Origin of the sequence: Shewanella abyssi (genome assembly GCF_023284025.1) — a bacterium.
In the GTDB taxonomy this organism is placed as follows: domain Bacteria; phylum Pseudomonadota; class Gammaproteobacteria; order Enterobacterales; family Shewanellaceae; genus Shewanella; species Shewanella abyssi.
In genome coordinates this window covers 1-57671 of record NZ_JAKIKR010000023.1, presented here as the reverse complement: position 1 = coordinate 57671, position 57671 = coordinate 1, and the positions used below count along the sequence as shown (strand labels likewise).

41 protein-coding genes and 1 riboswitch (1 of these 42 running past the window's edge) are annotated in these 57671 nt (G+C 45.8%); of the genes, 18 read left to right on the top strand and 23 right to left on the bottom strand.

The window, feature by feature from the left end; genetic code table 11:
- The 8 genes from L2755_RS11650 to L2755_RS11615 form a co-directional block, all read right to left on the bottom strand.
- A protein-coding gene (locus tag L2755_RS11650) for a flagellar assembly protein A (protein ID WP_248980868.1) crosses the window boundary here: on the bottom strand, positions 1–1303 show its 5' portion. The gene continues 368 nt to the left of window position 1, outside the view; 1303 of the gene's 1671 nt are visible here — the first part of the coding sequence; its start codon is at positions 1301–1303; the stop codon falls past the left edge of the window.
- Positions 1304–1487: 184 nt separating this feature from the next.
- Positions 1488–2516: a methyltransferase gene (locus tag L2755_RS11645; RefSeq protein WP_248980867.1), complete on the bottom strand. Its 1029-nt coding sequence runs from the start codon at positions 2514–2516 to the stop codon at positions 1488–1490.
- A 126-nt stretch (positions 2517–2642) separates the two neighbouring features.
- Positions 2643–3947 carry an alkaline phosphatase gene (locus tag L2755_RS11640; protein WP_248980866.1) on the bottom strand — a complete coding sequence of 435 codons (1305 nt, stop codon included), beginning with the start codon at positions 3945–3947 and terminating at the stop codon, positions 2643–2645.
- Positions 3948–3965: 18 nt separating this feature from the next.
- On the bottom strand, positions 3966–4913 hold the full coding sequence (gshB, locus tag L2755_RS11635; RefSeq protein WP_248980865.1) for a glutathione synthase: 948 nt from the start codon (positions 4911–4913) through the stop codon (positions 3966–3968).
- Positions 4914–5051: 138 nt separating this feature from the next.
- On the bottom strand, positions 5052–5783 hold the full coding sequence (gene rsmE / locus L2755_RS11630; protein WP_248980864.1) for a 16S rRNA (uracil(1498)-N(3))-methyltransferase: 732 nt from the start codon (positions 5781–5783) through the stop codon (positions 5052–5054).
- 14 nt (positions 5784–5797) lie between these two features.
- Entirely contained in the window at positions 5798–6502 is a 705-nt protein-coding gene (locus L2755_RS11625; protein ID WP_248980877.1) for an endonuclease, read from the bottom strand.
- A 147-nt stretch (positions 6503–6649) separates the two neighbouring features.
- On the bottom strand, positions 6650–7180 hold the full coding sequence (locus tag L2755_RS11620) for a SprT family zinc-dependent metalloprotease (protein WP_248980863.1): 531 nt from the start codon (positions 7178–7180) through the stop codon (positions 6650–6652).
- Positions 7181–7300: 120 nt separating this feature from the next.
- The gene (locus L2755_RS11615; RefSeq protein WP_248980862.1) at positions 7301–8461 is read right to left on the bottom strand and encodes a pyroglutamyl-peptidase I; all 1161 of its coding nucleotides are present in this window, start codon (positions 8459–8461) and stop codon (positions 7301–7303) included.
- Between the two features lie 371 nt (positions 8462–8832).
- On the opposite strand from L2755_RS11615, the gene blaOXA reads away from it, so the two are divergent.
- The gene (gene blaOXA, locus L2755_RS11610; RefSeq protein ID WP_248980861.1) at positions 8833–9669 is read left to right on the top strand and encodes a class D beta-lactamase; all 837 of its coding nucleotides are present in this window, start codon (positions 8833–8835) and stop codon (positions 9667–9669) included.
- Positions 9670–9685: 16 nt separating this feature from the next.
- Here the strand turns inward: blaOXA and L2755_RS11605 are convergent, their stop codons facing one another.
- Positions 9686–10597 (bottom strand): LysR family transcriptional regulator, encoded by a 912-nt coding sequence (locus tag L2755_RS11605; RefSeq protein ID WP_248980860.1) that lies wholly within the window; start codon positions 10595–10597, stop codon positions 9686–9688.
- 122 nt (positions 10598–10719) lie between these two features.
- On the opposite strand from L2755_RS11605, the gene L2755_RS11600 reads away from it, so the two are divergent.
- Both L2755_RS11600 and L2755_RS11595 read left to right on the top strand, forming a co-directional pair.
- A complete protein-coding gene (locus L2755_RS11600) occupies positions 10720–15273 on the top strand; it encodes an ATP-binding protein (protein WP_248980859.1) in 4554 nt (1517 codons plus the stop codon).
- Between the two features lie 237 nt (positions 15274–15510).
- Entirely contained in the window at positions 15511–16497 is a 987-nt protein-coding gene (locus L2755_RS11595) for a diguanylate cyclase domain-containing protein (RefSeq protein WP_428847795.1), read from the top strand.
- Between the two features lie 8 nt (positions 16498–16505).
- Here the strand turns inward: L2755_RS11595 and L2755_RS11590 are convergent, their stop codons facing one another.
- On the bottom strand, positions 16506–17426 hold the full coding sequence (locus tag L2755_RS11590) for a LysR family transcriptional regulator (RefSeq protein ID WP_248980857.1): 921 nt from the start codon (positions 17424–17426) through the stop codon (positions 16506–16508).
- A gap of 115 nt (positions 17427–17541) precedes the next feature.
- On the opposite strand from L2755_RS11590, the gene L2755_RS11585 reads away from it, so the two are divergent.
- Complete coding sequence (locus L2755_RS11585; protein WP_248980856.1) at positions 17542–17682, top strand: hypothetical protein; 141 nt, start codon at positions 17542–17544, stop codon at positions 17680–17682.
- Between the two features lie 54 nt (positions 17683–17736).
- On the opposite strand, the gene L2755_RS11580 is transcribed toward L2755_RS11585, so the two are convergent.
- From L2755_RS11580 to L2755_RS11545, 8 genes are all read right to left on the bottom strand, one after another.
- On the bottom strand, positions 17737–18009 hold the full coding sequence (locus tag L2755_RS11580) for a TIGR02450 family Trp-rich protein (RefSeq protein WP_248980855.1): 273 nt from the start codon (positions 18007–18009) through the stop codon (positions 17737–17739).
- A 35-nt stretch (positions 18010–18044) separates the two neighbouring features.
- Positions 18045–18305, bottom strand: a complete 261-nt coding sequence (locus tag L2755_RS11575; RefSeq protein ID WP_248980854.1) for a DUF5062 family protein — start codon at positions 18303–18305, stop codon at positions 18045–18047.
- Between the two features lie 222 nt (positions 18306–18527).
- Positions 18528–18953, bottom strand: a complete 426-nt coding sequence (locus L2755_RS11570; protein WP_248980853.1) for a nitrate reductase cytochrome c-type subunit — start codon at positions 18951–18953, stop codon at positions 18528–18530.
- A 25-nt stretch (positions 18954–18978) separates the two neighbouring features.
- Positions 18979–21462 carry a nitrate reductase catalytic subunit NapA gene (napA, locus tag L2755_RS11565; RefSeq protein WP_248980852.1) on the bottom strand — a complete coding sequence of 828 codons (2484 nt, stop codon included), beginning with the start codon at positions 21460–21462 and terminating at the stop codon, positions 18979–18981.
- Positions 21452–21727 carry a chaperone NapD gene (locus L2755_RS11560; protein ID WP_248980851.1) on the bottom strand — a complete coding sequence of 92 codons (276 nt, stop codon included), beginning with the start codon at positions 21725–21727 and terminating at the stop codon, positions 21452–21454. The genes napA and L2755_RS11560 overlap by 11 nt, the downstream gene beginning before the upstream one ends.
- 352 nt (positions 21728–22079) lie before the next feature.
- Positions 22080–23210, bottom strand: coding sequence for a lipocalin-like domain-containing protein (locus L2755_RS11555; RefSeq protein ID WP_248980850.1), 1131 nt, complete (start codon positions 23208–23210; stop codon positions 22080–22082).
- Entirely contained in the window at positions 23207–25726 is a 2520-nt protein-coding gene (locus L2755_RS11550; RefSeq protein ID WP_248980849.1) for an ABC transporter permease, read from the bottom strand. Before L2755_RS11550 ends, L2755_RS11555 begins: the two co-directional genes overlap by 4 nt.
- Entirely contained in the window at positions 25719–26387 is a 669-nt protein-coding gene (locus tag L2755_RS11545; protein ID WP_248980848.1) for an ABC transporter ATP-binding protein, read from the bottom strand. The genes L2755_RS11550 and L2755_RS11545 overlap by 8 nt, the downstream gene beginning before the upstream one ends.
- A 324-nt stretch (positions 26388–26711) precedes the next feature.
- Here L2755_RS11545 and L2755_RS11540 point away from each other — a divergent pair, with 324 nt between their 5' ends.
- From L2755_RS11540 to L2755_RS11530, 3 genes are all read left to right on the top strand, one after another.
- Positions 26712–32006, top strand: coding sequence for a PAS domain S-box protein (locus L2755_RS11540; RefSeq protein WP_248980847.1), 5295 nt, complete (start codon positions 26712–26714; stop codon positions 32004–32006).
- A 111-nt stretch (positions 32007–32117) separates the two neighbouring features.
- Positions 32118–33062 (top strand): carbon-nitrogen hydrolase family protein, encoded by a 945-nt coding sequence (locus L2755_RS11535; RefSeq protein ID WP_248980846.1) that lies wholly within the window; start codon positions 32118–32120, stop codon positions 33060–33062.
- Between the two features lie 90 nt (positions 33063–33152).
- Entirely contained in the window at positions 33153–34169 is a 1017-nt protein-coding gene (locus L2755_RS11530; RefSeq protein WP_248980845.1) for a response regulator, read from the top strand.
- A gap of 61 nt (positions 34170–34230) precedes the next feature.
- Here the strand turns inward: L2755_RS11530 and ygfZ are convergent, their stop codons facing one another.
- Entirely contained in the window at positions 34231–35202 is a 972-nt protein-coding gene (gene ygfZ, locus L2755_RS11525; RefSeq protein ID WP_248980844.1) for a tRNA-modifying protein YgfZ, read from the bottom strand.
- Between the two features lie 217 nt (positions 35203–35419).
- Positions 35420–36649 carry a phosphoglycerate dehydrogenase gene (serA, locus tag L2755_RS11520; RefSeq protein WP_248980843.1) on the bottom strand — a complete coding sequence of 410 codons (1230 nt, stop codon included), beginning with the start codon at positions 36647–36649 and terminating at the stop codon, positions 35420–35422.
- Between the two features lie 201 nt (positions 36650–36850).
- Here serA and L2755_RS11515 point away from each other — a divergent pair, with 201 nt between their 5' ends.
- The 9 genes from L2755_RS11515 to katB all read left to right on the top strand — a co-directional run bounded on the left by L2755_RS11515 (position 36851) and on the right by katB (position 50987).
- A complete protein-coding gene (locus L2755_RS11515) occupies positions 36851–37462 on the top strand; it encodes a DUF2238 domain-containing protein (RefSeq protein ID WP_248980842.1) in 612 nt (203 codons plus the stop codon).
- Positions 37463–37697: 235 nt separating this feature from the next.
- Positions 37698–38369 carry a helix-turn-helix transcriptional regulator gene (locus L2755_RS11510; RefSeq protein ID WP_248980876.1) on the top strand — a complete coding sequence of 224 codons (672 nt, stop codon included), beginning with the start codon at positions 37698–37700 and terminating at the stop codon, positions 38367–38369.
- Between the two features lie 670 nt (positions 38370–39039).
- Positions 39040–40092 (top strand): porin, encoded by a 1053-nt coding sequence (locus L2755_RS11505; RefSeq protein WP_248980841.1) that lies wholly within the window; start codon positions 39040–39042, stop codon positions 40090–40092.
- Positions 40093–40124: 32 nt separating this feature from the next.
- Positions 40125–43382 (top strand): ExeM/NucH family extracellular endonuclease, encoded by a 3258-nt coding sequence (locus L2755_RS11500; RefSeq protein ID WP_248980840.1) that lies wholly within the window; start codon positions 40125–40127, stop codon positions 43380–43382.
- Positions 43383–43456: 74 nt separating this feature from the next.
- A complete protein-coding gene (locus L2755_RS11495) occupies positions 43457–46096 on the top strand; it encodes an endonuclease (protein ID WP_248980839.1) in 2640 nt (879 codons plus the stop codon).
- A 168-nt stretch (positions 46097–46264) separates the two neighbouring features.
- The gene (ushA, locus tag L2755_RS11490; protein ID WP_248980838.1) at positions 46265–48007 is read left to right on the top strand and encodes a bifunctional UDP-sugar hydrolase/5'-nucleotidase UshA; all 1743 of its coding nucleotides are present in this window, start codon (positions 46265–46267) and stop codon (positions 48005–48007) included.
- A 217-nt stretch (positions 48008–48224) separates the two neighbouring features.
- Positions 48225–48662 carry a PaaI family thioesterase gene (locus L2755_RS11485; protein WP_248980837.1) on the top strand — a complete coding sequence of 146 codons (438 nt, stop codon included), beginning with the start codon at positions 48225–48227 and terminating at the stop codon, positions 48660–48662.
- Positions 48663–48784: 122 nt separating this feature from the next.
- Positions 48785–49030: a hypothetical protein gene (locus L2755_RS11480; protein ID WP_248980836.1), complete on the top strand. Its 246-nt coding sequence runs from the start codon at positions 48785–48787 to the stop codon at positions 49028–49030.
- Between the two features lie 493 nt (positions 49031–49523).
- Positions 49524–50987 carry a catalase KatB gene (gene katB / locus L2755_RS11475; RefSeq protein ID WP_248980835.1) on the top strand — a complete coding sequence of 488 codons (1464 nt, stop codon included), beginning with the start codon at positions 49524–49526 and terminating at the stop codon, positions 50985–50987.
- A gap of 180 nt (positions 50988–51167) precedes the next feature.
- Here the strand turns inward: katB and L2755_RS11470 are convergent, their stop codons facing one another.
- The gene (locus L2755_RS11470; RefSeq protein ID WP_248980834.1) at positions 51168–51722 is read right to left on the bottom strand and encodes a TMEM165/GDT1 family protein; all 555 of its coding nucleotides are present in this window, start codon (positions 51720–51722) and stop codon (positions 51168–51170) included.
- An 84-nt stretch (positions 51723–51806) separates the two neighbouring features.
- Positions 51807–51919, bottom strand: a riboswitch (yybP-ykoY riboswitch).
- Between the two features lie 466 nt (positions 51920–52385).
- On the opposite strand from L2755_RS11470, the gene L2755_RS11465 reads away from it, so the two are divergent.
- Positions 52386–53585 (top strand): aromatic amino acid transport family protein, encoded by a 1200-nt coding sequence (locus L2755_RS11465; protein WP_248980833.1) that lies wholly within the window; start codon positions 52386–52388, stop codon positions 53583–53585.
- Positions 53586–53795: 210 nt separating this feature from the next.
- The gene (locus tag L2755_RS11460; protein ID WP_248980832.1) at positions 53796–55952 is read left to right on the top strand and encodes a S46 family peptidase; all 2157 of its coding nucleotides are present in this window, start codon (positions 53796–53798) and stop codon (positions 55950–55952) included.
- Between the two features lie 327 nt (positions 55953–56279).
- Here L2755_RS11460 and L2755_RS22210 read toward each other — a convergent pair whose 3' ends face one another.
- A complete protein-coding gene (locus tag L2755_RS22210) occupies positions 56280–56405 on the bottom strand; it encodes a hypothetical protein (protein WP_283102814.1) in 126 nt (41 codons plus the stop codon).
- A 296-nt stretch (positions 56406–56701) separates the two neighbouring features.
- Positions 56702–57427: a sterol desaturase family protein gene (locus L2755_RS11455; protein WP_248980831.1), complete on the bottom strand. Its 726-nt coding sequence runs from the start codon at positions 57425–57427 to the stop codon at positions 56702–56704.
- Positions 57428–57671 lie beyond the last annotated feature (244 nt).

Genomic DNA, 57671 nt, shown 5'->3' with positions numbered 1-57671 from the left:
TAATATCTTGCTTGAATTCACGGATATGCATGGCGCAAAATATTTCAGTCTTAGTACCAGCAGTGGCACCAATGGCTACCACTTTTAAGCCCTTATCAACCTCAACTTTTCCACCGACTAAATCACCACGACGACCGCTAGCGTCACAGACAATCAGCTGTTGTTTAGTTTTAGCATGGCTATGAAGTAATTGCTTAGTCACCAAAATGTTACCGCTAGCTTCAAGGTTTGAATATTGGACAAACTGGGCGCTGATCTGACCTTGTGCTTTGAGGGTCGTGGAAAGGGTATTATCTTTTAGTTGCCGACCTATAACGCCTTTGCTGACGGTAATATCACCTTGAGCATCTAGCGTTGCTGAGTCGACAAACCCCATCACCGTGATATCGCCAGAGCTTTTGACCTGCATGCCCTCGCCAACATCGCCAGTGATCAATACACTGCCTTTAAAGTCGACGTGACCGTAACCAACATTGACATTTTTTATCTGCAGCAGATCGTCGACCTGCATGCCTTGTTTAGTTTCAACTGGCTGGCCTGCAACGTCTGCGATTAATAAATGGGGATTGTTGTCACTAAACTTTGTACCGTCGCCAGCAACGAGCTTAAGATCTTTGCCTGGCTTGGCAAGTAGTTTGTCACCAGCAACATTGTAACCATTAACGCCGGTGGTTGCCGGGTGCTTTAATATGAGTGTATTGCCTGGTTTTACCATTATCACGGCACCCAGGTTGCGCATGTCGACACTACCGTCGCTATTCTCTTGCGGCTGTAATAGTCGCTCGCGAGCCAGCATGACTTTCCGCTCCAGTTTGGCGGCTTTGCCGTGAATCGCTGCTCGTCCTTGGGCTATTATATTACAGCACTGCTCACCAGGTTGCAGCGAGGCAAACTGTGCTAGTGAAAGGTCAATTTTGGCTTTGCTGAGACCAAGTTTAACTTGCTGTATTTTTAAGTTTTGTAAAATATCTTTGAGGGTAATATCTTGACCGCCATAGGCGGCAGTTAAGGTCATCGATACCTGCATCTTGTCGTCAGATATCTCAAAACTGATGCTAGCATCTTGGCGTTGTGCAATGGTAAACAGCAGTGCAGATTGGCCATCATCTTGGCCACAAAGTCGATTAACTTGAACAATGGCTTTATTGATGGACTCTTTGAGGGGTTTTAGCTTGCAAAACCCAGGCAGTGCCAGCAGCTCAAGCAAGTCCTGTTCAACGATAGGGCCATGGGTGTTAGGGATTAGCGTTAACTCGGCTTTATCGCCGTCCGTACTTAACTCGATAAGTTCTGGGTGCAGCATGAAAATCCCTATCGTTTATTTATTATTATTAAAGAGATCAGTCCTGAGTATAACCACACAACAGAAAGTCATAAAACTAAAAAACAGACAAAGCGCGGCTCGGGTCACAGTTTAAATGTAACATGATCTTTGCTGCGGTATATTCAACTTGTGAAACATTCATTGCCTATTTTCGCGCTTTGTCTTAGCGTTTGATGTTGGAGTAAACTTTGTATCTATTATTCTCTGCGCAGACGTTAACGCTGCCAAAGTTTTCAGCGATGCAGTCTGAGTAGGGCAGGTGTCGATTGGCCACAATATGGAACAAGCCGCCTCTGGTCAAATTAGCTAAACTGGCTTTTACAAAATGAGTGGTAATGCTGTTGGTGCTGGTTAAGCCATCATGAAAAGGTGGGTTGGAGATAATACCGTCGTAGTTTTTGCTTACTTGCGCCAGCCCGTCTGATGCAAACACGTTGGCCTCAAGCCCGTTAGCTTGCATGGTTAGCTCGCAAGATAGTAACGCCATGGCGTTGATATCGACGCATTCAAGTTTGAGCTGAGGCTGAGCCGTTAATAATGCCGCCGCTATCACGCCAGCACCGCAACCAAAATCAAGCACATTACCGCGCATCCTTGGCAGGTTATCTAATAATAACTTGCTGCCTTCATCAAGCCTCTTCTCACTAAATACGCCAACCATATTGCAGATAGTGATTTCACCTTGAGGCGTCTGCAATGGATATTTGCTGTACCAATCTTGCATCTTTATTTCTGGAGCTTGGCGGTTTAGCTCGCTGGTAAATACAATGCAGTGGCGAGCATTATCTGTTTTGAAGGCTTTATCAAAGTAATCAGGCAGTAACTTAGGTAGCGACTTAACTCCACCTTTGTTCTCCCCAACCACAATGAGTTGGCCTAGGGGTTTAAGATGCTTGGCTGCAAGGTTAAACAGGTAAGGGGCTAATGCTTTGGCTTTAGGGAAATAAACAATAACACTATCAAAGCAATCTTGGTTTGGCAGTTGGTGGCCAAAAAACAGCTGGAGATTACTTGCTGCATGGGGTTGCATTATAAGGTGGTGATGAAAATCTAAGGCTAAAGCGCAGACGCTAGCGGCGCTGTCTAATAATGCTTTAGGTAAGGTATCGCCTTCATAATTAAGTACTAATACAGATTGGCCATTAACTAAGTCACTATTTCTGAGAAGGGCTTGCGAAGCGTTGGTTAGCATGAGTTTTCAAAGTCTGATTTTAAGTGGATGTGATTATACTTGAACCACCTGAATATGCACTTTTAACTCACCAATAAAAAGCCACCGTTCAAATCTTGAAAGGTGGCTTAATGAGATCAACAGCCTCTAGTGTACTTTTGGCAGTAAGCTCATCATTTTTTCTGCGATGTGAGTATTGTCTTGATTGCCTTTAAACAGATCCGCAGCCGGTCCCATGGCAAATACTTGTACGTCACCACCCGTATGACCGCTGGTGGTCCAACCGGTAAAACTGCGTGTATCAATCAGTTTTTTTAGTGCGACTTCCAATGCATTTTTTCCCTGCATACGGGCATTACTCAGTTGCTGTAATTCGACATTATCCACTTCAAATCCAAGCTGTTGGCTTACAGCTGCTTGCCAATTATCAACTGCAATAGCTTGGGTGGCAATGTTAGCCGGGCTGGCACCGATCCCTTTTAGTAACTGAGTGTCCCATAGGTATTCGCCGTTTGCCCCGATAGATAGGCCGCCAGTGTTATGATCTGCAGTGACCACTAACAGGGTATCTGGGTGCTGACGAATATACTGCTCAACCACTTCGATGGCATTGGCAAAACCGTGCATTTCAGCCATTGCGGTGGCGATATCATTGTTGTGCCCAGCCCAGTCGATCAAGCTGCCCTCAACCAGTAACACAAAGCCTTTTTCATTTTGAGAGAGTAGTTCGAGTGACTTTTGCGTTAGCTTACTTAAGGTATTGGCGTCGCTATCATCGATCACCCACGGCAGTTGAACGTCAGCAAAGAGTCCGAGCACTTTAGGCTTGGTAATACTGTCGAGCTGCGTGAGCTCAGTAATGTGTTGGTAACCTTTAGCACTAAATTGGTTTAACAGTGCTTCAGAGAAGTACTTTTGCCCACCGCCTAGGATAACGTCCGCATCAGATTTAAGCATATCTGCAGCAATAGCTTGGTAATTTCGGCGGCTTTCGTTGTGGGTTAAAAAGGCCGCTGGAGTGGCATGGTTAACTTGAGATGTAACCGCTACGCCGGTAGACATACCGCGCGCTTTTGCCATCTGCATGATGGTGGTCAAAGGGCGCTTATTGATGTCGACAGAGATAGCACCATTATAGCTTTTAACGCCTGTGGCGAGTGCTGTCGCTGATGCAGCAGAATCGGTGACATAACCGCTTTCTCTTGCTGGGTAAGTTGATGCCATACCTACGAGTAAGCGATCAAACACGGTTTGCTCAATCTCTTCGGTATCAGGGTTGTCCTGAAAATAACGATAAGCACTGGTGTAAGCCGGCCCCATGCCGTCACCAACCATGATGATCATATTCTTCGGCCGTGACGGCGCCTGTTGAATATCGATATTCGCGGAGGCATAAAGTGGTAATACAGCAAGGGCACTAAGGACCCAAGTAAAGGTGTTTCTAAAAGTCATACCGAGTCCTTGGACAGGTTATTTATTGATTCTAGCTTCAATAGAATCCATCAACATACCGGTGATATCCACATCAAAAGCGGCTTCTATCTCTTTAATACAGGTTGGGCTTGTGACATTTATCTCGGTAAGCTTGTCGCCGATAACGTCAAGTCCAACAAAAATCAGCCCACGCTTTTTGAGTTCAGGACCAATAGTGCGGGCAATATGCCAATCGGATTCTGATAGTGGCTGGGCGACACCGCGACCGCCAGCGGCCAAGTTGCCTCGGGTTTCGCCTTTTTGCGGAATACGGGCTAATGAATAAGGCACAGGTTCACCGTCGACCACTAAAATGCGTTTGTCACCTGCGGTAATATCGGGAATGAAAGCTTGTACCATTGCATACTGCTGGCCTTCATTAGTCAGGGTTTCGATAATCACCCCAAGGTTTGGATCATCCTTTTTAACTCTGAAAATAGAGCTGCCACCCATGCCGTCGAGTGGTTTTAGAATGATGTCGCCTTGCTCTTTGTGGAAAGCGCGAATGCGCTGCTCATCACGGGTAACCACGGTTTCTGGAGTGAACTCAGAGAACCAGGCGGTAAACAGTTTCTCGTTGGCATCACGTAAGCTTTGTGGCTTATTGACGATAAGCACGCCTTGCTCTTCAGCGCGTTCAAGCATATAAGTGGCGTAAATGAACTCAGTATCGAACGGCGGATCTTTACGCATTAGAATAACGTCTAGGTCGGCTAGTGGTGTATCAATCGCTTCTGCTAGCTGATAAAAGTCCTGGGGATCTTCTTTTACCGTGAGTGCACGCATGGTGGCCATTGCTTGGCCATTCACCATGGCTAAATCGTTCATCTCCATGTAAAACAGCTGATAACCACGGGACTGCGCCGCCATTAACATGGCGAAGCTAGAATCTTTTTTGATGTTTATGTCGCTGATGGGGTCCATCACGATACCGAGTTTTATCATCGAGCGTGTTCCTTATTCTTTCGTTTCTGCAACTAACATGGGGGCATGATCAGCATTTTTCTAGTCAAACACCCTTAAACGTATAGCGTTTTATTCGAGATATGACGATTAAATAATCGCTGATAGCTGTTAATAGCATTATCCAATATCGCCAAATTTAAGCTGCAAGGCACTGATTGTAGTAAGTGCTGCAGTTTCGGTGCGTAATACTCTTGGGCCGAGCAGTACATCGGTAAACTTGTGTGTTTCCGTCATAGTAATTTCAGTGGCCGATAAGCCGCCTTCAGGACCAATCACTAGTCTTACTCTATTGTTGGGCAGACTTAAACCGTTAACACCGTAAGATGCTCGCGGGTGAAGATTAAGTTTAAGCGACGTTGTCTCCTCTGCACACCAATCGATAAGCTGCATTGCAGGGCGGATCACGGGTACCACACTGCGGCCTGATTGCTCACAGGCGCTAACAACGATTTTTTGCCATTGCTGGATTTTTTTCTCTAAACGTTCGCCGCTGAGCTTGACTCCACAGCGCTCTGAAAACAGCGGGGTAATGGTATTCACACCCAGTTCGACAGATTTTTGAATGGTAAAGTCCATTCTGTCACCGCGTGAAATCACCTGACCTAAATGCAGGTGAAGTGGTGATTCACTGTCATTACTTTCACAGGATAAGACCTTCACCGCGACATTTTTCTTACTGGCGCTGACGATCTCTGCTAAATAATTATTACCATCGCCGTTAAATAAACAGACATGATCACCCGCTGCCATTCTTAGTACGCGGCCGACGTGTCCGGCTGCTTCCTCGTGAAGTGATACTGTTTCTTCAATAGCCAGTGAAGAGGCCTGGTAAATTCTTGGTACTCTCATGGTACGGTTTTGCCTTATTCTGCGATGTTTGTTGCTGAGACTAGCTGCTGACATTGAGCTTGCACAAGGGTGTTGTGATTACCTTGTACCTTGGCAATTTCTTGATCTCGCTTGCACTCAATAGTATCAACTGGATAGCTTTTATCCCATGCTTTAAATAACTTTAATTGGCTAGTGGATATTTGCAAAGCATAAGCGCTTTGCATGTAAAGGTAGGTGCGAGCAATTCTGCCACGAGTGTAACTGGGTGGCTCGGCTTTGCGGCCCTTAAAATCAACGCTCATTTCACACAGGCCGTACTGCTCAGGTTTGGCGTTCCACTGACTAAATCGATAGTTACTGCGATCGCCATTAACTTCACCAATGGCGGGCACTAAGTTGTGCAGATCGGATTCCATCTTTTTAAACAGTTGGTCGTTCTTGCCACAGTTTTTGCGGCCGCCTTGCTGCCAGCACTGACGTTGATGGCCAAACTCCCACGCGGGAACGATATGTTCCCACTCTATTCTCGCCGCTCTTTTTTGCTGCTTACGCACTTGATAGCCACAACGACTTAAATCCGTGCGCCATTTTTTACCTTCAATCGTAATGTCACAACCACAATAGAAACTGGTGATAGGCAGTGACTCTATATAGAGTTCTTTCGCCAGTCTTTTAGCTTGGCTGAAACTGGTTGGGTGTTTAGCTAAGGCATAGCTAAATTGTGGCATGAGCCACATAATACTAAACGCCAATGTGAGCGTTTTGAGTAACGTTGCTCTCAAACGAAATCCCTGAAATTAATTTGCTTAACGAAACGTATGCTCGTTTGAGAAGATTGTAAGGGAGGCTGGGGCTTGGGGCAATGCAGTTCGAACTTGGCGGGCTTACTTTTCCGTTGATGAACGTAGATTGTGACCACATTTTCGGCAACGATACTGAGTCTCGCCCCGTAGTACTTTGTTGTGACGGCGAATGCTGAGATTAACGCTGCCACAACCACAAAGATATTCGTAGGTTTTACCCTCAACAGATTGGGTATTAAAGCTGTGAGTGGTGCGAGGTTGGCGATGATAAAGCTGCCGCATTAAACGTTGCCAATGAACGCCGTGGGGTTTCACTCTGCCGTAGAGTTGAAAGCTCAACAGATGGCAGATCTCATGTGGCACAACATCATCAATAAAAGCTTGTTGGTTGTCTTTTAGCAGCAGTGGGTTAAAACGCAGCTTATTGAGTTGTAAATGCGCCGTACCAGCGCTCTTACCACGCAGTTTAAAGTTGATCTCGGGGCGAGGGAATTTTTGTCCTAAGTGAGTTTCTGCCAGCTGATAACAGTGTTCTACTTGGCTAGCGATACTCTGTTGCAGCGGATCGGCAAAAGTCACCGGCGGATGGTCGATAGCTTTTGCAGCTAACATCAGCTTAGACTTGAAAGGGTTAAGCGTTTTGAACATTGAATCGGTAACTCACGGTTGATGAACTCGCGAATTGCGAGCTCATCAATGTTACCTGAGTCAGAAGTGCCACACCAGAAATGGTTATAGCGTCGTCGTCGCAAGCTCTACCATAGCGCGTACTTGCTCAACAATATCATGCTCGACTTTAACGTCGTAAGCCGCGATACGTGGGGTATGAATATGGCCTACAGGGATGCGGCTATTGAACTGCTTTTGCAGCAATATAGCGCGGTAAGATATCTCATTGGAGAGATAGCCACCGCCTGAGCCTGCAACCGATGTTGCACTTTGCAGCTCGGCTAATGACTTGGCTTGAAACTCGCCTTTAGCTAGGGTTGCAACGGTATGATTGTCGTTAACTTTCCATGGGCCTTCAACGGTTTGCATTGCTGCTATCGGCAGGGAAAACTCAACAAATTCTGGGCCATTGAGCGTGCCACCATTAAACAATGGCGCAATAGGAGCTTGCTTGTTGGCGCCGGTTAATACATTAAGGTTATCGGGGGCGGCCGCGCTGCGATTGCGGCCAGGAAAGCGCTCTATATCAAATTCATCTCGGCCCATGCTGACGGTAAAAATCATATCGACACTGTTGTCACGATAAATGGGGGTGAGTATCGATTCAATTAATCCATCATCGAAGTCGGCGAATCGCACGGGGATCATCACTGTTTCTATCTGGACCTGTTCGCCATTGACGCTAAAGCGGTAACCATCAAGCGCTAAGGCAACTAATCCTGACGGATTGCTCTGGTCGATATGACGGTCGAGGAAGAAGGGATCGAAACCGGTGAGTAATATTTTAATTTCGGCATCATCTTTGAACTGGATATCACTCAAGCCACGGGAGGATTTTTCGACCGCTTTAATAAGAATATCTCGCTGCCATGGGGCTATGTTGAAATTTGGATTTTGCGTCTTTAATAAGTCACGCATAGCAAGACGATTCCAATAGAGGGAGCGATCGTCTAAATGACCTGATTGCACATCTCTTACCGCTTGCTGCCATAGGCGTAAGCCTTGATGTGCCACCATTTGGGTGATTTTCAGCTCATCAGAGTGCTGGGCATATTTTTCAGATAGGTTAGTGACGAATGCTTGATAACGTTTAACCACTTCTGGCATGGCTGCAGTGGCGACTGGCAGTCGAGCCTCTTCAACATCAAGTTTGGCATTAGCGGAAGCTGAAGTAAGACCGACTAATAGCGCTGTTGCCATTAATGCCATGCTAGGTGTTCTCATTGCAATATCCTTTCTTATTATAAGTAACCTTTAAAATCAACATTCTCAGGCATTCCACTTCTGCTTTGCATTGGCTCGCAAGGGAATAACCATTATCTCGTCAATGCGTATCGAATTGAAAAGCTTGAGCGCTTCTGAATTGACTAAATACTAAGTGCAATTGGTATAAGTATGCCTTAGCGTGAGTTGCATTGAAAGCGACGAAAGAGCTTAGACGCCGAGCGTCATATTGCCATTTTTTGGCCACAATTGATCCCGATATCGCCATAAAGTTAGCACGCTAAACCGCTATGATAATAAACATGATGGCGCTGCAATGATAATGTTCATAAAGTGCCAAGTATTGACCGAATAAAGGGATGGGCAGATAGATGGTTAGGGTATTTTTACTGGGATTGTTGATTGTACTGGCTGCAATGGCCTTAATCGTCGACGCTAAAGATGAGAGGTCTAACGAAGTGCTGCTAGGTTCAGCTATGATCGAGCCGATGCAAACTAGGGGGTGGGACGCTATATTCCGCAGCAATAATGTTAATGGCGTAGTGGTGTTATTTAACCCTGAAAAACAGCAGTTATTAACCAATGATCTGTTAAGGGCACAAACGGGATTCATTCCGGCTTCTACTTTTAAAATCGCCAATGGTTTGATTGCGCTGGAATTGGGAGTAGTGAATGATGCAGAAGACCAATACCTATGGGATCAGCAGCAACACTCTTTTAAAGCTTGGAACCAAGATCATACCTTCTCTAGCGCATTTAAATACTCAGTGGTGCCAATATTTCAGCAGATTGCTGCTGATATCGGTAAGCAGCGCATGGCCAACATGTTGGTGAGCTTAGATTATGGTAATGCAACGATGGGCGGCGATCTCGATAGTTTTTGGCTGGAGGGTGGCCTGCGAGTCAGCGCTATAAAGCAGATTCAATTCTTGCAGCGATTGCATGCTGAAACATTGCCGTTAAGCCCACGCTCACAGCAGATAATGCAGCAGGTCATGTTAACCGAGTCAGCTGACCATTATGCTATCTATGCCAAGACAGGCTTTGGTAATAAGGGGGAAGCGTATATTGGCTGGTGGGTAGGTTGGATTGAGCAAGATGACAGTACTGTCTTCTTTGCACTAAATCTAGATCTTGCCAACATGCAACAAGCTCACCTTAGGCAAAAGATAATGAAACAGATCCTCCAAGCAGAGCAGGTTATTTAATGCATTTTAGCTCAAGCTAGCCCATCAACGATTGCAAAGACTCTTGATTGGTAAAGCGTTTATGGAAAAAGTCTAAGAAGACGCTGATATTGGTCGCCAGCTGACGACGGCTTGAGTAAACCCCATACACTTTAAAGGCTTCCATTGGCCACTCTTGTAAAATGGGCACCAGTGAGCCACTGGCGAGCTCATTTTTACACACAGAGTTGGATAGCATGGCGATACCAAAATCATCCATGACAAACTGTTTGACCATCACCGCACTGTTCACCCTGACCTTACGCTTAAAGTTGACCATGGTTTTTCGAGCGCCTTTGCCTAAAGGCCAAATGGGAGCTGAGCGTGAAGTGCCTAACAATATACCGCTGTGGGTGGCCAACTCTTGTGGATTGGCGGGGGTACCGTGAGTCTTTAAGTAGCTCGGGCTTGCGACTAATATGGGTTGCCGTTCAAAGAGCAATCTCGCCACTAAGTCGCTTGATTGCAGTGGGCCGTATTTAATCGCGATATCGTAGCCTTCACCCACGAGTCCAACGTCGTTATCAGTAAATTGCACGTCGAGTTCTACGTTAGGGTACAGACGCATAAAGCCGCTACAAAGGTTTGCTATCAGCTCCTGGCTGAAAGAAACGGGTATAGCAACGCGCAACGATCCCGACACATCATTGTGAGTGTTTTCGATGGTAGCTTTGGCAGCTTCTATTTCATCGCTTATACTGGTGCAATGCTGAAAAAACAGCGCGCCAACCTGAGTTAAGCTCAGATTACGGGTATCTCGCTGCAAAAGCCGAACCCCTAGCTGCTCTTCAAGCTGGGCAACCTTACGACTTATGGTTGATTTTGGCATGCCTATTTCGCGTGCGGCTTGTGAGAACCCTTTAGCTCTAACTACCGCTGCAAACAGCATCATACCGTTTAAATCTGGCATGTTATCTTCACTGTCTCAAAAATGGAACAAAGCGTCTATTGCAGTTTAATAGCAATTGACCTGATAACAAAGTTATATTTACGGGCTAAAAATTTCAGAGGCTAAACGCAGAGGATCTTTCGATGACCAGCAAAAATCAGCCCGCTAACATGACTCAAGCCCAAACAGCCGACCCGCTTTTTTTAAAAGCTGAGCATTTGGCTAAAGACTTTTCTCTGTTTCCTGAGCACAGTAAACAGACACTATCTGAGGAGATCAAAGGTCTTCTTGGTGATGACGAAATCCAAGTGAATCTTAAAGATCTTGCTGGATTAGACGTCGATGGTTATGTCACTAAGGTGATCCAACCAACGCAAGACAAAAACCGCCCAGGCGCTAAGCGCATGATTGCGGACCTTAAAGGTAAGCTTATTACCGAAACCCACATCGGCCCTTTTTATAGTGCAGAGATTGAACTGAATTTTGGTTCTCGTACTCGCCGTATCGGTTTTATTGCCCAAGAACGCACCACAGCTAACGGTGCATGGATGCCTGAGCATCACTTAGCATGCGCTAAAGCGATTCGTCATTTTGCCGAATTGTCTATGCCTATTATTTACCTTATCGACACTCCTGGTGCCGATGCCGGTGAAGTGGCAAACAGCCAAAACCAAGCTCATTCAATCTCTAAAGCGATTGCAGAGAGCGCCAATGTTGATGTGCCAACAGTCGGTATCGTGATCGGTGCCGGTTACTCTGGTGGTGCTATTCCACTGGCTGCGGCAAACATTTTATTGTCGCTACGTGACGGTATCTTCAACACGATTCAGCCACAAGGTTTGCAAAGCATTGCGCGCAAGTACAACTTGTCTTGGCAGGAGTGTGCTAAGTCTGTCGGTGTATCACCAGAAGAGCTTTACACCTCAGGCTGCATTGATGGCATTGTTGATTTCTCGCCGACAGACAGAGATGAGCGTCAGCATAATTTACGCCGTGCGATTATTAGTAGTGTTGAAGCTGTTGAAAAAGCCGCGGTACAGTTTGTGCGCGAATCAGAAGATTTACGTGCACATTATGATCGCAGTCTAACGCGTTTCTTAGCCCCGTCTACCAACTTGGCCGCACTTGAAGAGAATGCTGAGCTGGCAGTTGCCAACAACCCAACCATGCACTTGAACTTGTTTGGTAGTGCTTACCGTTACTTGCGTTACCTAACGCTGCGTAGCCGTATCCATTCAATCTCGCAAGAGCAGTATGGTCGCCTCTCTAAAGTTAGCGTACCTGAAGGTGACTTGTTGGCGCGTATTCAGCAAGAGCAAGACAAGGTATTCCAGTCTTGGTTATCAAACCCTGACAAACTTGTTTATGACGAAGAGTTGAACAAGCTTTGGGGCAACTTCATTGCTAAGCGTGATGATGTTTCTACCGAACGAAACATGTTAACTCGGTTGATTTTGGGTGAGCCAAAAGAGAACTATAAGAAAGCACGTAAAGCACTTATTTTTAACATCAGTTGGTCGCTGTTTCACCGCTGGAAAGGCAATGCTGAAAACAACTTTAAGGGGCTGATTAGCTACCTTGAGACCTTGCCATCAGAAGTGACCCAAGCGGATTGGCCTGAGCTCAATCAACTGACTGTCCTCGATATTATTGTCCATGATGAGCTGCGTGAAGATTTCATCTGGCAATGTCATAACATCTTGGTATTCAACGCTCTGTATGACAACGTTGTCGGCAACCTAGCCTCTATCGCGAAAGAGGCGATGATGTCTAAGAGCTTATCGCGTAGTTCAGTGGATAACTTGCTACACGATTCAATCGATAGAGCACTGTCTACCCAAGATGTTGCCAACGATAAGACTAAATTCTACAAGTGGCTGAAGTTTTTTATGTCGCAGTCAAACCGTGCTGAGCTGCTGACGCGTACCGAGCAGTGGAAGAGTGTTGGTTTTCCACAACTGAACGACAGTCTATTTGTTATTTTGACTTACTTCTTCGAGCGTCTACTGCCTGAGTATTTCGACAGTGAAGAGGAAAGCAGTGAATACACTGGCGCCATTAACCCAGTGCGCATCGGTCGTCGTAAAGACTTCTGGAACCGTTTGACCATGGGTTACCAAGATCTGCTGATCCAAAAGGTCCTTCGCGATGAAAAGCGCAAAGGTAAAATGGGATGGGATGCGATTGTCGATAAGTTCTTCACTCAGTTTGAAGAGCTTAACGGCGATAAAATGTCAGCTAACTTGCTTAACTTCCCCGGTTTCCGCCTGTCGATTGAAGATGCAATCGACAAGGGGATCCGTCCTTGTGGCTTAATTACCGGTCTTGCTGATTTCGACAGAGACGGCAAGCCAATGCGGGTCGGTGTAGCGGTATCAAATACGGCATTCCAAGCGGGTGCATTCGATATGGCGGCCGCTGAAAAGTTCAGCGCGTTATTGATTGAGTGTGCTAAACGCAAACTGCCGGTTATCTGCTTTATTAGCTCTGGCGGCATGCAGACTAAAGAAGGTGCAGCAGCACTATTCTCAATGGCGGTGGTTAACGACCGCATTACCCGCTTTATTCGTGATAACGAATTGCCAGTATTGATGTTTGGTTATGGTGACTGTACCGGTGGCGCACAGGCGAGCTTCGTGACTCACCCACTAGTGCAGACCTACTACCTGTCTGGCACTAACATGCCATTTGCGGGTCAAATGGTGGTACCGGCATATTTGCCATCGACGGCGACACTGTCTAACTATTTATCGAAAGTACCTGGCGCGATGAACGGCCTCGTTGAGAATCCATTCACTACCACGTTGGATGACCAGTTAAGCAGTATCGATCCCTTGATGCCTAAGCCGACGGGTAAGATTGAAACCATTATTGGCAATGCGCTGTCGACACTGGTGCCGGAAATGTCTGTTGAAGATGAAGAGATTGTGCAAAACGATCCTCGCGCGCTAATGAAGCCAATCAATAAAGTACTGATTCATGCTCGTGGTTGTACCGCGGTTAAGCTTATCCGTAAGGCACATGACAACAATATCGACGTGGTACTGGTTGCCTCTGATCCTGATATGACATCAGTACCAGCAGACATGCTAAAAGCCAACGACAAACTGGTTTGTATCGGTGGTAACACCTCTGATGAAAGTTACCTAAACGCCTACTCAGTGCTTAAAGTCGCTGAGTACGAAAACGTGGATGCATTGCACCCAGGTATTGGTTTCTTATCAGAAAGCCCGCAGTTTGCGGCGCTTTGTGTGAACAACGGCATTAACTTCGTCGGCCCGAGTGTTCACAGCATGACGACCATGGGTAACAAGTCGAATGCGATTAAGACATCCCAAGAGCAAGGCGTCCCTGTAGTGCCTGGTAGCCACGGTATTTTGACCAATGCAGAGCAAGCGGTAAACGTTGCTACTGAAATTGGTTATCCTGTATTGCTTAAAGCGGTACAAGGTGGTGGTGGTAAAGGTATTCAGGTTGTTGAACGTCCTGAAGACATGATTGAACTATTCCAAAAGACCTCTACAGAAGCGGCCGCAGCATTTGCTAACGGTGATCTATACCTAGAGAAATACGTGACTTCGCTACGTCACATCGAAGTGCAACTGCTTCGTGACCAGTTCGGTAACACTAAGGTACTTGGTCTACGTGATTGCTCTGTACAGCGTAACAACCAGAAAGTGGTTGAAGAATCTGGTTCAACCATGTTGCCAGCAGAGCTTAAAGAGAGAGTGTTGGAATATACGCGCTTATTAGGTGATGCAACCGATTATATGGGCGCAGGTACCGTCGAGTTCATCTATAACTTAGACGCCAACGAAGTCTACTTTATGGAGATGAACACCCGTCTGCAAGTTGAGCATCCAGTAACCGAAGCCACATCTGGTATCGATATTGTCAGTGCTGGTTTTGATATTGCAGCCGGTCGTTCAATCGCAGATCTCGAGCCGCAGAGCATTGGTTATGCGATGGAAGTACGTGTAACGGCTGAAAAAGCGGCGCTTGATAGCAATGGCATATTGCAGTTGCTACCCAATCCTGGTCTTATCACTGAATACAAGATGCCAGAGCGTGATGATATTGAAATCATCTCTATTGCGGGTGAAGGTAAAGAGGTATCTCCTTACTACGATAGCTTGATTGCACAGATCATCTGCCGTGGTGAAAGCCGTGAAGATGTCATCAACAAGCTGCATGACTACCTTGCAAACGAAGTGGTGATTAAGGGCATCGCGTCTAACATTCCATTGTTAACCCGTATCCTTAAAGATGGCACCTTCAATGAAGGCGTTTACGATACTAACTACTTGCCGCGCTTTATGGCTGAGCTTGATATTCCTGAGCTTATCGCCGAGATGGAAGCGGCGGCAGAAACGGTTGGTGTTGATACTGAATCACTACGCGTTGGCGAAAGTAATGAACTTAAGGTGATGGCGCAGGGCGCAGGTATCTTCTATACCTCTCCAGCACCTGGTGAAGCAGACTTCGTTAAAGAAGGCGACATTGTTACAGTAAATCAGACTTTAGCGCTTACAGAAGCTATGAAGATGTTCTCGCAAGTAACGCTTGCCGGCTTTAACCGCAAGAATGCTGTGCTATATCCTGAAGATCAGCAGTACCGTATTGAGCGTATTCTTAATAGTAATGCTCAGCAGATTTCACAAGGTGAATTACTGTTTGTGATATCGCCAGTAGGGTAACTATTGAATGTAAAACAACGTACTCATTCTAGTCTGTTGTTTTTGCATTAAATAGCCCTATAAATACCCACCTAGCGTGGGTATTTTTATGGGCTAATTTTGTCACTTATCAGTCAATAGTATTGCTAAACTTGTGTTTAACCCGCGATAGCAGTAGTTTTGGCTTAGGGCATTGGTATAACTTAGAGGATTCAATTGATGGGGAGCTTATTTGCAGTCCCTTCAATATTGTCGTTAATGAATGAGACCAAGATTGAACTGGCCAAGCTGCAGGAGATGCTTGCTACTCTAGAGCAAGAAAATAAGCAGCTTAGGAATGACAAGGCTGAGTTGCTGCGGCACAAATCTGTGTTAGAAGAAAAGCTCAATGCGGCGTTAGACGGCACAGGGTTATGCTTGTGGGAGCAACATATACCGTCAGGTAACCTCACCATGTTCAATATGGAATGGGGTTCACTGTTGGGGTATACCATTGATGAGCTTGCTGCTCATATCGACAGCTGGAAAGCTAACTTACATCCAGACGATCGTGATTGGGTTATCGCCAACTTTGACGATCATGTCAAAGGAAAAACAGAATCCTACCAAGTGACTCATCGAATGTTACACAAAGATGGTAGCGTTAGCTGGGTGTCAGATCGCGGCAGAATTGTTGAGTTTGATGAAGATGGTCAGCCGCTAAGGATTATGGGAACTCATATCGATATCACTCAAGAGAAGCGCTATGAGCAGGGTTTATCCGAACTTGCCAACAAAGACCCTCTAACCGGTTTATTGAACCGTAAGGCGCTACTAGAGGCCTATGAGCAGTCAAAGATACAAGAACATGCTGGTGGCGCGTTACTGTTTATCGACCTTGATGATTTCAAGGTGATCAACGACCACTATGGTCATAAGTTTGGTGATAGCCTACTTATGCTTATTGCAGACCTATTGCGGCAGCAAGTAGCCGAATCGCTGGTGATTGCTCGTTTAGGCGGAGACGAGTTTGTGCTGTTAGTTAATTCAAGCGACAGAGCATTATTATCAGCGCTAGCACAGCGAGTGCTGGCCTGTTTCACTGCACCAATCACACTCGAAAATCGTCAAATCTCGATAGGTTTGAGTATCGGTATCTGTCTTCATCAAGGAGAGCTCGAGTTCGCAGAGATTTGTGATCGCGCGGATAAAGCCATGTACCAAGTTAAGCGACAAGGAAAGAACAGCTTCGCTTTTGCAGCCTAGCCTGCCTTTCAATTCTGTGATTGACCATTGCTAGCATTATCAATATTAGGAGTCAGTTCTTGGCTTAGGGCGATAAAACTCTCAGCTGCTGCCGTTAGTGGTAAGTTCTTGCGCCAAATAAGGGCTAAATCCCAAGTTAGAAAAGGGTTTAGAGGCCGGTAAACAAACGCATCTGAGCTGACTTTATTACAAATCGGTTCCGGTAAAATAGCGATGCCCATTTCTGCAGCAACCATGGCAGCGATAAAATCCCATTGGCCACTTTGTGCGGCAATATTGAGTTCGACATTGGCTTTGCGGCTTAAGCGTAGCAACAGTTTTGACAGTGAAAAATCATCGTTATAAAGAATAAACGGATAGGGTTCTATGTTGGCCCAAGTTAATGCTTCAGTTTCAGCTAACGGATGGTCTTTGGGGATGCAAGCCAGCAGAGGATAGCCTTGTAAATTGTGGCTATCAAACTCTTCTGTATGAGTTGTCGGTAGCGCGGTAAACGTCAGATCCAAGCTATCATTTAATAACGCCTGCTCGGCACCAAAACCGCCTAGCTCAAGGATGCTGACATCGATACCAGGATAACGCTTTCTATAGTTTGAGAGCAGGTTAATGATCATCTCTCCCATCATCGGACAGACACCTAAGCGCAGTTGACCCGTTTCCAAGCCCTTTAAACGATTCATGTCCTCTTGTAACCTATGCCACTGACCAACAATCTGCTGTGCGCTACAGGCTAATAATCTACCCGCTTCAGTCGCGATCACCTTTTGATTGTTACGGATCAACAGTGGTTGTTCTAAGTGCGACTCTAGCCGCTGGATCATCTTGCTCAACGTGGGCTGAGTTAAGTGTAACTTCTCTGCTGCACGGGTGTAGTTGCCCATTTCTACAAGAGTCACAAAACAGTGTAAGTTCTTTATTTGGATGTTCATGCTTTTTTGGAATGTACTTAATGGCTATTATTCATTTTACTAATAGTTCGAACAGGATTACTTTGACCTCAACCACATATCCAGCCATCTAATCCCATTTTCTGAGGTCGTTATTATGAAGTCATATCAAGGTTTGTTTGCCCAAGCACTCTATTTAGCTGCAATGCCACTTGAGCAAGACTGCACTCAACAAAAACAAACTAAAACTAGCGAGCAACAGTGCGCAGTTAAAGAATCTACTAATGAAAATACCTAAGTCGTTTTGATGGGCATTGTCAGGGAATATCACCGCTCACTTCAAGCCAGACTTCTAACAGCTCTCATCGGTTAGCTCGCGCCAATTAACATCATATTGAGTGCGGGTTAACAGCGCTTCTAATTGACATAGCGTCACTTCACCTATCTCATCAAACTCTATGTTAGTGATGATAAAGTGCTTCTGCTGAAGTGCTGTCCACTTACAGTGGCGCAGTTTTTTAGGATCTGTTTTGCTCATAGTAAATAGTAGTAATAGAGATTCTTGATCGACCAACACTGCTGTACTATTTTTGAGGTTTTGATGGAGTTTAATGAAAGAACCCATCGCGACAACTGCGACAGGTTCTATTGCGCAGTATATTAGTTGAGTAATTCATGATTATCAGGAAGTTGACGGCTGATCCACAGCACGAGTTTGTGCTTCATATTGGGGCCATCTTCTTTGTCTTTTGATAAAGCTTGAATTAAGTTGTCTTTAACCAGTAACCGGTAAATACATTCCACTTTATCTTTAGGCGAAATACCCTGACCAAAATCGTCAAAGCCTCTTTTCTTGGCGTAACCTACACCGATTTCCATTGCTAACTTAAGTAGCTGTGCATCGTGCTTTCCAGACTTCATATATCGATTCTCATTGGAAATATTATTATTAAATTTACGCTATTGCCGATAGATTTCAATGGCAAAATTGAGAAAGCGGCTTATTTAGCAGGCTGATTGCTGTGGTATGGCACTAAGTGCGTTGTTTCGCTGGTTTATTCACCGCCACTGTCATTGTTAGGAATAAAAAAATACCGCTCAGATTTTTGAGCGGCATTTTTGATTTTGCATTATGACAACGGCTTACTGAGTTGAAAAATCGCTCTCAACTAGCTCTGTCTTGTTGTCAGCTTGCGGCGTATGACACTGAGTACAGTTGTAGTACTGATTGTTTAACTTAGCATCGGCAAGTAGGTGCGACGGGTCGATCTGAGTCGCTTTCATCCGTTTTGCTTTTGCTGGGCTATGGCAGCTCATACAGCCGTTTTTCTTTAACGTAATTGGATATCCCGCTTTATGTGGGATCATCGGTGGTTGGTGTACAAAAGTACGCTCAATCGACTTTCCACGTTTAGGATACGTCGCTGCCGGGTCCGCTGCCCGTATTTCGGTGATTGCAGACTGTCCAAGTGAATTGATGTTAACAGGCTCTGCTGGCGTATTTGCTTGCTGGCCTGAACATGCGCTGAGCGCCATCACTAACGCAGCTGCAGTCAATAATTTTTTCATCAGTTTATCTCCGCTTATTGGCTAGTTATGCTTTCGTTACTTTGACTGGACATTTCTTGAAATCGGTCTCTTTTGACAGAGGATCCGTCGCGTCTAGCAACAACTTGTTGACCAGCTGGCGTGCATCGAAGAATGGCATAAATGCCACGCCTCTTGGCGGCTTGTTACGGCCTTTAGTTTCAACTCGGGTCTTAACTTCACCACGAGGCGAGGCAACAATCACTTCGTCGCCACGCTTCACGCCACGAGCTTTAGCATCTTCTGGATGCATGAAAATCTGTGCATCAGGATATGCGCGGTAAAGTTCAGGTACACGAGCTGTCATTGAACCTGTATGCCAATGCTCTAGCACGCGGCCGGTCGATAACCAGATATCGTACTCTTCGTTTGGTTCTTCAGCTGCTGGCTCATACGGCAGGGCAAAGATAACCGCTTTACCATCTGGCTTTCCGTAGAAGTTAAAGCCTTCACCGGCTTTCACATACGGATCGCTGCCTTCAACGAAACGACGTAGCGTTTCTTTACCATCAATAACAGGCCAGCGTGCACCGCGATTTTCATGGTAAGTATCGAATGGGGCTAGATCGTGTGCATGGCCGCGACCAAACTGGGCATACTCTTCGAATAGGCCTTTTTGAACGTAGAAACCAAATGCATCAGACTCATCATTAAGGTCCGCTTTACACTCATCCGCAGGGAACTTGTCAACCACGCCGTTAGCAAATAACACTTCAAAAAGTGTCTTGTCTGCATATTCAGGTTTCTTAGCAATAAGCTCAGCAGGCCATACTTCAGATACCTTGAAGCGCTTAGAGAACTCCATTAGCTGCCATAAGTCTGACTTAGCACCTTCTGGTGGCTTAACTTGTTGATGCCACATGTGTGTACGACGCTCGGCGTTACCGTAAGCACCCTCTTTCTCAACCCACATCGCGGTGGGTAGAATCAAATCAGCGGCCATTGCGGTGACGGTTGGGTAGGGATCTGACACCACAATGAAGTTTTCAGGGTTACGGAAACCAGGGTAGATCTCTTCGTTGATATTCGCCCCTGCTTGCATGTTGTTGGTACACATATTCCAATAACAATTTAACTTGCCATCTCTAAGCATACGCGTTTGCAATACCGCGTGGTAACCCGGTTTTGGCGGTATAGTACCTTCTGGTAGCTGCCATAGCGCTTCGGTTCTCTTACGGTGCTTAGGATTCTTAACGACCATGTCTGCGGGTAGGCGGTGTGAGAATGTCCCGACTTCACGTGCTGTACCACAGGCTGATGGCTGACCCGTTAGTGAGAATGGGCTGTTACCCGGTGTTGCGATTTTACCTGTGAGTAAGTGGATGTTATAGAGCATATTGTTAGCCCAAACACCACGAACGTGTTGGTTAATACCCATGGTCCACAAGCTCATTACTTTCACTTTTGGATCGGCATAAGCCTTGGCCATAAGTTCGAGTTTTTCTGGCTCAACACCACTCATCTCTGCAGCGTATTCTAGGGTATAAGTGCTAACGAACTTAGCGTACTCATCGAAGCTGATTGGCGCTGACTTACCGTTACCTGGGTTCTTGGCTTTCTGCTCTAGTGGATGCTCTGGACGCAAACCGTAACCGATATCGGTGGTACCTAAGGCAAACTTGGTGTGCTTGGTGACAAAGTCTTTGTTTACTGCATCATTTTGAATGATGTAGTTAGCGATGTAGTTAAGGATCGCCAAATCAGACTGAGGACGAAAGACCATGGCGTTATCGGCTAGGTCGAAGCTGCGGTTTTGGTAGGTCGATAAAACATGTACACGGCTGGTCGGGCTGCTTAAGCGGCGATCAGACAGACGTGCCCATAAAATGGGGTGCATCTCGGCCATGTTTGCGCCCCATAGGACGAATTCATCAGCGGCTTCAAGATCATCATAACAACCCATTGGCTCATCGATACCGAAGGTACGCATAAAGCCACCGACAGCAGAAGCCATACAGTGACGGGCGTTAGGATCGATATTGTTGGTCAGGAAACCGGCTTTGTGAAGTTTAGAGGCGGCATAGCCTTCCCAAATAGTCCACTGGCCTGAACCAAACATACCTACAGCGGTAGGGCCTTTAGTGTTAAGTGTGTGTTTCCACTTATCGGCCATGGTGTCTAGTGCGGTATCCCAGCTGACTGGAGTGAATTCACCCTCTTTGTCATATTTGCCATCAGTCATGCGCAATAGCGGAGTCGTTAGACGATCCTTACCGTACATAATCTTCGATAAGAAATAGCCTTTAATACAGTTAAGGCCTTTGTTGACTGGGCTTTCTGGATCGCCTTTAGTTGCAACAACTTTGCCATTATCTGTACCGACAAGAACACTACAACCTACGCCACAAAAACGACAAGGTGCTTTGTCCCACTTAATGCTATCTTTTTGCTCTGCAGCTTCGACTATCTTCACTGGCAGAGTCGCACCAACGGCTGTTGCGGCGGCAACGGCTGCGTTGGCTTTTAGAAACTCGCGACGGCTAATGCTCATGGTGTTCCTCACTCTTTTGTTCTTCGGAATCGACTTGATGATAAATTAAGCTGCTATTAATAACCCCTTCAAGGGCATTAATAGCTTCAACGTTATCGAGGATGGAGCGTTGGGTTTCACCTTCTAAGGTGACCACAAACTTGCCTTCATCGGTAACAGCATGGATTTCGGCGCCTTCAAGCGCAGATAAGCGCTGCTTGATATCGGCAACAGATTTAGACGCGGCGTGCACGACTAAGCTGGTGATATGAAATTCTTTGCTCATCTTTCTACCTTCTTCGTTTTGGCAAATAACATCTGCATAAACGCGATGACCTACCAAGATTTACATTGAGTCTAGACCTCATATAAATTGTGGGTATACCTCACAAGGGGTAATGGGCTTTTTTATCGACCAAGATCAACTTTTTCTAGGTGATCTAGTTCTCAATTCTGTCAATAAATACTAGCAGCTTGATTGGTTTTTGTTCATATAGAATGTTAGCTTGCGCTACATTAAATATTGAACATATTCAAAAGCTTGATTAATGATAACTATTCTTGTTTAACGGGTAACTGAGCTGACGCTCGTTCGGTGTAGAGAGGGAGATATTTTGACTGGGATCGATGTTTTTCGCTCAATATCCTGTGAGTTCCATGTAGCCCATTCCGGTATGAGTGCCGCTAATATGGATAGGACCCTCCCAATAAGGGATAGACAGTGGCATGCTGGAGTCGCTGTTCAGCGGCGTGGTATTAATATCGATGTTTTCTGATGGGATCTCAATGTGCCATTGCACCGGATATCGACCCGATGCTGTTTGCTGCCATGCTGTTGCTGTCATCGTTATCTGTTCATTACTGATATTATGACCACGACCATCTTGGTACATGCGTCTACCACTGTAAAAGTCGCTTTGCTCGCCGTTGTCATCTCTAAGTTGAAATAGCATTAAGGTGCTGCTGCTATCGAGTCTAATGGCAAACCAATCCCAACCTTGCTGCGTTTTTGATAGGAACTGCGAACTCCACTCTCGATCTAACCAAGCCTGTCCGCTGACCCTATCCGTTTTCCCATCTCTGACGAGACTGCCTGTCACCGTGATAAATGGCTGGCTATAGTAATAGGAAGCCACCGTGCCAGCGGCATTTTTCTCGCTATAGCCGTTGTCACCCTGCAGCTGAAACGGGGCTGCGGTATCAAGCTGCAACTGATAGCTAAAGTCTTCGCTTGCGACCGCTAATGTGGCTGGAAATAGTAGTTTGCTTTGGCTGACCCATTGCCAGTCATCTTGGCGAATGGTTAACGGATCAGCTTGGGTACCCGCAAAGCTTTGATGACCTCGAGACCACTTCTCCTCGGCTTGATGATTGCTCTGGCTAGTGATGGCGGTATGCGACATATAAAGCTGCTCAGTTTGCCAAAGTGAGCTATCGACAGCGGGATTGCGCTGTTGTTGAACCATTGGTTGGAGATTGGCCGGTGGCGCCAGTGCAATACGAAATTGCGTCCATTGCAATCCAATCTGCTCTTTTGACTCTGTTTCAAGGTTGGCGGTGAGATACCACCACTCCTGCCTAAAATCATCGTGGGCCATATGATCGTCTGGAAACTGTAAACTGACATTGGGCGACACTGGGCTATAACCTTGGGTGTTGCCATCAAGAAGTTGCCCCATGCCCGTTGACGATTTAGGGGCTGGCGAGCAGGCGCTAATGAATGTTGTAATGAGGCTGATAAATAGCGCCCAAGGTAAGACTTTGTTCATAATGCTTCCTGCTGCAAGCTAGTGATGAGCGGCTTACGTGTTTGCCAATAGAGCGGTAGCAACACCGCCAACGCACTTGCGCCTAGCGCAATAAATAGCACTCGAAAATAAGCTTGCCAGTCCCATACCATGGCGATACTCCAACCAAAAGCCTGCAGCGTGACTTTATTGATGAGCAGGTAGCCAAGCAGTGCACCAGAGGGTAATGCCAGTAGACAGGTAAACAATATGATTAATAACATTTGCAGTGACACTAGCCCGCGTAGCTGATTACGACTGACGCCGAGTGCATATAGTCGAGCCAGCGGGGCTTGCCGTGCCTGAGTGAGCATCAAACAAGCGCTGAACAAGCCAATGGCGGCAACCATCAATGTTAGGCTGTTTAGCACTAAGGTTATCGAGAACGTACGTTTAAAAATCTCCAGCGCCCGTTGTTTTATCTTAGTTTGGTTATACATCTGCGCCGCTGACAGCGGTACTTGCTGCTGCAATATCTGTTCGAGCTCCGCTATCTCTCCAGTGTAACTGGCGGCGATACTAGTGGGGCGGGTCTGTAGCCCTAATTGCTGCCACGTATGTTGGCTGACAATCACTTGCCCCAACGGATTGCCATAATCGTAAAAGATAGCGCCGATAGGTAAAGGTGCCAGTGCAGCATTTTCAAATTCCGGCAGTGAGATAACATCGCCCAGCTTGAGTCGATACTTAATCGCCATTGGCTCACTTATCATCAAGGCGTCACCGGCAAAGAATAACGGCCATAAGTTATCAATTTCGGCCTTCATTTGATTACTGTTTCTTAATGAGTGCGCATCTCGGGTCATTAGGCTTACTGGTACATTTTGGTAATGACTTTTATGCAGCCATTGGCCATATACGGCGCTGACCTTAGGCTGTTGGGCTAACAGTGTTTGAGTGGCTGCTATTTTGTCATTAGGCGGCCGAATATAAATATCGGCATATAAGCGGGCGTCCAACCAATTCTTGAGGGTGATCTCGAAACTACCGACTAGGGTGTTCATCGATATATTGGCGGTCAGTGCCAGTAACATGGCCATCATCGCTAATGATAATGGTGCAATAAGCTCCTGACTCTCTGCGACAGCATATTGCCACAAGCCATTACGGCTTACGCGCTTGGCAATAGATAAGCAAAATTGCAGTGATAACGGCAGTAACAGAGGAATAGCAACAGTGACTAAACCCAGTAGGATTAAGCTATGTTGGTAGTCATGGCTAAAGGGGAAAAGGGCTGCGGCGAGCGCAAGTAAAGCGATCGCTATCAAAAACAATACTCGCTGAGTTTTACCTGCATGGCGTTGCTGCTCAAAACGGCTGCTACAGCGTGCGAGTGGCTGCTTGGCCAGTGCGTTAAACAGCGGTAAACAAGCACATATGGCGGCAACAAAAGTAAGCCCTATAGCTTGATAGAGCCAGCTCCATTGCCATAACCCTGGTAGCAGTCTGGCACCATAAAGCTGCTCCAGCGTTAACGCTATCATAGGTTGTAACCAGTGGCTTAATTGTAAACCTAAGATAAAACCGAGCACAGATCCTATGATGACTAAGGTCAGTAGCTCAACAAAAAGCGCGATTAACAAGGCGCGTTGCGGAACACCTTGCTGTTGCAGTTGTACTAGTAACTTTTGTCGTTTTAACAGGCTATAACGTACGCCGTTATAAGCGATAAAAAGTCCCACCACAAAGGCAAGTAAACTCATTGCCGTGAGGTTCAGATGAAAACTGCGGGTCAAACTAGTGAGTCCTTCTCCCTCATCTTGCTGCGCTACATCAAACAGCTTAATGCTTTGTTGGCTAAAGAGTTGAGTGACTTTTGCGGTTAACTGACTGGCGTTACCAAAAAGCGCGATGTAACTCAGTTCGCCCGGTTGGTTCAGCAAACGCTGACCGAGAGATATATCCATTAAAATGGCACTGCCGAGGCCGAATTCATCATCTACTGAGATGACTGATAGCATCTGGCCTTCAAGTTCGAGAGTGCCTTTGGGGGCGACTTGATCGGCAAAGCTTTGACTCATGAGTATATAGGGCTGACCGGAGAGCAGTTTGGCTAACGGAATACCCTTTGAGAGCATTGAAATTTTTGCAGGTTTTGCTATTTCATTAGTTTTGCTGTGGTGCTGTATTGAAAGTGCGGCAATGAGATCGCTGGCTTGAATATCCCAGCGTTGACCCTGGCTATTGGTAACGGTACCGCTAAGCACAGCTAATGATTGGGTAACACCCGCTTGGCGAAGGTGTATATAGACAGATTCGTTGATGGCTTTTTCGCCAGCGACAGGCGTTAAAATAAGTTGCGCTCGCTGGCTTAAAAGCTCGGTGGCTTGGGAGTAACTGCGCAGCGCATTTTCGTTAGTGGCACGTACACCAATGAGTAGCATTACCGCTAAAATAAAACCCAGTAAAATAGCGCCAGCTTGTAGAGGGGCTTTAAGGTAATGCCGTGCGAAAACAGCAAGGCTCAACCTAACCGTTAACCCTAATTGGCTACTCATTGATATGACCTTGCTCCAAATGCCAGCGTCTTTGCATAAATGCTGCACATTCAGCGCTGTGGGTCACCATGAGTATGCTGGTATTAGACTCACGAGCGAGTTCGGTCAGCAGCAGCATCACCTCTCTACCGGCTTTTTCATCTAGATTGCCAGTGGGTTCATCGGCTAACAGCAACTTGGGTTGATGAGCTAAGGCTCGAGCGATAGCGACTCGTTGTTGCTGGCCACCTGACAGGGTTTCTACATGACGGTGTTTCACCGCATCCAAGCCCAACTGCTTGATTAAATGATCGCACCAAGGCGACCATTGCTGGCGATTAAGGCGTAGCGAAAATGCGATATTGTCTGTTACATTTAGTGGAGTGAGCAGGTTGAATTGTTGGAAAATCACCCCTAGATGGCTACGTCTAAACTGGCTCCAATGCTTGTCTTGCCAAGGGGATGTGTCATTTTCAAATAGAGCGAGCGTGCCACTATCGATAAATTCAAAACCACCGATAATGTTAAGCAAGGTACTCTTGCCGCAGCCACTGGGGCCGGTTAGTGCGACAGTGTCGGCACTTTCAAGTTGTAGGTTAATATCATCAAGCACTTGGTGATATTTATCGCCGTCATTAAATCCTTTCGATACCGCTGTTAACGTCACGATACTTTTGCCCATTACAGCTCCTTGATAGACCCCGCACATCATTTCCATGGCCTAGCCCATCTCGTCTGGCTGTTACTAATCTAGCACGCAATCACCTAGGAATACCCGTCGAAGTTGCATTTATACCCCTGATATACCACTGGTAGCTAAAACCATCTATTTTGAACCTGTGAACATAAACCCTTTAAGTCAATAAACACGGGTTTAATAAGTTGATACCACTTACTTTACTGGGTTGAATCAAAAGTTTATGGCTCTCTTTTTAGGTATTGGCTGCTAGTCTTGTCTACACTATGGAACATGGCGTGTTGAACCTTACTAATAGCACTGTGGATCATGGATATGAGCGGACGTCGCACCTTTCGAAGCCGGATTTTATCGCAAATAGCATTCCCCTTAATTGCAATAATGGCCGTTGTATTCAGTGTTAACGCTTGGTTTAATTACCAAGCTGAAGAGAAGTACATTTATGACGACCTAGAAAAACAAGCTGAGACGATAGCCCGTCGTATCCATTTTTTTCTACTTTCCGCGCAAAATGATACCCGTTCGGTTGCAGATCTATTGAGTGAAGCTGATGCACAGTCGCTACTCAATAATGAAGATAAACTCAAAACGATTTTAACTCGCCGATTGGATCGACATCCTGATTTTTATGGCGGCGCTATCGCCTTCCAAAAAACATCCATTGGCGAGAGAGAACTGTTTGCCCCCTATGCTTATCGAGACAATGGCAAGATTAACATCATCGATATTGGCGTCGATGGTTATGATTACACCGATGGTTCGTGGGAATGGTGGAGTAAGGCGATAGATAATATCGATGGCTACTGGTCTAGCCCTTACTTTGATGAAGGTGCTGGCAATGCATTGATGATTAGCTACTCGCAGCCGTTTGGTCAGGTACTGCCTTATGATGGGGTCGTGACGGTCGATCTGGCGTTGAGTACTCTCCCTAAAATAGTCAATATTGCAGCACAAAGAATCGTGATTTTCGATGACAAAGGTCAACTCATTTACCATGTGAATCAAGCGCTTTTGCTTGAGAAAGGTAAGGATAAATGGTTAACACAGTCTACAGTTAACCAAGCTTTCATTGAGTTAATAGATAGCGGGCAGCCCGGTTATAGCCATATAGAAGACAGCTCTGGTGGCACATTCTTGGCCAGTGTTGGGGTGGTACCAGCCCTAAATTGGCGGGTGATTATCATGACCCAAGAGCAACATCTGTATAATAAATTCCTACTCGGTTTCTCTTCATTAGCATTAAATCTACTGCTGATCTCAATAGTGTTATTACTCACGGGTTACCTGACGGCCAGAAGATTAACCCGTCCAATCGAGGAGTTAGAGGCTGGTATAGCAGCTTTTGGCGCAGGTGAAACCAAGCGGCTTGAGAAGCCCAAAGGGGCTGTGAGCGAGCTCATCACCTTAACGGATAAGTTCAATGATATGGCACAGGTGTTAGAGGAGCGCGAACAAGCTTTGCTTGATTCTCGAGGTAACCGTTTTGCCAAATTAATTGATGGTATGAGTGATAAATCTTTTTACTGCTCCATTGAACCTGATGGCCAAATCGCCCAAGTCAGTGCAGGTGTGGAGAAGGTGCTTGGCGTCAGCCCTGAATTATTAAAGCGTAAGTACCAGCGGATGTTTTCCGACAACCCGATTAATGATCAAAATTGGCAATATATGGATGAGGCACTGCAGGGTAAAAGTGTGCCACCACACCAGATAGAGATGCTTGATGCGGCGGGTAAATTACGCCGCTTAGATGTTTTTATGCAGCCATTGCTATCTGATAATCAAGATCTGCTCTCAGTTGAAATGCTATTTAATGATGTGACGCAGCAGTTTTCGGCAGCGGCTTGGTCAAATGCGGTACTTGAATCAGCACCAGAGGCGATGCTGATAGTGGATGAGGCAGGGCAATTGGTGTTTACCAATAGCCGATGTCAGTTACTGTTTGGTTATGATGAAGCGCAGATGCTAACGATGTCGGTTGATGCTCTCGTCCCCGCTGCAGTTCGACCACATCATGCTGGCTTGCGGCATAAGTTTGTTGCTGAAGGCCGAGATCGGAAAATGGGCCTTGGAATGACATCGGATCTGATGGCACTGAAAGCCGATGGTTGTGAGTTTCCGGTTGAAATCAGTTTAGGCATGTTGCCCCTTAGCGCTGACGGTGTACAGCAGGTGGCTGCTTCGGTCAGAGATATGACCGAAGAGTTAGCGATCGCTAGGCGGATTAAAGACAGTGAAAACCGCTTCCGCGGTCTGGTGACCAATATACCAGGCGCCGTTTACCGCACTCGAATTGACGATAATTGGGTGATGGAATACATCAGCGATAATATTGGTGATATTAGTGGTTATCCAGCAGTAGATTTTATTGAGAACAATAAACGCAGCTTTGCCAGCTTGATTGTTGCGGAGGATCTCGCCGCCGCTAACCTTGCAATTGAAACCGCTTTAGCCGAACAAAAAAGCTTTGAAGTGCAATATCGAATTAAGCATCGTGACTCAAGTATTCGTTGGGTGCATGAAAAGGGCAAAGCTATCTACGATGCTGAGGGTGTTGCTCTTTGGTTTGACGGCAGTATCAATGACATCACCACCAGTAAAGCCGCACAAGAGAAAATTGCCCAGTCTCAGCAACAGTTAGAAACCATAACCGAGTCAATACCGAGTACTGTTTATCAATTGCATTGGCGAGCAAACCGCGATCGTGAATTCACTTTTTTATCAAGCGCCTGTATTACCACGCTAGGTTTTCATCGCGATCAAGTTATTGATAATTTCGATCTGGTTGCCGATTGCATTATCACTGACGAGCGTACGCATATTATAGAAGCGCTATCAGGTACTAGCGGATCAGGATTAAATTGGACCGAAGAGTTTCGTTATCGTCATCCTTCCGGGGGCATTCGTTGGTTGCAAGCTGGAGCACACGGTAATCAATTAACCGATGGCAGTATTATTTGGAACGGCTATTTGATGGATATCACCGAGCGCAAGCACATAGACCGAGAGCTCGCTAAGCGCGAAGCTCACTTTAGAGCCCTGTTTGATAACGCCGGGATCGGCATTGTGAATGTGGATGATCGCGGTGGGATCTTAGATTGCAATGAGCAGTTTAGCCACTATATAAAGCTGTCATCAGATGAACTAAACGGCACCTCTTTCTTTGACTATCAGCACACAGATGACCGTGAAGCAACCAAAGCGATGTTTGTTGAGCTGATGGAGAATGGCGGCAGTAGCATAACCACCACCATCCGCCTGTTGAGTCAATCTGCTGATGTGATGTGGATGGATGTGACATTAACTGGCTTGCATGATAAACACGGTAAAATCAATTCTGCGGTGTTGTCGATGTCGGATATCACCTCACTAAAACAGCTGTCCGATGAGTTAAAGCAGGCAAAAGACTCTGCGGATGCAGCCAGTAAAGCTAAGAGTGACTTTTTAGCTAACATGTCCCATGAAATCCGCACACCCATGAATGCCATCATAGGTATGTCGCAGCTCTGTTTGCAAACTGATCTCAATAACAAACAGCAAAATTATGTGCAAAAAATAGATAGGGCCTCAAAATCATTACTGGGAATTATTAATGACATCTTAGATTTTTCAAAAATTGAGGCTGGCAAATTAGACATTGAAGCAGTGCCATTCCAGCTCGACACCATGCTGGAAGACTTAAGCGATATGTTTGCGGCTAAAGCGGCGGATAAGCAGCTAGAGTTGTTGTTTGCGGTGGCGCCAAATATTCCTCAGCACCTAGAAGGTGACCCGCTACGCTTGAGCCAAGTGTTGATAAACTTGATGAATAATGCGATCAAATTTACTGAACAAGGCGAAGTGTTGCTGTCTATTAGCCAGCTAGAGCAAGCTGAAGAAAACATTGTGCTTAAGTTCAGCGTTCGTGATAACGGCATCGGTCTCACGGAGGAACAACGCAGTAAATTATTTAAATCCTTTAGTCAGGCAGATACTTCTACCACTCGAAAGTACGGCGGTACAGGTCTGGGTCTGGCTATCTGTAAGCAGCTGGTGGAGCTGATGGGGGGTGAAATTGGTGTCGAAAGCCAGTTTGGCAACGGCAGTACCTTTTTCTTTACCGTTAAATTTAAAATTGCCGACAATAAACGCTTAAAAGTGGGAGAAGAGTTAGAGGGGATGCGCATATTAGTCGCTGATGACAACGCAACCGCACGTGACATCTTGCGTACCACCCTCGAAAGTATGGGCTTTGAAGTCGACACCGTGAAAAGTGGTGCTCAAGCAGTTACGCGGTGTAAGACCACCCAATATCCACTTGCGCTGATCGATTGGTTAATGCCTGAGATGAATGGCTTAGAGGCATCCGCAGCGATCATTGAAAACAGTGACACCCCGCCGAAGATATTGATCGTATCTGCCCATGCCAATACTGATTTAACCGAGCAAATCAATAATATGGATGTCGCTGGCTATATTACTAAGCCTATCAGTGCCTCTCGTTTGCTTGATGGCATCATGTCATCGCTGGGCAAGAGCGGCACTATGCCAGTGCGTCGTAAGGGTGTAGATATCAGTCAGGCGTTATTGACACAGCTAAAAGGTAAACGCGTCTTGTTAGTCGAAGACAACGAAATGAACCAAGAAGTTGCCACTGAATTTCTGGAGCAAGTTGGCATCGTTTTATCGATAGCGGAAAATGGTCAAGTGGCATTAGAAAAACTGGCACGTCAGCCATTCGATCTCGTGCTAATGGATTGTCAAATGCCGGTTATGGACGGTTATCAAGCAACCCAAGCACTGCGTAAAATACCCGAATTTGCAGCACTGCCAGTGATAGCGATGACAGCCAATGCAATGGCTGGAGATAAAGATATATGCCTGCGTGTGGGGATGAATGACCATATTGCTAAACCGATAGAGATTTCATTGTTATATTCCACTTTACTGACATATTTGGGTGATGGAGAGCAGCCCCCGTTAGATGCCACAATAGCGGGCGCTAAAGCCGAAGGCGATGTGCCATTTTGGCCACAACATACGGAGTTAGACGTCGATAAAGGTTTACAGTTAGTACAGAATTCAGTTCGGCTTTATAAGCGAATTTTTGAGCGTTTCTATACAAGCCAAATGCATACGGCAGAGCAGATTGAGCTCGCAATAAGCCAAGGTAAAACAGATGATGCCATTCGCTATGCACACACCTTAAAAGGGGTGTCTGGTAACTTATGTGCCCCTAGGTTAATTGAAGTCGCTAAAGCAATCGAAACTAAGTTAATGGCTGCTAGTGACGCTGATGTCGCCGCTGAATTAGCTGAATTAACCACACTTATTGCAGTTATTTGTGATGCCATATCTGCATGGATGTCACAGCTTCCCAATCATAATGAATTAAGCAATCAAAGTGTCTCAAAGCAGACTTTATCAGATATAGAGCTTACAGAAGCCGTGGCTGTGCTGTTAAGCATGTTGGAAGATGCAGACTCTGACGCCGTTGACAAAATGGATGAGATCAAAGGTCGAGTGGCTGCTGATATTTGGCACAAAATGAGTCCAGCGGTAGCAATGATCCAGAGCTATCAGTTCGATGATGCGGCAGAGCTTATTAAAAGGATTTTCGATTTATAGAGCCTGCATGGGTACTTTCCTTACTTCATTTTGTTATCCCAAGCATGTAATGACGCGCAGTCTATAATTGCTAATGACTGCTCTGTCTTTATCAACAAAAGTGAATAAGCCATGAAAAAAATCGCAATTATTCAAGAGTCACCTTATGTTCTTGATAAAGAACGAACCATAGAGAAAGCCGTAGATCTGATTAACTTAGTATCATCAAAAGGAGCTGAGCTTATCGTTTTTCCGGAGGCGTTTATATCTGGATACCCTGCCTGGATATGGAGGTTGAGACCTGGTGGTGACTGGGGGATCTGTGAAGAGCTACATGTACGGCTGCTTAAAAATGCGATCGACCTGTCTTCTGATGAGCTAAAACCCATGCTCGCAGCCGCTAAAGATAACTGCGTTACTGTCGTTTGTGGGATCAACGAACGAGATAATGCCAATAGCCAAGCCACAATTTATAACTCAGCGATAACGATCGATACTCAAGGCCAAGTTATCAATATTCATCGTAAGCTCATGCCCACTAATCCGGAGCGTATGGTATGGGGCTTTGGCGATGGCCATGGCCTGAATGTTATCGATACACCGGTCGGTAGAATCGGTAGCTTAATTTGTTGGGAAAACTACATGCCACTAGCGAGGTACTCTCTCTATTCACAAGGCGTTGAAATATATATTGCGCCAACCTACGACAGTGGTGAGGATTGGATTGGCACGATGCGGCATATCGCTAGGGAGGGAAAATGTTGGGTTTTATCTTGTGGAGTTGCTTTAGAAAGAAAAGATCTCCCCGAAGATTTTCCACATTTAGATGAGCTGTACCCCGCTGATGAAGAATGGATTAATCCGGGGGGATCCCTTGTGGTGTCGCCAACAGGAGAGATCGTAGCAGGGCCATTATTTAAAGAGAAGGGCTATTTGGTGGTGGATATTGATGTTGAATTAGCCTCAAATTCCAAACGTGCACTGGACGTAGCGGGTCACTACTCTAGGCCGGATATATTTAAGTTACATGTGGATAAGTCTCGACAATCTTCAACACAATTCAACAACAAAGATTAAGCGCTTACTCGTGTAACTCACCAGCTGATTTAAAGCTGACTATACTTGATGAATCAGTTGTGATTTAGGTCTAAAAGGAGGCTCTGCTTTATGGATAAAGCCACCATTTTAGTTGTGGACGACACCCCTGGTAACATTGATATTTTGGTTGGGATCTTAAGTAATGACTACAAGATTAAGGTGGCCATTGATGGCCCCAAAGCGCTGGTATTAGCGCAAAAAAATCCACCAGACATCATATTACTTGATGTGATGATGCCTGGGATGAATGGGTATGAGGTGTGTGAGCGTTTAAAGAAAGATCCACTGACCTGCCATATACCGGTTATTTTTGTCACAGCACTCGCAGATACTGCTGATGAAACCCAAGGTTTTTCACTGGGCGCTGTTGATTACATCACCAAGCCTGTAAGTGCTCCCGTGGTGCAAGCTCGAGTCAAAACTCACCTTGCACTTTATGATCAAAAACGTCTGCTTGAACAGGAAGTGAAAGCGCGTACTAAGGAGCTTGAAGATACTCGGTTTGAGATTATCAGACGTCTTGGCCGAGCGGCAGAATATAAAGACAATGAAACTGGCTTGCATGTGGTGAGAATGAGCCACTATGCGCGCTTGTTAGCAATAAAAACAGGCCTACCAGACAAGTACTGCGAGCTTATCTATAACGCCGCGCCAATGCATGATATTGGTAAAATTGGTACTCCCGATTCGATTTTGAAAAAGCCTGCTAAATTAGATGGTCCGGAATGGAAAGAGATGCAGCTGCATGCCGAAATTGGCGCCGAAATCATAGGCGACCATAAAGATCCATTACTTGAAATGGCAAAGCGTATCGCACTTAGTCACCACGAAAAATGGGATGGCAGTGGCTATCCTAATGGCGTAGCGGGATTCGATATTCCTATTGAAGGTCGCATAGTGGCAATTGCCGATGTATTTGATGCATTGACCTCCGTCAGGCCCTATAAAAAAGCTTGGACAGTGGCCGATACCATGAAGCTTATCGAGAGTGAGTCCGGTAAACATTTTGACCCTGAACTGGTGGAGCACTTTAAACATATTTTGGACGAAGTCACCAAGATCCGCGATCTGCATCATGAAACCTAAAACTGCTTTTATAGAGAGCAAAAAGGCGCACAAAGCGCCTTTTTTTTATGGTTTATAGTGTCTAATCACTCTCTTCTAATGAATAAGGCAGAGCGATGATACTGAGTTGTGATGTGTCATCTCCTGCTATTCTAAGTGCTGCATCGAGTGGTGTATCATTAGCTAAAACAGCAGTCAATAGAAGCTGTTGATCCCGTTGAACACTTTCAATGATGGTACCTGCGCGGCGAAACCCTGCCCCATCTTCTAAGGCGATCTCTAATTGGCTTTCAACGGTTAACTCAGCCGATACACTGCCCGACACAATATAGAGTGCGCGCTTGTTGCCACCGCGGTACTTCATTCTAGCAATCGTTTCTTGGCCCATGTAGCAGCCTTTGTTAAAGCTGATGCCATTGAGCGCTTGTAGGTTACACATTTGCGGCACAAATTTAGCATTATGCGCAGCGCCGATATTGGGGTAGCCCGCTAATATTTCTAGCTCTTGCCATGCTGTTGCATCAACCATGACAGCTTCGGTCAGTTTATTGAAATCCGCTACACTTGCTTGCTCTATGGCGACAATATAGCGGCCTGCATCTTGGATTATCATGCCATTGTCGATGAGCGTGAGTTCATCGTTTAATGTGCCAAATTGCTCAGTTAACCAGCTTGCAGCTTGTTCGCCGGCAACACCTATAAGTAGCCAGTTGTCGCTGACATCATTGAGTTCAGCTTTGCTAAATACGGCATATTTTTGTAACTGTGGTAGATCTAATGCCAAGGTTTGCTTTGGCATCATCATAAATAGGCTGTCGCCTTTGGCAAAGGTTCTAAAGGTGGCAAGCATCTTTCCTTTAGGATCGCAATGTGCGCCCCAACGCCATTGATTGTCTTCTAGTGAGCTGATATCAGTAGTGACTTGACCATGTATAAAGCTGCGTCCTTGTTCACCGGTTACTGAGATTAAACCGAGATGAGATAGCGTTGACACTATAAGAGAAGGCTGTTGTTCATTTAAAGGCCAGCTAGGCTGAGAAGTTGACAGGGTCATGAGCAAGTCCAAGAGTTAAACCAGAAGAGCGATGATTGTAACGCTAATCATTGGCTGCGAAAAGTTACATACCGCAAGTTTATTGAAACAATCCCCAAACCATCTAAAAAGGCTAAATCCAATATCTTGAGGTCGTTTGGGTATAAAGCCGTACAATCTAATATTATACGGCTTTATATGATCAGCTGAGATTGATTTCAGCTAGTTAGAGACTGACTTAGTGAAGCAGTCGAGTTCTAATGGTGCCTTCAATTGCTTGCATTTCACTGAGCGCTTCATCCGCTTTATCTGAGTCGACCTCCATCACAACGTAACCAATTTCAGCCGTTGTTTGTAGATACTGGGCCGCGATGTTGATGCCTTTCTCTGCAAATGCCAAGTTGATCTGAATCAGGATCCCAGGTCTGTTACGGTGAATATGCAATAAACGTGAAGTCCCTGAGTGTTGTGCTAGTGAAACCTCTGGAAAGTTGACAGCGGTCATGGTTGAGCCGTTATCAGAGTATTTAGCCAGTTTACCGGCCACTTCGATGCCGATGTTCTCTTGTGCTTCAGCGGTGCTACCACCAACATGAGGCGTCAATATCACATTATCAAGCCCACGCAGAGGGCTGACAAACTCATCGTTATTCGACTTTGGTTCAACAGGGAATACGTCAATTGCTGCACCTGAAAGGTGCTCCTCTTTGAGCGCAGCCGCTAATGCATCAATATCGACAACGGTGCCGCGTGAAGCGTTAATCAAAATGCTGCCTTTGCGCATACAAGCAAGTTCTGCATGAGCAATCATCTCTTTGGTGTGCGGCGTCTCTGGTACATGTAAACTGACCACATCAGCAAGCGACAGTAGTTGTTCCATTGAATGTACCTGCTGCGCATTCCCGAGAGGCAGCTTGTCTTCAATGTCGAAAAAGATAACACGCATGCCTAAGGTTTCAGCAAGAATACCGAGCTGAGTACCGATATGACCGTAGCCGATAACACCCAGTGTTTTTCCGCGTGCTTCATAACTTCCAGCAGCACTTTTCAGCCAGCCGCCTCGATGAGCCATCGCGTTGCGCTGAGGAATTCCGCGCAGCAACATGATGATCTCCCCCAATACTAATTCAGCTACGCTTCGAGTGTTAGAGAACGGCGCATTGAAGACGGGCACCCCAAGTTTTTCAGCCGCAGCTAAACTCACTTGGTTGGTGCCGATACAGAAACAACCAATACCGACCAATTTCTCAGCTTGATTTAATACAGCTTCAGTCAGTTGGGTACGAGAGCGAATACCGACAAAATGCGCATCTTGAATCGAAGTGACTAGGGCCTCTTCGCTCAATGCTGCTTTGTGATACTCAATATTGCTATAACCCGCTCGTTCGAATACATCTACCGCAGATTGGTGGACGCCTTCCAACAGCAGGATTTTAATCTTATCCTTGTCCAGCGAGTGTTTCGCCATGATTTATGTACCCTTTTGGTTTATTAGTATTTTGTATACCTTACATCACAGTAGAGACGACTAAACTCTGCTGCTTGGCTAGTTTCGGTATAGACTGTCAATCAACAAACAAAGTAGCACTTTTTTTACTCGGTGTAGAGGGCTAGATGGCTAAAGTGTTTATTCTAAATTTAGAACAATATCTTATATGGGAGAGATATTTTGATTAAAAGCGTTTCATGGCTAGTGATCTATTTTGTGGTGCTGCTTTGGTCAGCCATTGAGCCAAAAGATCAGTTCACTTGGTTTTTAGAAGTTTTACCGGCATTAATTGCATTGCCACTGCTGGCTTTTACGCGTAAAGGTTTTCCATTAACGAGCTTGGCTTATGTGCTGATCCTTATTCATTGTGTGATCTTAATGATCGGTGGGCATTACACCTATGCCGAAGTACCTCTGTTTGACTGGATAGCTGAATGGACAGGTAGCAGCCGTAATAACTACGATAAAATTGGCCATCTTGCGCAAGGTTTTATTCCGGTTATTCTGGCTAGAGAAATATTTATCCGCTTAAGTGTTATCAAGATTGGCGCTTGGTGCAACTTTTTGGCTGTTTGTTTTGCGCTGGCATTCTCTGCATTTTATGAGCTTATTGAATGGTGGGTTGCTGAGCTGACGGGTGAAGATGCCGAAGCGTTTCTCGGTACCCAAGGCTATGTTTGGGATACTCAATCTGACATGGCAATGGCGTTAGTGGGTGCGATAGCGGCGATAGTATTATTGAGCCGCTACCATAATAAATTGATCGCGAATAAGCTGAAATCGCAGGTATAAGCTGAAATCCTAGGTTAGGCTGCAAATATCAGTCAAATATGCTGAATTACGAGTTAATATTAGTAATTATATTGTTTGTTAAAGATAATTATCATCACGCATACTTTATTACTAAGCCAAGTCTAGGTAGACTGGCTTAGTCTGCTTTTTATTGCATTGTTTTTTTCTTAAATGTAATGGCAGCATATTGAATGGACTTAAGTGAAACTTTTCAGGGAGAGAAGTGATGGATAATATGGATAGTATCGATGAGGTAGTATTTCTTCAGCAAGTGGCGGCACCTTGCCACCTAGCAATGCTTGCAGAGTCAATTGGATTGAAGACGCGAGTGATTTCAGACATTGAGCAGCTGGAGCCCAGCGCGAATAGACGCAGTTTCTATCTTATTTCGCAACAAGGTGCCGCAGTCGACTGTAACGGCATTCCTTTAGTCGCATCACAACTGGTTAAGCATGTACCCGTCGCACTTTATGACGTGATAGTAGATTCTTTAGATGAAGAGTCAGCGCTGTTATTGGGGATCAGAGGTCTTTTATTTGCAGAGCAGCGAATGGACTTGCAGGTTACAGGCTTGCGAAAAGTCCTAGCCGATGAACTTTGGTATAATAGAACATTGATAAGCCGCGTGTTTCGTCAGTTAGTGAGTCAAATCGACACGCCTCTGCAGTTATCCGTCGAAGGTTCGGAATCATTTAAGCTATTAACCCGCCGAGAGAAAACCATCATTCAACAGGTTTCTAGTGGAGCTCGCAATAAAGAGATTGCTCAAGGATTGTGCATAAGTGAACACACCGTTAAGGCACATATTTCATCTATTTTTAGAAAAACCCACGCACGTAACCGTGTTGAGTTATTACGTTGGGCAGAACCTTACCAAAACCAATTGAAGTTGCATGCAGTTGGTTAACGAGTCCACCTAATACTTATTCTTTTAACAGGGAGCTGAGTGCTTGCATAGCAAAGCTATTTCCCCATCAATGCGTCTTGAATTCATCTGCTAGCTAGGCCTCTGAATCGATATCTAATGAGACAGGTAAAAGATAATAACGAGTGAAATTAACGACTTTAGGGTCGTTTTTTTGTGAGCTGAATTCGACGAAACTACTCCGCGGCAGTGTTTTTTCATGAAATTTATCTTTTGATTGGTTTTGATGACCAAAATTTTAAAATTAATTAGTGATATGTAACTCTTTGTCAGCTCCTGTTTTGAATTCTACTGTTTCTTGTTAAGTCACTGATTTAAGTACTACTTTTGATACCTTTGTTAGCACTGTTCGTTGGTGCGTCTATTTGTCTATATATTTCAGTTGGTTAGCTTGAGCAAATGTGACGTAACCTTCTTTTTTTTGTTATGAAACTCTGCAACAATCGCTGCGCACGTTAATAGAAATTAGCGGCATCATTATAAAAATGGGGTTGAATGTATGAAATATGTAATAAAGCTATCGGCGATTTCGCCATCGAATTCTCCACCTACCTGAACAGCTAGCAGTTTAAGAACTTACTAATAAATATTTTTAATTTTGAGTTTGGCCTTCATTTATGGGCTGACAAATTACTAATCGGAAGTAACAGCAATGTTAAACAAATCAATAATTGCAATCGCTATCGTCACTATGTTTAGTGCCGGTTCAGTGAGCGCTGTAATGCTAGATGGTGATAGTCAAGGCGACCACGTTCGCTTATATGGCGAAGTGGGCGTAGGTGGGCATTTTGATACTCATGCAGAATACAACCACGATGAGTTCTACGATACCAAGGGCTATGTAGATGATAGCTTCGCAACTTTGGGCGTAACGGGTCAACGTGAACAATTCACTTATCGTCTTGAACTGGACTACCAACGCCGTAACTGGCTTGGCGGAGACGGTGAGTTTGAGCTGGCCATCGACAAGTTGTACATCGGCTATCTCTTAACCGATCAGCAGTGGTTCGAGGTGGGTCTAACCGACACAGCATTCGACGATTACGACCATTTTGGCGACTTCACCTTCAACAAGTCCGTTGAAACCGGCGAAGCGGGTGACCAAGAGAATACAGTTAAGTATCAAGCCAAGTTTGAACATCTTGTTTTAGGTACTTCCTACTCATATAACGGTGAACACAAGAGTGGTGCCCAACAAGGTGACATCATTAACGGATATGTAGGCTGGATGTCAGATCTGCTATCTGTCGTGGTTGGCTTAGAAACTCGCGGCGGTTCCAACGGCGTCAGTAAATATGGTGAGCAGCAACAGATAGGTTTGGGTGCACGCCTGAAACTGATGCAAGATTTTTCTATTGGCTTTAATGGCTTTATAGAAGATGAAGACTTGTCTACACGTAAGAGCGGTGACGTATACCTAGATTATCAGACCTTCCGCAACCAAGGTGTAACGGTAAGTGCCAAGTACGACTTGAATGAGCACTGGGAAATAATCGGCTCCGCAAACCACGAAGAATACGAAGGCTGGGATCTGATCGGTCCTAACTACGACTACTCCGAGCTGCCACCTGAATATGGGAAAGAGCGCCGTTGGGGGAGTTTAGGTTTCAACTATCGTCCTGCCCGTGACATCGTGCTTTCTTTGGAAGGTCGAGTCGGCGAAGCCCCTGAAGCAGCCTACGCTTATGCGCGTATGTACTTCTAGTCCGTAACGAATTCAATTTTATAGAGTTTACTATGAAGAAAAGTTTCTTATCGCTGGCCATTGCCAGCACCATCAGCATGGGCGCCTTCGCTGGCGTTGAAGATCTGCTGATCACCGAAATGACCCAAAGTTCCGATGCTAATGTGGGCTCAGTTGAGATCACGAATACAGGCTCTGATGCCTTTACTTTTACCACTGACATTACTGCTTACCAACGCTCTGGCGGTAAGTATGACAACGAGTTGCTTAACGCTGATGTTAAGCCACTGTTGACTGGTCAGACGCTTGCCGCAGGCGCGTCTATGGTGATTGTCAACAGTCGTTCTAGCGAAGAGTTTCGTGATGATATTACGGCTCAAGGTGGCACCGTTGTTATCTCCACATATGACAGCAGTAATAAGTACAACAACCTGTTCATGACCAGTGATGACGGTTTTTTCCTGAAAAATGGGGATACCGTTATCGATCGTGTTGGAGCAGCGAACGACACTAGCAAGTGGGCTCCGAATACCACTCTGCGTCGTAAACAAACTGCTGATGGCAACAATCCCGCTCAATCAGATACCTTCGATGCTACTCAATGGCAAAACATTTTGCCGATGAGGACTGACGATTTAGGTAAATCCGAGCTGCCTGCTGCTGATGCTGAAGACATCATGGACATCTTCACTTGTCCAACCGATAAGAGTGAAATCAAGTCTCCTAGTGAAGTTCAGGGCACAGGCTTTACCTCGCCTCTGATTGCTGATGGTGAAACCGAATCAGCTGAAAAAGTTGCCGTAGAAGGTATAATCTCAGCCAAGGTGTCTATCCCTAATGAGGGCTTCTATCTTCGCAACCTTGCCTCTGACAACAACCCAGAGACTTCCGATGGTATCTTCGTTAGTTCGAGTGCTGCCGGCGATCTCAAAGTAGGTCAAACCATTTGTATCGGCAGTAAAGTGGTTGAGTATCAAGGCCAGACTCAAATGTCAGCTGATACGGCATTTAGCTGGAACGTTACTGATACTGACATCCCAACTGAGCCTACCGATATTCAGATCATTAGCTCTGATAACGGTTCTTTCGATAAGACGCTAGAGCGTCACGAAGGTATGTTGGTCAATCTGCCTACAGATCTTGACCCTAGTACTCCTAGCGATGAAGCCGCAGAGGATATGCGTATCACTCGCAGCTTTAGCTACAACTACCTGTCGTCTCCTAACGGTCGCAACAACATGGTAGCGGCTTATAAGCGTCCTAATTTACAGCCTAACCACTTGCACGTTGCAGGAAGCCCTGAGTCTAAGGCGGCCTATCAGCAAAACAATGACTATCGTTTAGTGATTGAAAGCTCGCCTAAATCAGGCGGTACAGACATACCTTATTACGCTGGTTTTAACAGTGACCCACACACCAACTACATCCGTATCGATGATAGTCTCGTTAACGCGCAAGGTGTGATCAGTCAATACGAAACTGAGCTGATCCCTGGGACTGATATGTATGATCAGGACTACAGCCTGACTATAACCAACCAGTTGACTAGTGATAACTTTATTCACAACTTACCGCGTACTGAGACCCCTGATCTGAATGACACAGTGGCAGAAGGTGATTTTGCCATCCGCGTTGCCAGTCAGAACTTGTTTAACTTCTTTAACTCTCCTTTCGGTGGCGACAATAACAACTTTGGTCAGAGCCGAGGCGCAGATAGCTACGATGAATACATTAACCAGAGAACCAAGCTGGTAGAAATTATTCGTGCTCAGGATGCCGATGTAATGGCCCTGATGGAGATTGAAAACAACGGTTTTGGCGATGACAGTGCCATTGCTGAGATTGTGAACCAGGTCAATATCGAGTATGTGGACGAGCGAGCCCAAGATTACAATGGCCCTAACTCCACTGAGAACCGTTATGTGTTTGTTGGTTTTGACAACAACGGCAATCAAATGCTGGATAACTTAGACGCCATTGGTTCTGACGCCATTGCTACCGGTATCATATACCGCCCAAGCAAGATGAGCATTGAGCGCACTCGTGTTATCCCAATGCCTCAGCAGAAAGCGCCTACCACAGTGAACGACTTAGGTGAGGTGATCAAAGATCAGAATAAGGAAATTCTAGAGAACGGTCAGAACTACCATCGTGATGCCTTGGTTGTCACCTTTATCGTTAACCAAACTGGCAAGCGCTTGACGCTAGCTGTAAATCACCTTAAGTCAAAAGGCTCTACTTGCTGGGAAGAATGGCAAGGTGTTGAGTTTGGCAATGCCACGACTTGGAACAACCGTACAGCCCCCGATCTGGACTACCAAGGGTCTTGTGCCGAGTTCCGCGTAGCCGGTGCCGTGCACTTAGGTGAAGAGATGGAAGATGTTCTTGGGGATAAGATCATCATTGGTGATTTGAACGCCTATGGTAAAGAGGATCCTGTCCTCGTTCTTACCGAGAACCCACGCAACAAGACGATCTTAACCGCTAGTCACACTTTCCTTGGACCTAAGCCTCAGTTTAACGAAGATGGCTCTGCAGCCATCATCACTAAGACTTATGGCTACATCGATATCGTCGGTGAAAAGTTAGAAGAGAAGGGCAAGACGCCTTGGAGTTACTCTTTCAGTGACGAAATCGGCTCGCTTGATCACATCTTGATCTCGCCTTCTCTGAAAGATCGCGTCATTGATGCCACTGATTGGCATGTTAATGCAGCTGAGACCGGCCTGTATGACTACCAAAACCGCTTTAAAGGTACCATCGACGGTACTGGAACGCATAAGTTCTACAAAGAGGACATCTATCGAGCGTCGGATCACGATCCTGCACTAATTACCCTTAGCTATAAGCCTGGTGATACGGATGCTAACGTGCCTCTGAACCTGCCAAAACTGAGAAAGCTGATCAAGGTTCCTTACCAGATCCCAACGGGTATTTCGGCTCAAGTTGGAGATGTCGCGACCGTCAGTATGAGTCCTGTGGATGACGAGCAGCGTTTAGATCTGACTCAGATGGTACTTCCTAATGTGGTCCTTTCTAATGACACGACAACTTTGGTGAATTTCGAGGTCTTTGGTGCGCCATCTGCTATCTACAACGTCACCGTAAGCTTAGAACGTGATGGCCAACTTGTAGAAGGGTCTGAGCAAAACTTCAAAGCGAAGGTCTCTAGCCGCGACTCCTTGATTGCTGACATTGTAGAAGAAGAAAACGATAAAACTGGCGGTGACGGTAGTGCTGGTAGCACTGGTTTCATCAGCTTGTTATCCCTATTCGGGCTGGCAGCTATGCGCCGTCGTCTTCGCAAATAAGCGTTGTTCTCGACAATGAAGCGCCTGCTTTAGGGCAGTGCGCTTCCCTTAAAAGATTCAAAAGAGATACGATTATGAGAATTAAAATGAATGCAGTTGCTGCGGCCACTGCTATGGTTTTGGGCACCCTGTCCACCGCCGCCAATGCTAATTTAGTTATTACTGAGTACATCGAAGGCAGCAGCAACAACAAAGCCGTTGAGATCTCCAATGTAGGTGGCAGCGCCATCGACCTGGATGCCAACGCTTACAAGTTGATTCTGTTTAGCAATGGCAAAACAGAACCTGGCAATACCGAGATTCTGGCTGGCACTCTGGAGCCGGGCAAGAGTCTTGTGTTCCACAACGCTGGTTCCGCTGATGATTTTAAAGTAGGCAACGCTTCTACCGTGACCTACTTCAACGGTGATGATGCTCTGGTATTGACCAAAGACGATGTGGTTATCGATCGTTTCGGTAAACTGGGCGAAGACCCTGGCTCTGCTTGGACAGATCCAAACAACGCCGACTTTTCCACCGCCAACAAAACCTTACGTCGCAAAGCCAGTGTTACCACTGGTGATACCGATGCCGGTGCAGCCTTCCCAAGTGGTGACCAGTGGGTAGTGTTTGATACAGACACTTCTGATGGCCTTGGTTGCGTAGGTGAAGGCGCTTGTAGCTCTGAAGCCACACCGGGTGTACTGCTGCTTACTGAGTACATCGAAGGCAGCAGCAACAACAAAGCCGTTGAGATCTCCAACGTAGGTGGCACCGCCATCGACCTGGATGCCAACGCTTATAAGCTGATTCTGTTTAGCAATGGCAAAACAGAACCTGGCAATACCGAAATTCTGGCTGGCACTCTGGAGCCGGGCAAGAGTCTTGTGTTCCACAACGCTGGTTCCGCTGATGCGTTCAAATTCGGTAGTGCTTCTACCGTAACTTACTTCAACGGTGACGATGCCCTGGTATTAACCAAAGACGATGTGGTTATCGATCGCTTCGGTAAGCGTGGTGAAGATCCTGGTTCTGCTTGGACTGATCCAAACGACGCAAATTTCTCCACCGCGAATAAGACGCTGCGTCGTAAAGATAGTGTCACTGCTGGTGACACTGTGGCCGAAGCTGATTTTCCTGGTGCTAACAATCAGTGGGCTGTATTCGACATCGATACCTCTGACGGCCTTGGTTGTGCTGGTGAGAGTGCCTGCGATGGTTCAGTAACGCCTCCAGAACCAGAGCCTGAAACAGGTCCCTGCACTAACTGCGAGACTCTGACTCCGGTTGCCGATCCTACAACATTCAATGGTGAGATCTATTACTCAGATGTACTGAGTGGTGATTTTGCTAATGCCGATGAGCTTAAGAACGCCCTGTCTATCATCATTGCCAAAGATCACAAGTATCTGACCTATAAGCAGGTTTGGAGCACACTTACTCATGCTGATCAGGATCCCACTAACGTTAATAATGTTATTGAGATATACACAGGTGCTTCTATTTCCAAGTACGACAACCAACAAAGTGGTAGTGGTGCAGGCAAGTGGAACCGTGAGCACGTTTGGGCTAAGAGCCATGGTTTCCCTAGCGATTCTCAATGGGGTTACACCGATGCTCATCACTTGCGTCCTGCAGATCCTGGGATCAACACTGCACGAAGCAACAATGACTTTGGTGCGTGTAGCGATACAGGTGAAGAGGTTCAGTTCGACGGTCAAGGTACAGGTAACTACCTGAACAAAACTACCGACTGCTGGGAGCCTCGTGATGAGGTGAAAGGCGATGTAGCTCGTATGATCATGTATATGGATACTCGCTATCAAGGGACCGATACAGCGACAACTAATATGCCTGATCTAGTCGTAGTCGATCGCCTAACGACGACAGACGAGGATAGCGATCCGCTGATCGGTACGCTTTGTACTCTGTATGCGTGGAACAAGTTAGACGCTGTTGATACCTTCGAGCAGAATCGTAACAACCAGGTATACAAATACCAGGGCAACCGTAATCCCTTCATTGACCGCCCTGAGTTAGTACAAGAAGTATATGGTGCAGTCTGTGGTGACGATCCAAACCCAGGTTTGGTCGTCGAAGGTGATATTGTTACTCCAGAGAGTGTCACTGAAGGGGCTGCATACACCATAGATGCCTCTGCAATCAACGCTGGCGAAGGTGTTGTTCTTACTTACAAGTGGGAGCAGATTGTTGCTGAAGAGAAGACTGTTGTTGGCGACATTGCTATATTGTCTCTGACTGCGCCAATGATTAATGCCGACGAGACTTTGAACTTTACGTTGACCATCAGCGACGGTACTTTGGAAACAACCAAAGCGGTTAGCCTGAACGTGATTAACGTGCCTTTGACTCTGAGTGTAGAGTTTGCAGGTACAACCAAAGTTACCGAAGGTGATAACACTTCCATCACAGCGACGGTTGCTGATGCTCCAGAAGGTACTAGTTACAGCTGGAAGCAGGTATCTGGAAACACGGCAGTGTTTACCGCTACAGGTCTGACACTTGATGTGACTTCACCTAGCGTCGATATCGATCAAGTTCTTGTGTTCGAGCTCACGGCAACTGTTGGCGAAGAAAGCTTCGTTAAGTCTGTTAGCATTGAGGTGACAAACACCGAAGAAACGGGTTGGACCAAGCCTGATGGGGCGGGTAGTTTAGGGGGTCTTATGACTCTGCTGCTACCTCTCATGTGGTGGCGTCGCCGCCAAGGCTAATCATCAGTTAAGCCTATAAAAAGCAGTACCGGGATCGCTCTGGGTGCTGCTTTTTTTAACTCTACAGCCGTTGCCTTATGTCTCATCTTGGCGTCTTACTCTCACGATGAGAAAGCGAGTCCCTAAAGCTAGTAGCAACGTTTATCTGTCTAATACTGAAGGATTATTATGAATACTTCACTCCGTCCTTCTCGCCTGCTTCTTACTGGCTCAGCTATCGCCCTTGCGTTGGCATTGAGCGGCTGTGGTAAGAAGAAGGTGGAAGAAGCTCCTAAAGCGCCGAAGGTGACTACATCTGCCGCCTGTATAGCTGCAGGCGATGACTGTAAGCGCTTCACCTTGCTGCATACCAATGACCACCATGGCCGTTTTTGGCATAGTAAAAGCGGTGGCTATGGTATGGCAGCACGGAAAACCATCCTTGACGAGATCCGCAAAGAGGTGGTTGAACAGGGAGGCCAGGTTTTGCTGCTCTCCGGTGGCGACATCAATACTGGCGTTCCTGAGTCTGATCTACAAGACGCCGAGCCTGATTTTATCGGCATGAACCACCTTGGCTATGACGCAATGGCGGTGGGTAACCATGAGTTTGATAATCCATCGACGGTGATGGATAAGCAGAGAGGCTGGTCAAAATTTCCTTGGTTATCGGCCAACATCTATCGCCAAGTCGATGGTGAATGGCAGCGCTACTTTGAGCCCTACAAGGTGTTTGACGTTCAGGGCTTGAAGCTAGCCGTCGTCGGCCTGACTACCGAGCATACCGCTGAGATAGGTAATCCAGAGTTCGTTGAAGATCTAAAATTCACTTCTGCTCAAGCTGAGGCGCAAGATATTTTGGCAGAGCTTGAAGAGAAGCATCAACCGGATCTTGTTTTTGGTCTCACCCATATGGGTCACTATGAAAATGGTAGGCATGGCAGTAACGCGCCCGGTGATGTTGCTCTGGCTCGTAGCCTTGAGCCTGGTCAGGTTCAGGCAATCATTGGCGGTCACTCACAGTTGCCTGTTTGTATGGAAGGGGACACTGGTGAGTACGTAGAAGATTATGCTCGAGATGAGCCTTGTAGGCCTGATCGTCAAAATGGCACCTGGATCATGCAAGCCTACGAGTGGGGCAAATTTATTGGCCGTGCTGACTTTGAATACTACGGTGACGAGCTTCATCTGGCAAGCTACGAGCTGGTTCCAGTGAACACTGAAAGCAAGTATGGTTTCATGCTGCATTCTTCGATGCTAACCCCCAAGGATCCGGAAACCCTCGAGCTGCTACGTCCTTATCAGCGCAAGGGTCAGGTAAAGCTGAGAGAGAAGATTGGTGTTGCAAAGGCGGATTTCATTGGTAAGCGTAAGGTTGTTCGTTACCAAGCTACGCCTCTAGGGATAATGATAGCCCATGCTCAGACTCAGCTCCCTGTGCCAGCAGATTTCGGCATCATGAACTCTGGCGGTATTCGTGCCACCATAAAGAAAGGGCCTATTCGCTATCGTGATGTGCTTAAGGTGCAGCCTTTTTCCAACAGTGTGACTGTGACTGAGATGAATGGGGCCGAACTGAAGAAGTATTTGTCTAGGGTTGCGCTTAAGACTCGAGGCTCAGGAGGCTTTGCCCACTTCAGCGGCATCAAGATGACCGTTGACTGTAAAGCTAAAGATGTCGATATCAGAGCTGTTGGTGACAAGCCCTTCAAGCTAACGGATAAATATCGATTTACCCTCCCTAGCTACAATGCTGCGGGCGGTAACAAATATCCCAAGTTGAAGGAAAAGGCGAGAGACACCGGCTTTATTGATGCCGATATGCTTTATCAATTCATCAAAAAGCATGACACGCTCGATCCTGTCAACTATGACAGAGCGAAAGATGTTCGCTATATCAACTCCAGAAGTTCTGATGGCTGCGGCAGTTAATCTTATCATTTGATAAGGTTAATCAGCTGATACCTTAGATCTAGAAACAGAGCCCAACCTTGCGGTTGGGCTCTGTTTTTTTAAGGTATGCGTCCGCCAAGGTCAATGTGATGAACTCCCCTTCAATGATCAGATACTTATACTCATCTTACCTGTTTAAACATTTTTGATTAGGCAGTAAACTGTCGACAATAACTACAAAAAATGGATGTAACAGATGTCAATTTGGTTTAGACCGGTAAGCTTAGAAACATGTGCCAAAATGGATTCAGGGATGCATGGTAAAGGTACATTAATGCAAACCATGGGGATCACCATCTCTGAAATTGGGGATGACTATATGAAGGCGACGATGCTGGCGTCCCCTGCAGTGCATAATCCGTTAGGTATCGTTCATGGTGGTGCGAATGTCGCCTTGGCCGAAACTGTCGCCAGCTATGCGGCAAATTTTGCAGTCGATTTCGAGCAGTATTACTGCGTTGGTCAAGAGATCAATGCTAACCATTTGAAAGCATCACGTAATGGCACATTAACCGCAACAGCCAAAGCTATACACCTTGGAAAGCGCAGCTCAGTATGGGAGGTGTTGATCCACAATAGTGCGGGCGAACTGTGCTGCATATCTCGAATGACTGCAGCGGTGGTAAAGCGTTAACCTAGCAGTGATTGCAGTAAAGATTTAGAAATAAAGCATAAATAATTGTGTGGCAAACTGTTGCATTAGCAAACTATTGCCATACTCAATGTATTGGTTTTTCGATAAGGATTGGAGCGAGAATGGATAGCGCAACAATATGGGAATGGGTGGGGTATTTAGCATCGGTCGTCGTTGCGATATCGCTGATGATGTCGAATATCAAAAAGCTACGCTGGTGGAACTTGGTTGGCGCAGCGTTATTTGTTGCTTATGGCTTAGCGATTGATGCCTTGCCAGTGGCTTTAGTTAACTTTTTTATCGTGCTGATCGATGCTTATTATATCGTTAAGATCTATAAAACGGATAAAATTCTGCAGGAAAAATAAGTCTAGCGTGGCTTGATAGCATCAAGCTACGCTTAAACATGATTAGCTTAAAGCGATTGATTGGCACTATAGATTAGAGTCATTGTTTAGAGACATGGCCTAGCAACATTTCGGCGAAGAGCCTTTACTTAATGATTGAAAATAAAACGCTTAGCGCAGAGTCTAATTCAGACTTGTTCAAGCTAACTTCATCTAACGCAATCCCACAAAATAGTCAGCTTATACAGATGCCTTAAATGCCGGCATCGCTAGTGTCCATCAGCAAAAGCCAACTTCACCATGACTTTACGTTTATCTTAATCGCTAAAGCAGTTTGTGTCTATCGAATCTAATCGTTTTATGGCTTGTGGTTGAACGACTACTATTACTCCATCGAGACAGTGCTTATACGCACTAACGCCATAGCGACCCGTTTATAGGAGAGCAATTTTGGCCACTATATTTGATTTAATCGAAACTTGGTTGCAAGTGGATCAAGATTAAGGAGTAATTTATGAGTCAGCAAAACAGAGTTCTTACCGCACAAAACGGCGCCCCTATCAGCGATGACCAAAACTCAGTATCAGCAGGCGAGCGTGGACCATTGCTCCTGCAAGATTGGCATCTAATTGAGAAGCTTGCTCACTTTAACCGAGAGCGCATTCCTGAGCGTATCGTGCATGCTAAAGGCACTGGGGTTTACGGTACGTTTACCCTAACAAAGGATCTAAGTGACTTTACTCTAGCTGACCACTTTAACGGTGTCGGTAAGCAAACTGAGACATTTGTGCGCTTCTCAACCGTTGGCGGTGAAATGGGCTCAGCTGACGCTGAACGTGATCCCCGCGGCTTTGGTTTACGTTTCTACACTGAACGCGGTAACCACGATATTGTCGGTAATAACACCCCGACCTTTTTCCTGCGTGATGGCATTAAGTTTCCTGACTTTATCCATACGCAAAAGCGTAACCCACAGACCAACCTTAAGGATCCACATGCTATGTGGGATTTCTGGGCGCTAAACCCAGAAGCACTGCATCAAGTGACTATCTTAATGTCTGATCGCGGTATCCCGGCTAACTACCGTCAAATGCATGGTTTTGGCTCGCACACCTTCTCTTTCTGGAACGCTAAAGGCGAACGCTTCTGGGTTAAGTTCCACTTTAAGACTAAGCAAGGCATTGCCAACTTAACCGCAGAGCAGGCTGATATTCTAAAAGGGATTGATCCTGACTCGTCGCAGCGCGATATGGTGGCGGCGATTAATGATGGTAACTTCCCTAAATGGGCGGTGAAAATACAGATAATGCCAGAAACCGAAGCTAACACTTATAAGATCAACCCATTTGATCTGACTAAAGTATGGCCTCATGCAGATTACCCGTTAATAGAGGTGGGTGAATTAGAACTAAATCGCATGCCACAAAACTACTTTGCCGAAGTCGAGCAAGTCGCGTTGGCACCGAGTAACTTAGTGCCTGGAGTCGGTGCATCGCCGGACAAGATGCTACAAGCGCGTTTGTTTGCTTATGCTGATGCTCAGCGCTACCGTATCGGTGCCAACTACAACCAGTTACCGGTTAACTGCCCACATGCAACAACCGCAAATCACCATCAACGTGGCGGCGCAATGGCGGGAACACAATGTCCGTTCTCTGGCAGCCAAACTGGCGGTGATGCTAGCCGAAATTATGGGCCTAACAGCCATGATGGTCTGCAAGACCAAGCGCAATTTGCTGAGCCACCACTGCGTTTAGACGGTGAAGTGGACCGCTATAGCCGTTACGATCAAGATGACTTTAGTCAAGCAGGCGACTTGTATCGTCTACTGCCTGAAGATGAAAAATCCAGATTGATTGCCAATATCGTCGGCAGCTTGAGCGTAGTAAGTGAAGCTACAAAAACGATCATGGTCACCCACTTTAGCGCCGCCGATAGCGACTACGGCCAACGTATAAAGCAAGCGTTAGGGTTGTAGGAGATAAAGAAGGTTCTAGCGACTAGAAAAAGCAGATTCTAGGAAGAGAGAATAAGCCTAAAACAACTACAAAAAAGGCAAAACAGTTGATTCTGTTTTGCCTTTTTTGAATCATTACCTAGCACCTAGCACCTAGCACCTAGCACCTAGCACCTAGCATCGTCCCAGCTTGAATCGATCTTAAACGACCAAAGTAACCACACCCAATACGGTGAATAATACTGCGCAGCCGCGATGGATCCAGTGCATAGGTAGTTTTTCTGCGCTAAAGTGCCCGGCGATGACCACAGGCACATTGGCGATCAACATGCCAAGCGTTGTGCCCATAACGACCATGGCTAGTGCATCGTATTTAGCTGAAAGTACCACTGTGGCTATCTGGGTTTTATCGCCCATCTCGGCAATAAAAAATAGGAAGAAGGTAGCTAAGAAAGGCCCCATGGCATAAAAACGGCTCTCCTCCTCATCGACTTTATCGGGAATAAGTACCCACAGTGCAATGGCAAAGAACGATCCGGCGACTAGGTAGCGTCCAACCTCAGGGTCAATATAACCAATGGCCCATTGACCTAACCAAGCTGCGGCAAAGTGGTTTGCAAGTGTCGATAGAAAGATACCGAGAATGATGGCAGTTTTGTTTCTGAAACGTACCGCTAGGATAAGCGCGAGTAGCTGTGTTTTATCACCGATTTCGGCGATAGCAACAGTAAAGGTTGAGGCGAGAAAAGCTTCCACAGATGTTTCCTATATCGGGGAGGCAAAATTCTAAGCACAATACACCCCTCCCCAATATGAGTGGCATTGTGCTCAGGTCTTGCTGGGTTAATGACATGAGCCATTAACTGTAAGTACCATGGCATATGGCCAATTATGTTGATACTTACTCAATCGATGCTGATGTGTTGCAAAGATTGATAGCTACTCCCCCGAAGCAGAGCCGAGCATTATAGTGATAATGTGGCCAATATCAATGCTAAAAAAGCGTCCAATGCCTCAATTTTGAGCAAAAACAGTAAAAGGTAAATTAACTGTTACTAAGGCTTTGCAGCCTTATTGTCGATTCGTATTAAGTTGATTTTATGCTATGTCGATGGCTTGCCCACGCGGTTAGTAGCTGTTAATGTCGCTAGCAGTCATTTTTTAGAGAAAGAGTCGTAATGAAACAGTCTTATCGATATTGCCCTCGATTTATACAGCCTCAGTGGCAAAGTTGATAAGGTGAATATCCGTATTATTTAACTACGCCGTTGGGGCCAATTGGAATCGCTAAGGTTGATGATGACCAGATTCGATTGGGGGCTGTTAATAGTATTGTTAACGTGCGAAAAACCTCTCCCTCAAAGTCGTTCTAAATCTGACCTACCAAAAAGAAATTATAAAATCTAACAGGACAATTTTGTGAACTCAAAAATACTTGGCTCTATCGCCATTGTAGCTGGCACTGCAATTGGCGGTGGTATGTTGGCATTGCCACTTGCTACTGCTTCACTAGGGACCATTCCAGCGCTGCTTTTATTAGTGCTGATCTGGGGCGTCTCTATCTACACCTCTTTATTAATGCTCGAAATCAATTTACGTGCCGGCGTGGGTCTAAATGTACATGCAATTACCGGTAAAATCTTAGGTAAAGTCGGTCAACTGATCCAAGGTGGCTCATTTCTAAGTCTACTGTTTGCGTTAACCATGGTCTATCTAATGGGTGGCTCATCACTGCTTGAGTCGAAGATGGATCTGCTTGGCATGAAGATGGACAACCAACTCGCAGTGTTGATGTTTACCGCTTTTTTTGGTGGGTTCATTGCAGTGGGTGTTCGCTGGATTGATAAAGTATCACGGGTGCTATTTACCTCAATGATCGCCCTGCTGGTTATTGTGGTCGCCTATCTGCTTCCTGAAGTCGATATGAACCTGATGATGAATAACTCTACCGCTGGCATAGTGGGCGGCAGTGATTTAACGAACTTGTGGTTAGCGGCAATTCCAATTGTGTTTACCTCATTTGGTTTTCACGTTTGTATTGCGACCATAGTGCGTTATTTAGAGGGTGACGCGATGTCACTGCGTAAAGTGCTTATTATTGGTTCTACCATTCCATTAGTTTGCTACATTTTGTGGTTAATGGTGACATTAGGCACCTTGGGTGGCGAAACTGTTTATGGCTTTGAAGGTTCATTACCGCTATTGGTAACCGCACTGCAAGGGGTTGCTGATTCTGCCATTTTACAGCAGTTTATTGACCTGTTTGCTAACCTCGCATTGGTAACATCTTTCCTCGGTGTGACCATGAGCTTGTTTGATTACGTGGGAGAGCTAACGCGGGCAAAAGAAAATCTGCTTGGCCGTGCTCAAACGTGGTTAATCACCTTTATTCCTCCGTTACTGTGTGCGCTTTATTATCCAGACGGCTTCTTCAAAGTACTCGGGTTTGCCGCTATTCCGTTGGTTGTGATGATTATTTTCCTACCCATCGTCATGGCACTTAGTCAACGTAAACAAAACTTAGGCGGATACCAAGTCGGTGGCGGCACAGCAGCCATGGGCGTTGCAGGCTTGCTAGGTGCTGGGATTATCGCGGCGCAGTTGTGGGTTGCTTTATAGATAGTTGCCAACATACAGTCATAGCTTTGTAACAGATTAATTTAGAGTCTGTTTCTTGGCTAACATCTTGTGCTAAAGTCGAGCGTCAATATTTGAATATTGAGCTCGGCTTTTTTGTATCTAACCCGCCGTTAAATCAATATAACTTGCGTATTACAGCAAGCAAAAAATAACAATAATCTTAAAATATTAAAAAATGGACTTAACAAAATGAAGAAATGGCTTTTGACAGTAGCTATCGCGACCTCTTTTGGCGCCGTAGCTGACGAGGGTATGTGGCAACCTTATCAACTTCCTGCCATGGCAGATGAGCTAAAGGCAAAGGGACTTGAAATTGATGTTAACTCGATTTCAAAACTTACCGAATATCCAATGAATGCAGTGATTAGCCTTGGCGGCTGTACGGCATCATTTGTGTCACCAAAAGGTCTAGTGGTGACAAACCATCACTGTGCTTACGGCTCGATTCAATACAACTCTACGCCAGAAAAGAACCTATTGCGTGATGGTTTCTTAGCCAAGTCTTTTAGCGAAGAACTCGAAGCAACGCCAGGTTCACGTATTTTCGTAACCGAGAGCGTAGTAGATGTCACTGACAAGGTAAAAACAGGCCTTGAAAGTGAAACTGGTAATGCGTTTTACAAAGGCATTGAGCATCAAGAAAAGAGCTTAGTTGCTGAATGTGAGAAAGAAGATGGTTACCGCTGTCAGGTATACAGCTTCCACGGTGGCCTTGAGTATTACCTAGTTAAGCAGCTTGAAATCCGCGACGTGCGTTTAGTGTATAACCCCGCTGCGAGCGTGGGTAAGTACGGCGGCGACATCGATAACTGGATGTGGCCACGTCATACCGGTGATTTCTCTTTCTACCGTGCGTATGTATCGAAAGACGGTAAGCCAGCAGATTTTAGCCAAGACAACGTGCCATACGAGCCAAAGAGCTTCTTGAAAGTATCGGCTAAAGGCGTCAGTGAAGGCGATTTTGTGATGGTTGCCGGTTACCCAGGCCGCACCAACCGCTACCGCACCGCCAATGAAGTTGAAAACCAATTTGAGTGGTCGTATCCAGAAGGCAAAATCTTGCGTGAACGTCTAATTGAAATCATCAAAGACACCGCAGCAGAAGGCAGTGATGAGCGCATCAAGTATGAGAGCTCAATTGCAGGCCTTGCTAATTACGCCAAAAACTTCACTTCGATGATCGAGTTCTATGGTAAATCAACCATGCTTGACGAGCGTAAAGGATTAGAGCAAGACTTAGCAAACTGGATTAAAGCCGATAAAAAACGCCAAGCTAAATACGGCGAAGTGCTGGCGCAGCTTGATAAGTTAATTGCTAAGGGGCAGCAAGGACAAGAGCGCGATTTACTGATGAGCTACATGGGTTACAGCACCATGTTAAGTACGGCTGACCGCTTATATCGTTTAGCGAATGAAAAAGCCTTGCCAGACATGCAGCGTGAGCCTGGTTATCAAGAGCGTGATATGACCCGCTTTACCTCTGGTATGGAGCGTATTGAGCGTCGTTATGCGGCCAGTGTTGATAAAGCGATGCTAGCGGACTTAATCGGCCGTTACGCAGCACTGCCACAAGATCAGCGCTTACCGGCGTTTGATAAAGCATTTGGTATTACTAACAATTTTGACGCGGCTAAGTTCAATAAGACGCTAGATAAGATGTATGCCAATACTAAGCTATCAGACAAAGAAACACGTTTAGCGTGGATGGAAAAGCCTGTAGCTGACTTTAACAAGTCAAAAGACCCATTCATTCAATACGCAGTAGCGACATTTGATGAACGCATGCAGCGTGAACAAGAGCGTAAACAGCTTTCGGGTGACTTAATGAAGGTTCGTCCACAATACATGGACGCCATCATCGCTTACAACCGTGAACAAGGTAAGCCTGTTTATGCGGATGCCAACTCCAGTCTACGTGTTACTGTTGGTCATGTGAAAGGTTACTCACCTGAAGATGGCATGCGCGCTGAACCGTTTACTCGTCTTGAAGGTATTTTGGCGAAAGACACTGGTGCAGATCCATTCGATGCACCCTCTAAGCAGCTTGAGTTGATCAAGAGTAAGCAGTACGGCGATTACTATGTTAAGTCGCTTGATTCTGTGCCAGTTAACTTCCTATCGACCCTTGATACCACAGGTGGTAACTCAGGTTCACCAACCTTAAATGGTCGTGCCGAGTTAGTGGGTCTGCTGTTTGATGGTGTGTATGAAAGTATCATCGGTGATTGGGGTTACGATCCTGAGACTAACCGTTCAATTCAGGTTGATAGCCGTTATATGCTTTGGGTAATGAAGTACCTAGATAATGCTGATAACCTGCTTGAAGAGATGGAAATTGTGCATTAATCATATTGACCATGATTAATTGGTCTTTTGAATGCAAAAGCCGAAACACTTAGGTGTTTCGGCTTTTTTGTTGTTGCGGCCTATCGGCATTGAAAAGTTGTGGTTTTAACGTATCAAATTCCGTTTGATAAAGGTCGTGGCGCTTCGCCCATTCATGCAATAAAGAGTCGAACCAAGGGGTAAAGCGCTTGTTCCCGCTGTTGATTTCATAAGAGTCAACCCCTCAGCGCCCCGGCGAAATTTAAAAAGCGAAATTTCCAACGGGGAAGATTGGCGTTATTCGTTAGCCACAGGTATGTGTTTATCACTGTGTTTTCTAATTGGAAACTACAATGCCAAACGATGGTGCTTTTCTAACCCCGTGTAGATACGGCTTAGGCCTTTGATGGCATGGATGCCATCGTAGAGCTTACAGGGATGTACTTGCAGCGTGCCCAAGAAGTGTTTGCGCATAAGCATGCTGCAAGCAATTAGTTGCACTTGATGCTGAAAGAGAGCAATGAGGTAGTTAGGGATGCAATTAGAACAGTTAAGCTGTTGTGTTTAAAGCTTAAAGCCACTATTGCTAAATGATGGTACTTTTATAAACCAGTGTGATGCGGCTGAGGCCGTCGATAACAAGGCCAATTCTGTTCCAGACAGAATCTGGCATTTCCTCCGTCCTTGGAGGTCAGATGTGCTTGCGGCGAATCTCAGTAGCGTCTGCACATACGCTTGCCGCAGGCAATTGGAACCACTGATGGTTGAAGTTAACTCTCTTTTTTATGCACATCTTGATATGCAAGCATATCAACCAAGCGTTCCTCTCTTTCTGGCGTAAAACCGCAAGAGTGTAGCCACTCTTTGGGGTTCTCATATGTGCCAAAAAGCATATCCCACCAAACAATATCACCGTAGTTATTCTTATGACGACCCGCCTGGTGATGAATCCTATGCATTTCAGGTCGTTGAAATATATACCCTATCCAACGTGGAGTTTTTACATTGGTATGATAAAAAAACTCGCCAATGGCAGTGCAAAAAGTATAAATCGCCGCGCCTTCTAGAGAGAGGCCTAATAGGGTATAAACAAGCAAACTGCCTAGAATGGAGTTAACGACCATTTCACCAGGGTGTTTATAGAAAGATGTAATAACTTCTAATCTTCTAGGGCTGTGGTGAATTTGGTGAAACCCTATCCATAGCGCATCAAACTCATGACGCCATCGATGCCACCAATAGAATACAAACGTTGCAATAAAGTAGGCTATCAAGCCGCCTAAAGCGGGTGATGCTAATTCTGATAAATTAAAAACAGACCAAGAAGAAAGCCACAGCTCCCATGAAACTCCAGCCAATAACACCACACCAATTTGAACAGCGTTAATCAATAGCACTCGCGCAGGCCATGTTTTAATGTTGGGCAGAGGCCAACCAGGGATAACTCGTTCCAGAATGAAACAAGCACAAAATATGATCAAAATTGTCGAAAGCATCCTTACTCTCCTATAAATACAATGGTTTGTTGAGATTTATATAAATGAAGGTATCACTCCTATGTCATTGTTGCAAAATGGCCTTTATGGCGGCGTCATGGCTGTGTTTCTAGGACTCCTTCTGGTTCAGGCTGTAGTTTGGCATTACTTCATACTTGGGACCACAGTAGAGTGAAGTCAGCCCTATAAATATAGTCTAACCAAACAAAAAATAAAGCACTTTTCGTAATAGGTTTGTCCGATA

Excerpts from the sequence above, each read along its gene's own strand:
- L2755_RS22210 (WP_283102814.1), bottom strand. The coding sequence starts at position 56,405 with ATGCGCAAACACTTCTTGGGCACGCTGCAAGTACATCCCTGTAAGCTC.
- L2755_RS11510 (WP_248980876.1), top strand. The coding sequence starts at position 37,698 with ATGGATAGTATCGATGAGGTAGTATTTCTTCAGCAAGTGGCGGCACCT.
- L2755_RS11480 (WP_248980836.1), top strand. The coding sequence starts at position 48,785 with ATGGATAGCGCAACAATATGGGAATGGGTGGGGTATTTAGCATCGGTC.
- L2755_RS11620 (WP_248980863.1), bottom strand. The coding sequence starts at position 7,180 with ATGTTAGCTGCAAAAGCTATCGACCATCCGCCGGTGACTTTTGCCGAT.
- L2755_RS11535 (WP_248980846.1), top strand. The coding sequence starts at position 32,118 with ATGAAAAAAATCGCAATTATTCAAGAGTCACCTTATGTTCTTGATAAA.
- L2755_RS11575 (WP_248980854.1), bottom strand. The coding sequence starts at position 18,305 with ATGAAGTCTGGAAAGCACGATGCACAGCTACTTAAGTTAGCAATGGAA.
- L2755_RS11500 (WP_248980840.1), top strand. The coding sequence starts at position 40,125 with ATGAAGAAAAGTTTCTTATCGCTGGCCATTGCCAGCACCATCAGCATG.
- L2755_RS11595 (WP_428847795.1), top strand. The coding sequence starts at position 15,511 with ATGAATGAGACCAAGATTGAACTGGCCAAGCTGCAGGAGATGCTTGCT.
- L2755_RS11640 (WP_248980866.1), bottom strand. The coding sequence starts at position 3,947 with ATGACTTTTAGAAACACCTTTACTTGGGTCCTTAGTGCCCTTGCTGTA.
- L2755_RS11570 (WP_248980853.1), bottom strand. The coding sequence starts at position 18,953 with ATGAAAAAATTATTGACTGCAGCTGCGTTAGTGATGGCGCTCAGCGCA.
- L2755_RS11600 (WP_248980859.1), top strand. The coding sequence starts at position 10,720 with ATGACCAGCAAAAATCAGCCCGCTAACATGACTCAAGCCCAAACAGCC.
- blaOXA (WP_248980861.1), top strand. The coding sequence starts at position 8,833 with ATGGTTAGGGTATTTTTACTGGGATTGTTGATTGTACTGGCTGCAATG.
- L2755_RS11540 (WP_248980847.1), top strand. The coding sequence starts at position 26,712 with ATGGATATGAGCGGACGTCGCACCTTTCGAAGCCGGATTTTATCGCAA.
- L2755_RS11495 (WP_248980839.1), top strand. The coding sequence starts at position 43,457 with ATGAGAATTAAAATGAATGCAGTTGCTGCGGCCACTGCTATGGTTTTG.
- rsmE (WP_248980864.1), bottom strand. The coding sequence starts at position 5,783 with ATGAGAGTACCAAGAATTTACCAGGCCTCTTCACTGGCTATTGAAGAA.
- L2755_RS11505 (WP_248980841.1), top strand. The coding sequence starts at position 39,040 with ATGTTAAACAAATCAATAATTGCAATCGCTATCGTCACTATGTTTAGT.
- katB (WP_248980835.1), top strand. The coding sequence starts at position 49,524 with ATGAGTCAGCAAAACAGAGTTCTTACCGCACAAAACGGCGCCCCTATC.
- L2755_RS11455 (WP_248980831.1), bottom strand. The coding sequence starts at position 57,427 with ATGCTTTCGACAATTTTGATCATATTTTGTGCTTGTTTCATTCTGGAA.
- gshB (WP_248980865.1), bottom strand. The coding sequence starts at position 4,913 with ATGATAAAACTCGGTATCGTGATGGACCCCATCAGCGACATAAACATC.
- L2755_RS11530 (WP_248980845.1), top strand. The coding sequence starts at position 33,153 with ATGGATAAAGCCACCATTTTAGTTGTGGACGACACCCCTGGTAACATT.
- L2755_RS11550 (WP_248980849.1), bottom strand. The coding sequence starts at position 25,726 with ATGAGTAGCCAATTAGGGTTAACGGTTAGGTTGAGCCTTGCTGTTTTC.
- L2755_RS11545 (WP_248980848.1), bottom strand. The coding sequence starts at position 26,387 with ATGGGCAAAAGTATCGTGACGTTAACAGCGGTATCGAAAGGATTTAAT.
- serA (WP_248980843.1), bottom strand. The coding sequence starts at position 36,649 with ATGGCGAAACACTCGCTGGACAAGGATAAGATTAAAATCCTGCTGTTG.
- L2755_RS11560 (WP_248980851.1), bottom strand. The coding sequence starts at position 21,727 with ATGAGCAAAGAATTTCATATCACCAGCTTAGTCGTGCACGCCGCGTCT.
- L2755_RS11585 (WP_248980856.1), top strand. The coding sequence starts at position 17,542 with ATGAAGTCATATCAAGGTTTGTTTGCCCAAGCACTCTATTTAGCTGCA.
- L2755_RS11590 (WP_248980857.1), bottom strand. The coding sequence starts at position 17,426 with ATGAACATCCAAATAAAGAACTTACACTGTTTTGTGACTCTTGTAGAA.
- L2755_RS11645 (WP_248980867.1), bottom strand. The coding sequence starts at position 2,516 with ATGCTAACCAACGCTTCGCAAGCCCTTCTCAGAAATAGTGACTTAGTT.
- ygfZ (WP_248980844.1), bottom strand. The coding sequence starts at position 35,202 with ATGACCCTGTCAACTTCTCAGCCTAGCTGGCCTTTAAATGAACAACAG.
- L2755_RS11460 (WP_248980832.1), top strand. The coding sequence starts at position 53,796 with ATGAAGAAATGGCTTTTGACAGTAGCTATCGCGACCTCTTTTGGCGCC.
- napA (WP_248980852.1), bottom strand. The coding sequence starts at position 21,462 with ATGAGCATTAGCCGTCGCGAGTTTCTAAAAGCCAACGCAGCCGTTGCC.
- L2755_RS11555 (WP_248980850.1), bottom strand. The coding sequence starts at position 23,210 with ATGAACAAAGTCTTACCTTGGGCGCTATTTATCAGCCTCATTACAACA.
- L2755_RS11605 (WP_248980860.1), bottom strand. The coding sequence starts at position 10,597 with ATGCCAGATTTAAACGGTATGATGCTGTTTGCAGCGGTAGTTAGAGCT.
- L2755_RS11615 (WP_248980862.1), bottom strand. The coding sequence starts at position 8,461 with ATGAGAACACCTAGCATGGCATTAATGGCAACAGCGCTATTAGTCGGT.
- L2755_RS11580 (WP_248980855.1), bottom strand. The coding sequence starts at position 18,009 with ATGGGTTCTTTCATTAAACTCCATCAAAACCTCAAAAATAGTACAGCA.
- ushA (WP_248980838.1), top strand. The coding sequence starts at position 46,265 with ATGAATACTTCACTCCGTCCTTCTCGCCTGCTTCTTACTGGCTCAGCT.
- L2755_RS11485 (WP_248980837.1), top strand. The coding sequence starts at position 48,225 with ATGTCAATTTGGTTTAGACCGGTAAGCTTAGAAACATGTGCCAAAATG.
- L2755_RS11625 (WP_248980877.1), bottom strand. The coding sequence starts at position 6,502 with ATGTGGCTCATGCCACAATTTAGCTATGCCTTAGCTAAACACCCAACC.